49 protein-coding genes, 7 tRNA genes, 3 rRNA genes and 1 pseudogene (1 of these 60 cut by a window edge) are annotated in these 57,671 nt (G+C 40.2%); 52 read left to right on the forward strand and 8 right to left on the reverse strand.

Going from position 1 to position 57,671, the window contains the following annotated elements; all coding sequences use genetic code 11:
* The first annotated feature begins 8 nt into the window (after positions 1-8).
* The 11 genes from tsaE (at position 9) to A6J31_RS11055 (ending at position 10,187) form a co-directional block, all read left to right on the forward strand.
* Positions 9-452: a tRNA (adenosine(37)-N6)-threonylcarbamoyltransferase complex ATPase subunit type 1 TsaE gene (tsaE, locus tag A6J31_RS11005; protein WP_002889989.1), complete on the forward strand. Its 444-nt coding sequence runs from the start codon at positions 9-11 to the stop codon at positions 450-452.
* The gene (locus A6J31_RS11010; protein WP_021143570.1) at positions 445-966 is read left to right on the forward strand and encodes a GNAT family N-acetyltransferase; all 522 of its coding nucleotides are present in this window, start codon (positions 445-447) and stop codon (positions 964-966) included. The genes tsaE and A6J31_RS11010 overlap by 8 nt, the downstream gene beginning before the upstream one ends.
* 8 nt (positions 967-974) lie before the next feature.
* On the forward strand, positions 975-2,228 hold the full coding sequence (gene brpA / locus A6J31_RS11015; RefSeq protein ID WP_014633909.1) for a biofilm formation/cell division transcriptional regulator BrpA: 1,254 nt from the start codon (positions 975-977) through the stop codon (positions 2,226-2,228).
* A 152-nt stretch (positions 2,229-2,380) separates the two neighbouring features.
* Positions 2,381-2,854 (forward strand): ribosome maturation factor RimP, encoded by a 474-nt coding sequence (rimP, locus tag A6J31_RS11020; RefSeq protein WP_002883745.1) that lies wholly within the window; start codon positions 2,381-2,383, stop codon positions 2,852-2,854.
* 65 nt (positions 2,855-2,919) lie between these two features.
* Positions 2,920-4,119: a transcription termination factor NusA gene (gene nusA / locus A6J31_RS11025; RefSeq protein WP_002883755.1), complete on the forward strand. Its 1,200-nt coding sequence runs from the start codon at positions 2,920-2,922 to the stop codon at positions 4,117-4,119.
* A gap of 20 nt (positions 4,120-4,139) precedes the next feature.
* Positions 4,140-4,436 carry an RNase P modulator RnpM gene (gene rnpM / locus A6J31_RS11030; RefSeq protein ID WP_002883779.1) on the forward strand — a complete coding sequence of 99 codons (297 nt, stop codon included), beginning with the start codon at positions 4,140-4,142 and terminating at the stop codon, positions 4,434-4,436.
* On the forward strand, positions 4,429-4,731 hold the full coding sequence (locus A6J31_RS11035; RefSeq protein ID WP_002883776.1) for a YlxQ-related RNA-binding protein: 303 nt from the start codon (positions 4,429-4,431) through the stop codon (positions 4,729-4,731). The genes rnpM and A6J31_RS11035 overlap by 8 nt, the downstream gene beginning before the upstream one ends.
* 18 nt (positions 4,732-4,749) lie before the next feature.
* Positions 4,750-7,584: a translation initiation factor IF-2 gene (gene infB / locus A6J31_RS11040; RefSeq protein WP_080611191.1), complete on the forward strand. Its 2,835-nt coding sequence runs from the start codon at positions 4,750-4,752 to the stop codon at positions 7,582-7,584.
* Positions 7,585-7,679: 95 nt separating this feature from the next.
* Positions 7,680-8,033 carry a 30S ribosome-binding factor RbfA gene (gene rbfA, locus A6J31_RS11045; protein ID WP_002883798.1) on the forward strand — a complete coding sequence of 118 codons (354 nt, stop codon included), beginning with the start codon at positions 7,680-7,682 and terminating at the stop codon, positions 8,031-8,033.
* Positions 8,034-8,097: 64 nt separating this feature from the next.
* Positions 8,098-8,661, forward strand: a complete 564-nt coding sequence (locus tag A6J31_RS11050; protein WP_048674278.1) for a TIGR00730 family Rossman fold protein — start codon at positions 8,098-8,100, stop codon at positions 8,659-8,661.
* A 293-nt stretch (positions 8,662-8,954) separates the two neighbouring features.
* The gene (locus tag A6J31_RS11055) at positions 8,955-10,187 is read left to right on the forward strand and encodes a lipid II:glycine glycyltransferase FemX (protein ID WP_014633914.1); all 1,233 of its coding nucleotides are present in this window, start codon (positions 8,955-8,957) and stop codon (positions 10,185-10,187) included.
* Positions 10,188-10,249: 62 nt separating this feature from the next.
* Here the strand turns inward: A6J31_RS11055 and A6J31_RS11060 are convergent, their stop codons facing one another.
* Positions 10,250-11,695 (reverse strand): UDP-N-acetylmuramoyl-L-alanyl-D-glutamate--L-lysine ligase, encoded by a 1,446-nt coding sequence (locus tag A6J31_RS11060; protein WP_021143575.1) that lies wholly within the window; start codon positions 11,693-11,695, stop codon positions 10,250-10,252.
* Positions 11,696-11,789: 94 nt separating this feature from the next.
* Here A6J31_RS11060 and A6J31_RS11065 point away from each other — a divergent pair, with 94 nt between their 5' ends.
* From A6J31_RS11065 to A6J31_RS11080, 4 genes are all read left to right on the forward strand, one after another.
* Positions 11,790-13,421, forward strand: a complete 1,632-nt coding sequence (locus A6J31_RS11065) for a polysaccharide biosynthesis protein (protein WP_014633916.1) — start codon at positions 11,790-11,792, stop codon at positions 13,419-13,421.
* A 116-nt stretch (positions 13,422-13,537) separates the two neighbouring features.
* Positions 13,538-16,318, forward strand: coding sequence for a cation-translocating P-type ATPase (locus tag A6J31_RS11070; protein ID WP_080611192.1), 2,781 nt, complete (start codon positions 13,538-13,540; stop codon positions 16,316-16,318).
* Positions 16,319-16,611: 293 nt separating this feature from the next.
* Entirely contained in the window at positions 16,612-17,706 is a 1,095-nt protein-coding gene (locus A6J31_RS11075) for a cystathionine gamma-synthase (RefSeq protein ID WP_037599041.1), read from the forward strand.
* 10 nt (positions 17,707-17,716) lie between these two features.
* Positions 17,717-18,880 carry a MalY/PatB family protein gene (locus A6J31_RS11080; RefSeq protein ID WP_021151464.1) on the forward strand — a complete coding sequence of 388 codons (1,164 nt, stop codon included), beginning with the start codon at positions 17,717-17,719 and terminating at the stop codon, positions 18,878-18,880.
* A 35-nt stretch (positions 18,881-18,915) separates the two neighbouring features.
* On the opposite strand, the gene A6J31_RS11085 is transcribed toward A6J31_RS11080, so the two are convergent.
* Entirely contained in the window at positions 18,916-20,460 is a 1,545-nt protein-coding gene (locus A6J31_RS11085) for a glycoside hydrolase family 32 protein (protein ID WP_263970028.1), read from the reverse strand.
* Between the two features lie 337 nt (positions 20,461-20,797).
* Here A6J31_RS11085 and A6J31_RS11090 point away from each other — a divergent pair, with 337 nt between their 5' ends.
* A complete protein-coding gene (locus A6J31_RS11090; RefSeq protein WP_073949262.1) occupies positions 20,798-23,713 on the forward strand; it encodes a glycoside hydrolase family 68 protein in 2,916 nt (971 codons plus the stop codon).
* Between the two features lie 41 nt (positions 23,714-23,754).
* On the opposite strand, the pseudogene A6J31_RS11095 reads toward A6J31_RS11090, so the two are convergent.
* Positions 23,755-25,004: pseudogene (locus tag A6J31_RS11095) on the reverse strand (ISL3 family transposase).
* 217 nt (positions 25,005-25,221) lie between these two features.
* Between A6J31_RS11095 and upp the strand changes: the two are divergent.
* From upp to A6J31_RS11145, 10 genes are all read left to right on the forward strand, one after another.
* Entirely contained in the window at positions 25,222-25,851 is a 630-nt protein-coding gene (gene upp / locus A6J31_RS11100) for a uracil phosphoribosyltransferase (protein WP_002883819.1), read from the forward strand.
* A gap of 174 nt (positions 25,852-26,025) precedes the next feature.
* Positions 26,026-26,616, forward strand: a complete 591-nt coding sequence (locus A6J31_RS11105; RefSeq protein WP_080611198.1) for an ATP-dependent Clp protease proteolytic subunit — start codon at positions 26,026-26,028, stop codon at positions 26,614-26,616.
* Between the two features lie 85 nt (positions 26,617-26,701).
* The gene (locus A6J31_RS11110) at positions 26,702-27,151 is read left to right on the forward strand and encodes a YlbF family regulator (protein ID WP_080611199.1); all 450 of its coding nucleotides are present in this window, start codon (positions 26,702-26,704) and stop codon (positions 27,149-27,151) included.
* Complete coding sequence (locus A6J31_RS11115) at positions 27,144-27,425, forward strand: DUF2129 domain-containing protein (RefSeq protein WP_014633923.1); 282 nt, start codon at positions 27,144-27,146, stop codon at positions 27,423-27,425. The genes A6J31_RS11110 and A6J31_RS11115 overlap by 8 nt, the downstream gene beginning before the upstream one ends.
* 154 nt (positions 27,426-27,579) lie before the next feature.
* A complete protein-coding gene (locus A6J31_RS11120) occupies positions 27,580-28,755 on the forward strand; it encodes an ABC transporter substrate-binding protein (RefSeq protein WP_073949256.1) in 1,176 nt (391 codons plus the stop codon).
* A gap of 43 nt (positions 28,756-28,798) precedes the next feature.
* Positions 28,799-29,683, forward strand: coding sequence for a branched-chain amino acid ABC transporter permease (locus A6J31_RS11125; RefSeq protein WP_002890014.1), 885 nt, complete (start codon positions 28,799-28,801; stop codon positions 29,681-29,683).
* 3 nt (positions 29,684-29,686) lie between these two features.
* Entirely contained in the window at positions 29,687-30,637 is a 951-nt protein-coding gene (locus A6J31_RS11130; RefSeq protein ID WP_080611201.1) for a branched-chain amino acid ABC transporter permease, read from the forward strand.
* Between the two features lie 2 nt (positions 30,638-30,639).
* Entirely contained in the window at positions 30,640-31,404 is a 765-nt protein-coding gene (locus A6J31_RS11135) for an ABC transporter ATP-binding protein (RefSeq protein WP_002883723.1), read from the forward strand.
* On the forward strand, positions 31,404-32,114 hold the full coding sequence (locus A6J31_RS11140) for an ABC transporter ATP-binding protein (RefSeq protein ID WP_080611202.1): 711 nt from the start codon (positions 31,404-31,406) through the stop codon (positions 32,112-32,114). The genes A6J31_RS11135 and A6J31_RS11140 overlap by 1 nt, the downstream gene beginning before the upstream one ends.
* Positions 32,115-32,248: 134 nt before the next feature.
* A complete protein-coding gene (locus A6J31_RS11145; RefSeq protein ID WP_038675333.1) occupies positions 32,249-32,908 on the forward strand; it encodes a CBS and ACT domain-containing protein in 660 nt (219 codons plus the stop codon).
* Positions 32,909-33,092: 184 nt separating this feature from the next.
* Here A6J31_RS11145 and cysK read toward each other — a convergent pair whose 3' ends face one another.
* Together cysK and A6J31_RS11155 are read right to left on the reverse strand one after the other, a co-directional pair.
* Complete coding sequence (gene cysK / locus A6J31_RS11150) at positions 33,093-34,019, reverse strand: cysteine synthase A (protein WP_002883742.1); 927 nt, start codon at positions 34,017-34,019, stop codon at positions 33,093-33,095.
* Positions 34,020-34,120: 101 nt separating this feature from the next.
* Positions 34,121-34,747 carry a YigZ family protein gene (locus tag A6J31_RS11155; protein ID WP_080611204.1) on the reverse strand — a complete coding sequence of 209 codons (627 nt, stop codon included), beginning with the start codon at positions 34,745-34,747 and terminating at the stop codon, positions 34,121-34,123.
* Between the two features lie 54 nt (positions 34,748-34,801).
* Here A6J31_RS11155 and A6J31_RS11160 point away from each other — a divergent pair, with 54 nt between their 5' ends.
* The 15 genes from A6J31_RS11160 (at position 34,802) to A6J31_RS11230 (ending at position 44,960) form a co-directional block, all read left to right on the forward strand.
* Positions 34,802-36,121 carry a DEAD/DEAH box helicase gene (locus tag A6J31_RS11160; protein WP_080611205.1) on the forward strand — a complete coding sequence of 440 codons (1,320 nt, stop codon included), beginning with the start codon at positions 34,802-34,804 and terminating at the stop codon, positions 36,119-36,121.
* Positions 36,102-36,764, forward strand: a complete 663-nt coding sequence (locus A6J31_RS11165; RefSeq protein WP_080611207.1) for a ComF family protein — start codon at positions 36,102-36,104, stop codon at positions 36,762-36,764. Before A6J31_RS11160 ends, A6J31_RS11165 begins: the two co-directional genes overlap by 20 nt.
* 78 nt (positions 36,765-36,842) lie before the next feature.
* Positions 36,843-37,391, forward strand: coding sequence for a ribosome hibernation-promoting factor, HPF/YfiA family (hpf, locus tag A6J31_RS11170; protein ID WP_080611208.1), 549 nt, complete (start codon positions 36,843-36,845; stop codon positions 37,389-37,391).
* A 419-nt stretch (positions 37,392-37,810) separates the two neighbouring features.
* Positions 37,811-39,358 (forward strand): 16S ribosomal RNA (locus tag A6J31_RS11175).
* Between the two features lie 54 nt (positions 39,359-39,412).
* Positions 39,413-39,485, forward strand: a tRNA-Ala gene (locus A6J31_RS11180).
* 146 nt (positions 39,486-39,631) lie between these two features.
* Positions 39,632-42,531: ribosomal RNA gene (locus tag A6J31_RS11185) — 23S ribosomal RNA — on the forward strand.
* A gap of 83 nt (positions 42,532-42,614) precedes the next feature.
* A 5S ribosomal RNA gene (rrf, locus tag A6J31_RS11190) occupies positions 42,615-42,730 on the forward strand.
* Together the 16S, 23S and 5S rRNA genes with 7 tRNA genes alongside form the textbook arrangement of a ribosomal RNA operon.
* A 5-nt stretch (positions 42,731-42,735) precedes the next feature.
* Positions 42,736-42,808: transfer RNA gene (locus A6J31_RS11195), tRNA-Val, on the forward strand.
* Between the two features lie 2 nt (positions 42,809-42,810).
* Positions 42,811-42,883: transfer RNA gene (locus tag A6J31_RS11200), tRNA-Asp, on the forward strand.
* An 18-nt stretch (positions 42,884-42,901) separates the two neighbouring features.
* Positions 42,902-42,974 (forward strand) — tRNA-Lys (locus tag A6J31_RS11205).
* 5 nt (positions 42,975-42,979) lie between these two features.
* Positions 42,980-43,061 (forward strand) — tRNA-Leu (locus tag A6J31_RS11210).
* 12 nt (positions 43,062-43,073) lie between these two features.
* Positions 43,074-43,146 (forward strand) — tRNA-Thr (locus A6J31_RS11215).
* Positions 43,147-43,153: 7 nt separating this feature from the next.
* Positions 43,154-43,225: transfer RNA gene (locus tag A6J31_RS11220), tRNA-Glu, on the forward strand.
* Between the two features lie 88 nt (positions 43,226-43,313).
* Positions 43,314-44,246 (forward strand): manganese-dependent inorganic pyrophosphatase, encoded by a 933-nt coding sequence (locus tag A6J31_RS11225; protein ID WP_080611210.1) that lies wholly within the window; start codon positions 43,314-43,316, stop codon positions 44,244-44,246.
* Between the two features lie 54 nt (positions 44,247-44,300).
* Positions 44,301-44,960, forward strand: a complete 660-nt coding sequence (locus tag A6J31_RS11230; protein WP_080611211.1) for a DUF1803 domain-containing protein — start codon at positions 44,301-44,303, stop codon at positions 44,958-44,960.
* A 29-nt stretch (positions 44,961-44,989) separates the two neighbouring features.
* Here A6J31_RS11230 and A6J31_RS11235 read toward each other — a convergent pair whose 3' ends face one another.
* On the reverse strand, positions 44,990-45,523 hold the full coding sequence (locus A6J31_RS11235) for a DUF402 domain-containing protein (RefSeq protein WP_002886644.1): 534 nt from the start codon (positions 45,521-45,523) through the stop codon (positions 44,990-44,992).
* Positions 45,524-45,594: 71 nt separating this feature from the next.
* Positions 45,595-46,371: a recombination regulator RecX gene (gene recX / locus A6J31_RS11240; protein ID WP_021144654.1), complete on the reverse strand. Its 777-nt coding sequence runs from the start codon at positions 46,369-46,371 to the stop codon at positions 45,595-45,597.
* A gap of 34 nt (positions 46,372-46,405) precedes the next feature.
* Between recX and rlmD the strand changes: the two genes are divergently transcribed.
* The gene (rlmD, locus tag A6J31_RS11245) at positions 46,406-47,761 is read left to right on the forward strand and encodes a 23S rRNA (uracil(1939)-C(5))-methyltransferase RlmD (protein WP_080611213.1); all 1,356 of its coding nucleotides are present in this window, start codon (positions 46,406-46,408) and stop codon (positions 47,759-47,761) included.
* A gap of 109 nt (positions 47,762-47,870) precedes the next feature.
* Entirely contained in the window at positions 47,871-48,863 is a 993-nt protein-coding gene (asnA, locus tag A6J31_RS11250; protein WP_004181885.1) for an aspartate--ammonia ligase, read from the forward strand.
* A gap of 151 nt (positions 48,864-49,014) precedes the next feature.
* Here asnA and A6J31_RS11255 read toward each other — a convergent pair whose 3' ends face one another.
* A complete protein-coding gene (locus tag A6J31_RS11255; protein ID WP_080611214.1) occupies positions 49,015-50,373 on the reverse strand; it encodes an aspartate kinase in 1,359 nt (452 codons plus the stop codon).
* A 129-nt stretch (positions 50,374-50,502) separates the two neighbouring features.
* On the opposite strand from A6J31_RS11255, the gene A6J31_RS11260 reads away from it, so the two are divergent.
* The 9 genes from A6J31_RS11260 to fabF all read left to right on the forward strand — a co-directional run.
* The gene (locus A6J31_RS11260) at positions 50,503-51,141 is read left to right on the forward strand and encodes an HAD family hydrolase (RefSeq protein ID WP_080611216.1); all 639 of its coding nucleotides are present in this window, start codon (positions 50,503-50,505) and stop codon (positions 51,139-51,141) included.
* Between the two features lie 211 nt (positions 51,142-51,352).
* The gene (locus A6J31_RS11265) at positions 51,353-52,144 is read left to right on the forward strand and encodes an enoyl-CoA hydratase (RefSeq protein WP_013990100.1); all 792 of its coding nucleotides are present in this window, start codon (positions 51,353-51,355) and stop codon (positions 52,142-52,144) included.
* 104 nt (positions 52,145-52,248) lie between these two features.
* Positions 52,249-52,683: a MarR family winged helix-turn-helix transcriptional regulator gene (locus A6J31_RS11270; RefSeq protein ID WP_002885562.1), complete on the forward strand. Its 435-nt coding sequence runs from the start codon at positions 52,249-52,251 to the stop codon at positions 52,681-52,683.
* Positions 52,683-53,645 carry a beta-ketoacyl-ACP synthase III gene (locus A6J31_RS11275; RefSeq protein WP_037612035.1) on the forward strand — a complete coding sequence of 321 codons (963 nt, stop codon included), beginning with the start codon at positions 52,683-52,685 and terminating at the stop codon, positions 53,643-53,645. Before A6J31_RS11270 ends, A6J31_RS11275 begins: the two co-directional genes overlap by 1 nt.
* 63 nt (positions 53,646-53,708) lie before the next feature.
* Positions 53,709-53,933 (forward strand): acyl carrier protein, encoded by a 225-nt coding sequence (locus A6J31_RS11280; RefSeq protein ID WP_002885495.1) that lies wholly within the window; start codon positions 53,709-53,711, stop codon positions 53,931-53,933.
* 105 nt (positions 53,934-54,038) lie between these two features.
* The gene (fabK, locus tag A6J31_RS11285) at positions 54,039-55,004 is read left to right on the forward strand and encodes an enoyl-[acyl-carrier-protein] reductase FabK (protein WP_002890043.1); all 966 of its coding nucleotides are present in this window, start codon (positions 54,039-54,041) and stop codon (positions 55,002-55,004) included.
* A 22-nt stretch (positions 55,005-55,026) separates the two neighbouring features.
* Entirely contained in the window at positions 55,027-55,947 is a 921-nt protein-coding gene (gene fabD / locus A6J31_RS11290; protein ID WP_002886655.1) for an ACP S-malonyltransferase, read from the forward strand.
* A 12-nt stretch (positions 55,948-55,959) separates the two neighbouring features.
* The gene (gene fabG / locus A6J31_RS11295; RefSeq protein ID WP_002886656.1) at positions 55,960-56,694 is read left to right on the forward strand and encodes a 3-oxoacyl-[acyl-carrier-protein] reductase; all 735 of its coding nucleotides are present in this window, start codon (positions 55,960-55,962) and stop codon (positions 56,692-56,694) included.
* Positions 56,695-56,756: 62 nt separating this feature from the next.
* A protein-coding gene (gene fabF / locus A6J31_RS11300) for a beta-ketoacyl-ACP synthase II (RefSeq protein ID WP_073949891.1) crosses the window boundary here: on the forward strand, positions 56,757-57,671 show its 5' portion. 318 nt of this gene lie beyond the right edge of the window; the window shows 915 of its 1,233 coding nt (coding positions 1-915); the start codon lies at positions 56,757-56,759; its stop codon lies beyond the right edge, outside the window.

The raw sequence follows: 57,671 nt of genomic DNA on the forward strand, positions 1-57,671 counted from the left end.
ATGAAAACATGATTTACAGTCAAAATGAAGAAGAATTGATTAGTATCGGCCAAAAGCTAGGTCGACTGCTCGATTCTGGAGATATAATTGTTCTCTCAGGGGATCTGGGAGCTGGCAAAACGACCTTGACTAAGGGAATTGCCAAAGGTTTGGATATTTCACAGATGATAAAGAGTCCAACGTATACTATTGTAAGGGAGTATGAGGGGCGACTGCCACTCTATCATTTAGATGTCTACCGCATTGGTGATGATCCAGATTCTATTGATTTAGATGATTTTCTGTATGGTGAAGGTGTGACAATCATCGAGTGGGGTGAGCTCCTAGATGAGAGTCTGTTAGGGGATTATCTCCTAATTTCGATATCTCATCATGGAGATGGACGTCAGTTGCTTTTTGAATCTTTCGGTCCTAGAAGTAAGGAGATTCAGGAGGAAATGATAAATGGCTGAGCAAGAATTAGTCATTGAGGAAGCTCAAAGAGAGGATGCTGCCTCTCTAGCTCGTTTACTAGAGACTGTAGCCTTGGAATCGGATTTTCTAGCACAAGATGATAGAAGTTCTATACTGAGTGCTGAACAGTTAGCCACTTATATTGAAAGTCATCAGCATAGGCTTAATGAGATTTGTTTGGTGGCGAAATTGGGTCATGAGGTCATTGGTGTTTGTAATGTTACCTCTGATCAAGATACTAAGACCAGTCATATTGGCGACGTATTTATTGCGGTTTCTAAACCCTACTGGGGGAATGGTGTTGGCCAGTTTCTTATGGAAACAATGATTGACTGGGCAGATCATACACCAACTATCCGCCGCTTAGAGTTGACGGTTCAAGCACGTAATAAACGGGCGGTTCATCTCTATCAAAAATTCGGATTTGACATTGAAGGCACTAAGAAACGTGGTGCAAGAACTAAAAATGGAGAATTTCTAGATGTTTACCTTATGGCTAAACTCATAGATTAGGAAAAAACATGAAACTTGGACGAAAAATTTTATTGATGTTGTTGGCGATTTTTGCAACGACAGTAGTAGCTGCTGGTATTTACCTAACGACAACTTATAATTACGCCACAGGCGAATTGTCAAAAACGTTTAGGGCTTCTAAAGCAACTTCAGGGAATAGTAAGGCTATTCAACAGACTAAGCCTATAACTATTCTCTTGATGGGGGTAGATACAGGATCCAAAGAACGTAAGGAAACCTGGGAAGGAAACTCTGATACCATGATTTTGGTAACAGTGAACCCTAAGACTAAGAAAACAACCATGACCAGTTTGGAACGTGACCTTTTGACAGATATTGAGGGGTCGGGTGAAGCAAAACTAAATTCAGCATATGCTGAGGGTGGTGCTGACTTGGCTATTTCAACCATTCAAAAGGTTTTAGATATTGATATTGACTATTATGCACTGATTAATATGCAGGGTATGATTGATTTGGTAGATGCTGTTGGTGGTATTGAGGTAACGAATCATTTTGATTTTCCAATTTCGATTGCAGAAAATGAACCTGAATTTCAGGCAAAAGTTGAGCCCGGAACTCATAAAATCAATGGTGAGCAAGCTTTAGTCTATTCACGTATGCGTTACGATGACCCTGATGGTGACTATGGTCGTCAAAAACGTCAACGTGAGGTTATTCAAAAGGTTGTAGCTAAGCTATTGAAGATGGACTCTATTGGTTCTTACAAGAAAATTTTGTCGGCTGTAAGTTCAAATGTTCAAACCAGTATCGATCTTGGTGATACCAATACTTTGCGTAGCTTGATGGGTTATAGTGATGCCCTTAAAAATATTAAGTCCTACCAATTGGCTGGTTCGGATGCCATGATCAATGGTGGAAGTTATCAAGTAGCTTCAACTGAGGATATTCTTAAAGTACAAAACCGTATTAAGAAGGAAGTCGGTAAGAAGAAAGTTTCTGAATCTAATCTTAAGACTAGTTTGGTTCTCTATGGTTCTGGTAGCTCTAACTATGGCTCAGATGATTTCGTTAATTCTAAAGGAAGTGCGGCTTCGAGTGAAGCTTCTTCAAATTATGAGGCTGGGACATCTGAGGCAGCTGGTGGTGGATCGGTAAGTACCTACAATGGAGGTACTACCTATAGCAATAACTATAGTGAAAACACAGGTAATTATGTTCAGGAACAAGGTACGACAACCCCTACATACAATAATAATGGATCGGGTGTAACTACTTATAGCACTGTTCCAGCGACGCAATAAATAAGGTTGGGTGATTCCCAACCTTTTTGTTATGAAATGATAGCAATATGGTTATTCCTTGCAATGGCTTTTGAGCTATGCTATAATATAGGAAAATAACGAAAGAGAGGCGGAGTAGAAACTTCGTCTCTTGTGTGTGTAAGGAGGTCATAATGTCGCAAAAAATTATTGATCTCGTGACGGCAGTCGTAGCTCCAGCTATTCCTGAGCCATACGAACTGGTCGATATCGAGTACGAAAAGCTTGGCGGTGACTATGTCTTGTCAGTTTTGATTGATAAGCCAGGAGGTATTACTGTAGAAGATACTGCAGACTTGACTGAAATTATCAGTCCCCTCTTGGATACTATTCAGCCTGATCCTTTCCCGGATCAATACATGCTGGAAGTTTCTAGTCCAGGGTTAGAGCGTCCCTTAAAAACCAAAGAAGCTTTGACAAATGCTGTTGGTCAGTATATCAATGTTAGTCTTTACAAGGCTATTGATAAGATCAAGATTTTCCAAGGTGACTTGGTGGCCTTTGATGGGGAAACCCTAACAATTGATTACCTTGATAAGACTCGCCATAAAACTGTTGAGATTCCCTATCAAACAGTTGCTAAAGCTCGTTTGGCAGTCAAACTCTAAAACTATTAGTGTAAATAAAGAAAGGATGCCAGTTTTGGCCTTTAGAGGTTAAAACAACAAAGAATATGAGCAAAGAAATGCTAGAAGCCTTCCGTGTCTTGGAAGAAGAAAAACACATTAACAAGGAAGACATCATTGATGCCGTGGTTGAATCGCTTAAGTCAGCCTACAAGCGTCGTTATGGTCAGTCAGAATCAGCTGTAGTTGAATTCAATGAAAAAACAGGTGATTTTCAAGTTTATACCGTTCGTGAAGTTGTAGACGAAGTCTTTGATAGTCGTTTGGAAATTAGCTTGAAAGATGCCCTTGCTATCAGCTCTGCTTACGAGCTTGGTGACAAGATTCGTTTTGAAGAGTCAGTCGATGAATTTGGCCGTGTTGCAGCGCAATCTGCCAAACAAACCATTATGGAAAAGATGCGCAAGCAGATGCGTGAAATCACTTATAATGATTATAAGCAACATGAAGGTGAAATCATGCAAGGAACAGTTGAACGCTTTGACCAACGTTTCATTTATGTCAATCTTGGAACGCTCGAAGCTCAATTGTCACGCCAAGACCAAATTCCTGGCGAAAGCTTTAAGTCACACGACGTCATCGATGTTTATGTTTATAAAGTTGAAAACAACCCTAAGGGTGTTAACGTCTTTGTAAGCCGTAGCCATCCAGAATTCATCAAACGTATCATGGAACAAGAAATTCCTGAAGTATTTGATGGAACTGTAGAAATCATGAGCGTGTCTCGTGAAGCTGGTGATCGTACCAAAGTTGCTGTTCGCAGTCATAACCCTAACGTTGATGCTATTGGTACTATCGTTGGTCGTGGTGGAAGCAACATCAAGAAAGTTGTCAGCCGTTTCCACCCAACACGTTTGGATGCTAAGACAGGAATTGAAGTTCCTGTTGAGGAAAATATTGATGTTATTCAATGGGTTGAAGATCCAGCTGAATTTATCTACAATGCTATTGCACCGGCTGAAGTGGACTATGTTCTCTTTGACGAAGATGATAGCAAACGTGCGACAGTAGTTGTACCAGATAACAAATTATCTCTTGCAATTGGTCGTCGTGGACAAAACGTTCGTTTGGCAGCTCATTTGACTGGTTACCGTATTGACATCAAGTCAGCTTCTGAATATGAAGCACTCGAAGCTGAAAAAGCTGAGGCTGCTACTGAGGAAGTTGTTGACGAGATTGTTGCAGAAGATGCTACACCTGTTGAAGTCACAACAGAAGAAGTAATTGAAACAACAGAAGCAGAATAAGAAGAACATAGAGGTGTTTGATGGCTAAAACACGAAAAATACCTTTACGCAAATCAGTTGTCTCAGGAGAAATCATTGATAAACGTGATTTGCTCCGCATTGTAAAAACTAAAGATGGTGAGATTTTCATTGATCCAACAGGAAAGAAAAATGGCCGAGGTGCTTACATTAAACTAGATAATGAAGAAGCTCTCCAAGCTAAAAAGAAACGTGCTTTTAACCATAGTTTCTCAATGGATGTTCCTGAAAGTTTTTATGATGAACTCATTGCTTATGTGGATCACAAGGTCAAAAGAAGAGAGTTAGGTCTTGAATAACACAGAAAAATTGTCAAATATGTTGGGACTGGCACAAAGAGCTGGAAAGCTTATTTCTGGCGAAGAACTTGTCATCAAGGCAGTTCAATCAGGACAGGCGAGACTAGTTTTTCTTGCCAATGATGCTGGTAGTAACGTGACTAAAAAGACGACTGATAAATGTAACTACTATAATATAGAAGTCTCCACAGTGTTTAACGCACTGGAATTAAGCATGGCTATTGGTAAACCAAGAAAAACGGTTGCTGTAGTTGATGCTGGATTTTCAAAGAAAATGAGGACTCTTATGGACTAAAGAATAGGAGGACATCACGTGTCAAAGAAACGATTATATGAAATCGCAAAAGAGGTTGGTGTAGAAAGTAAGGTTGTTGTTGCGAAAGCTCAAGAACTTGGTCTTTCTGTGAAGAGCCATTCCTCATCAGTTGAAGAAGCTGATGCTAATCGTATCACTTCAAGTTTAAAAGGGGGAACAGCTAAGGCTGAAAGCAAGCCAGCTCCTAAAGCGACACCAACTCCTAAAGAGGAAAAGGTAGCGCCTAAGGTTGATAAGGTACCTGTTGCCAAATCAGCTCCAGCTAAAGAAACATCAAAGGCTGAAGTCAAAGAAGCCCCTGCGACTCCGAAAAAACCACAAAGCCGTAATTTTAAGGCAGAACGTGAAGCACGTGCCAAGGCAGAGGCAGAGCGTCGTCAAAATGGCGGAGGCCGTGACAACCGTAATCGTAACCGAAATCAACAAGGGAACGATCAAGGTAAACGTCAGAATAATGATCGTCGCAACCAAAATGGAAATGGTCAAGGCAACCGTAACAATGGAAACCGCGATAACAATAGTAATCGTGACCGTAATTTCCAAGGTAAACAGCGCAATGATCAAGGTCGAAATAAACGTAACGATGCTGTCCGCAACAATCAGGCAGGTCCACGTATTGACTTTAAAGCGCGTGCAGCAGCCTTGAAAGCAGAGCAAAATGCAGAATATTCACGTCAAAGTGAAACACGCTTCCGTGAAGAAAAAGCTGCAGAGCAACGCCGTGCGAAAGAGCAAGAAAAGGCAAGAAAAGAAAAACAACAGGCTGAAGTCGCTGCTCAAAAAGCAGTTGCTGAAGCTAAGCCAGCTCCCAAGCCAGCACCGGCTGCTCAACCAGCTCCAGCTGCACAAGCACAAGATACACGTCGTAAAAAGGCACGTCCAGATAAATCACGTGATAATCGTCGCGAGAATGAAGATGGACCTAAGCAAACAAGAAATAATAAGTGGAATAATCAAAACCAAGTGAGAAATCAACGAAATAGTAACTGGAATAAAAACAAAAATAAAAAAGGTAAAAATAACCGTGGTAATTCAGCTCCAAAACCAGTAACAGAGCGTAAATTCCATGAATTACCAAAAGAATTTGAATACACTGAAGGCATGACGGTTGCAGAAATCGCAAAACGTATTAAACGTGAGCCAGCTGAAATCGTTAAGAAACTCTTCATGATGGGTGTTATGGCAACTCAAAACCAATCTCTTGATGGGGATACTATTGAGTTGTTGATGGTTGACTACGGTATTGAAGCAACCAAGAAAGAAGAAGTCGATAATGCTGATATCGAACGTTTCTTTGTTGACGAAGACTACCTCAATAAAGATGCTATGGTAGAACGTGCGCCAGTTGTTACTATCATGGGACACGTTGACCATGGTAAAACAACCCTTCTTGATACCCTTCGTAACTCACGTGTTGCGACTGGAGAAGCTGGTGGTATCACACAGCATATTGGTGCCTACCAAATTGAAGAGGGTGGTAAGAAAATCACCTTCCTTGATACTCCAGGACACGCGGCCTTTACATCTATGCGTGCCCGTGGTGCTTCTGTTACAGATATTACTATCTTGATTGTCGCTGCGGATGACGGTGTTATGCCACAAACTATTGAAGCCATCAACCACTCTAAGGCTGCTGGTGTTCCAATCATTGTTGCGATTAACAAGATTGATAAACCAGGTGCTAACCCAGAGCGTGTAATCGGTGAATTGGCAGAGCATGGCGTTATCTCAACTGCATGGGGTGGGGATAGCGAATTCGTTGAAATTTCAGCGAAGTTTGGTCAAAATATTGAAGAATTGCTTGAAACAGTTCTTCTTGTGGCTGAAGTGGAAGAACTTAAAGCTGACCCAACAGTTCGTGCCATCGGAACCGTTATTGAAGCGCGTTTGGATAAAGGTAAAGGTGCGGTTGCAACCCTCCTTGTTCAACAAGGTACCTTGCATGTTCAAGACCCAATCGTTGTTGGTAATACCTTCGGACGTGTCCGTGCTATGACCAATGACCTTGGTCGTCGTATTAAGACTGCAGCACCATCAACACCAGTTTCAATTACTGGTTTGAACGAAGCGCCTATGGCAGGTGACCATTTTGCCGTTTATGAAGACGAAAAAGCAGCTCGTGCAGCCGGTGAAGAACGTGCCAAACGTGCCCTTATGAAACAACGTCAACAAACACATCGTGTTAGTCTTGATAACCTCTTTGATACCCTTAAAGCTGGTGAATTGAAGACTGTTAATGTTATCATCAAGGCCGACGTGCAAGGTTCTGTTGAAGCCTTGGCAGCATCACTTCTTAAGATTGATGTTGAGGGTGTTCGTGTTAATGTTGTTCACTCAGCAGTAGGTGCTATCAACGAATCTGATATTACTCTTGCGGAAGCTTCGGATGCTGTCGTTATCGGATTTAACGTTCGTCCTACACCACAAGCACGTCAACAAGCGGAAACTGATGAAGTTGAAATTCGTCTTCACAGCATCATCTACAAGGTTATCGAAGAAATCGAAGATGCCATGAAAGGGATGCTTGATCCTGAATTTGAAGAAAAAGTCATTGGTGAAGCTATTATCCGTGAAACCTTCAAAGTTTCTAAAGTCGGAACAATCGGTGGATTCATGGTTACTAGTGGTAAAATCACTCGTGATTCAAGTGCCCGTGTGATTCGTGATGGTGTCGTTATTTTTGATGGTAAATTGGCAAGCTTGAAACACTTTAAAGATGACGTTAAAGAAGTCGGAAACGCTCAAGAGGGTGGTTTGATGATTGAAAACTATAACGATATTAAAGTTGATGACGTTATCGAAGCTTACATTATGGAAGAAATTAAACGTTAATTTTGTTAGCTTTTAAGAAAGCTTACTTAGGAGACAAAGCTAGGTCATCTGGCCTGGCTTTTGTTCCATCATAATAAGAGAGAAAGGATAAGACTATGGGAAATTCATTTCGTGTAGACCGTGTTGGTATGGAAATCAAACGTGAGGTCAATGAAATTCTTCAAAAGAAAGTTCGTGACCCACGTGTGCAAGATGTCACTATCACAGATGTACAGATGCTTGGTGATTTGTCAGCTGCTAAGATTTTTTACACTATTCATTCAACCTTGGCCTCAGATAACCAAAAAGCACAAACTGGTCTTGAAAAGGCTACTGGGACAATCAAGCGTGAACTTGGTAAAAAATTGACCATGTATAAGATTCCGGATTTGACCTTCATTAAGGATGAGTCTATCGAATACGGTAATAAAATTGATGAAATGCTTCGTAATTTAGAGCGTAAAGACTAAGAAAAAATTCCTGTCAGTTATGGCAGGAATTTTGCGTTATAATAGAATAAAAAGGAGGACTTCAATGAAAGTAACGGTCTATTTGGGTGCTAATATGGGTGATAATCCTAGCTTTAAGAAAGCAACGATTGCCTTGGGTCAGTGGATTGCTAAAAATGGGCATACCCTAGTCTATGGTGGCAGTAAGATGGGACTTATGGGAGTTCTTGGTGATACGGTTTTGGAAAATGGTGGACAGGCTCATGGCATTATGCCACAATTCCTCAAAGATAGGGAGATAGCTTATGAGGGGTTAACCTCAATGACCATAGTAGAAACTATGGCAGAACGAAAGACTGCCATGCTAGAGCAAGGAGATCTCTTTATCGCCCTTCCAGGAGGTTTAGGGACACTGGAAGAAATCTCTGAAGCTATTGCAGCTGCTCGAGTCGGTAAGTTGGACAAACCCTGTGTTTTCTTCAATCTCAATGGCTATTATGATGCTATGAAAACGATGTTAGATACCATGGTTGCTCATGATTTTTTGGAGGCTGAAACAGCAGCAAAATTCCTCTTTACAGATGATTTTTCAGAAATTGCAGCTTTTGTCCAGTCTTATGAACCACCTCAATTGAGACGTTATCGGTAACTTTATATGATAGGTTAGCTCTCTAAGTTTAAAAGGAGAGCTTTTTTGATGGAGAGACGTTAGTAATTATTTTTTTCTTTTAAATTTCAGAAAATTAACTAAAAAAACCTTAACAAAAATGGTGGATTTGTATATAATAGTGTTTGTAAATTTAATCATTTAACAAATTTTCCTCATCATCTGTGAGTAATATCCATGAATACTTAGTACCCCACTTGGTTAGGAAAACTTTGCCAATCATTTATTTTTATGGGGAATGTGGGATATAGGATGAAATGGAAGGAATGATAAGTATGTCTATTATGGTTAAACATGTGAGTTTTGATGACTATCAAAAAACACAGACAAACTATAAAGATGCCAACTTTTTACAGTCAGCTGAGATGGCTAAGCTTCAGCTAAGCCGTAATCATATCGGAGAAGTAGAGGCTCTGGTTTTTGAAAGGGATGGCCTGCGGATAGGTCAAGCCATCGTTGTCTATAGAAGAAGCTTTCGTATCTTTAGAAAAGCTCTCTTGTTTCATGGACCCTTGCTAGATTACAATTCTATAGCTGATTTGACAGACCTTCTAGAGGCCTTGATACTCTACTTAAAAAAGAAAAATATTGCATCACTTTCTATCCATCCCTATCTTACCGATCTTATTAGGAATGAAGAACTTGAAATCATTGAAGAAGAAAAGGCTGATGAGGTCTCCAAGGTATTTGAAAAATTAGGTTTTGAGCAGTATTTAGATCCAGAACAGGCTCTAGTTGTTAATCAGATGTTTGTAAAACCAATTGATACCTTTACGACTTCTGATGAGATGCTCGCAGCTTTTTCACCATCTTTGAAGCGAGATTTAAAAAAATTCACTGCTTTGCATGTCAAAGTTGAAGAACTACGTGAGGACAATCTCAATCAGTTTTATGACATCCTAGTTCGGACAGCAGAGAGAAAAGGATTTTCAGTTCATCCATTGACCTATTTCCAAGATTTGAAGAGGAACTTTGGAGAATCTGCAAAGTTTATGTTGGCTTATTTGGATTGTCCAGCTTATTTGGCTTATCTTGATGAGAATATTAAATCTTTTGAAGCTAAGATTCAGGCTTTAAAAGATGGCCCACAGAAAAAACGAACCAAGGGTCAGATTGCGGATGCCGAAGATCAGCTTAGAAGTTACTATAAACGTTTAGAGCAATTTAAGACCTACCAAGTCACTGGTGACAAATTACCTCTTTCGGCCTATCTTTTTATGGATTATGGTTCAGAAATTGTCAGCTTTTACGGTGGGAATGATGAAGCCTACCTTAATTTTGGTGGAGCAGTCCTTCTTCATTGGGAAATGCTACAATATGCTAAGTGTGAGGGAAAAGAGCGGTTTAATTTTTATGGGACAATCGAAACTGAAGCGGCAAGTGCTGGAAAAGGGAATTTTAACTTCAAGCGTCAGTTTGGTGGGCAATTAGAGACTCTTGTTGGCTCTTTTGATAAAACCCTAAATCCTTTCTATGATATTTTTAAGAAAACACTAGGTAAAGACTAGTTCCTTGTATAGAAAAAAGTCAATTGAGGTTAAATTCATTACCTCAATTGACTTTTTTTAGTTTACAAATATTTTTTAGCGACTTCAATATCGCCAGCATAGTTATCGCGTTTACCATTTACGATCTGGAAGGCATCGGCACCTTTACCGGCAATAACCACAGCGTCTTTAGAGTCTGTAGTCTCAGACATTGCTGTTTTGATTGCTTCCTCTCGATCGACAATGATACGAACCTCGCGACTGATGTGACTAGCAATTTCCTGACAGATAGCAAGAGGATCCTCCTTGTTAGGATCATCGGCTGTTAGGATGACATCAACATCAGGGTAGGTATTGAGGACATGTCCAAAGTCTTTACGACGGCTTTCACCCTTATTTCCTGGAGCCCCTAGAATTAGACTAATACGACCATCTTGATGGCTGGTTACGACTTGTAAGAGCTTATCTAGGCTATCTCCATTGTGAGCATAGTCAACAAATGTCTTAGCCCCATTAGTTTGGGTTAGAACCTCCATACGCCCTGGAACAGAGGTTTGAGCGATTCCTTCCTTGATGTCTTGAAGGCTAGCTCCGAGACGTAGGCAGGCCAGACCAGCAGCCATAGCATTGTCCTGGTTAAAGTCACCGATAAGTTGGATATCATAGTCACCGGCTAATTTCCCACTTGCCTTAAAGCTAAAACCAGAGCCATGTTTAACAGCGTTGTCGGAGTTTTTACCATAGAAGTCATGCTCTTTATCCACAACTTCCTCAGCGATAAAATCAAAGTGATCCATACCGCTATTAACAATAACAACTCGACTGTTTTCCAAGAGAAGACGCTTATGGTAGAAGTAGTCTTCAAAGGTTGGGTGTTCAATAGGCCCAATATGGTCTGGGCTGATGTTAAGAAAGACACCTACATCAAAAGTCAGTCCATAGACACGCTTAGTCAGATAGGCTTGACTTGAGACTTCCATAATCAGATGGGTCATGCCATTAGCAACAGCTTCAGCCATCATACGGAAAAGGTCCAAACTCTCAGGTGTTGTTAAGGTAGACTTGAAGAAGTTTTTTCCGTCTAGTGTCGTGTTCATGGTTGAAAGCATAGCAGGTTTATGACTTTGCTTGAGAATATTGAAGGCAAAGTAGGCTGCTGTTGTTTTCCCTTTTGTCCCAGTGAAAGCCAGCAATTTAAGCTTGTCTTGAGGGTATTGGTAGAAGGCCTGAGCAACGAGGCTCATAGCCTGCTTAATATCTGATACGATAATGGCAGGTATTCCCACTTGATAATCTTTCTCAGCCACGTAGAAACTCAAGCCAGCTTTGACAGCATTCTCTAAAAATTCAGGCTTGAAAGCAGCTCCTTTGGCAAAGAAGAGGGACGATGGTGTAACATCACGACTATCATAAGAAAGATGATCAAAAGTCACCCCAGTCCATGAATAGTAGTAGTTGTCTTGGTCGATAATATCTCTAAAATTATGGTCCTTTTTAAGAACCTCTAGAACTTGTTCAATAGTAATCATAGTTCCTATTTTAGCCTTAATGTTCTTGTTTTACAAGTCACAGCCAAAAGTTTATAATAAACTAGATTATATTTTATTCTCTAGAAAGAAAGTTATGACTGAAACTAAAACTGATACACAGCAGCAGCAGATGCTAAGAGGGACGGCATGGATGACAGCATCCAATATTATCAGTCGTCTATTGGGGGCACTCTACATTATTCCTTGGTATGCTTGGATGGGTAAACAAGGTGACCAAGCCAATGCCCTTTTTGGTCAAGGGTATAATATTTATGCTCTTTTCCTCTTGATTTCAACAGCAGGTATTCCAGTCGCAATTGCCAAACAGGTGTCTAAATACAACACACTTGGAAAGATGGAGACGAGTTTCTTCTTACTCAAGCGTATCTTGTATTACATGATTGGTCTCGGACTTATCTTTGGCGTTTTCATGTACTTTGCTTCGCCGTGGATGTCTTACCTTTCTGGGGGAGACGAGGATCTGGTTCGCGTCATGCGTAGTCTTTCTTGGGCAGTTGTTATTTTCCCATCGATGTCTGTTTTACGAGGCTTTTTCCAAGGCTTTAACAACATGAAACCTTATGCCTTGAGTCAGATTGCGGAACAGATTATCCGTGTTATTTGGATGCTGTTGGCGACCTTCTTCATCATGAAAATTGGGACAGGCGATTATGTGACAGCAGTTGTCCAATCGACTTTTGCCGCTTTTATCGGTATGTTGGCTAGTTATGGGGTGCTTTTCTTCTACCTTTGGAAGGAGGGTAAACTCAAGAGTCTTTTTGGCAAGCAGGCTGTTCATCCGGATATCAATCCAACTGCAATTGTTATTGAAACCTTTAAGGAAGCCATTCCTTTCATTATTACTGGGTCAGCAGTTCAACTTTTCCAGTTGATTGACCAATGGACCTTTATCCGTACTATGGAGAAGTTTACAAGCTATAGCAACAGTCAGCTTCAGGTTCTCTATGCTTACTTGTCTTCAAACCCAAGTAAGATTACTATGATTTTGATTGCTGTAGCTATCTCCATTGCTGGGGTTGGGATTCCACTCTTGACTGAAAATATGGTTAAGAAGGATCTTAGGGGAGCAGCTAAACTGATTATTAATAACTTACAGTTGCTTTTGCTCTTTATTGTTCCTGCCATTGTAGGATCAGTGATTTTAGCTAAACCACTTTATACAGTCTTTTATGGTGCGCCAGATAGTCAGGCCCACTTGCTCTTTGTAGCCAGTCTGATTCAAGTTATTTTCTTGGCCTTGTATAGCGTTTTAGCACCAATGCTTCAGGCAATCTTTGAAACCCGCAAAGCTATCAACTATTTTGCGATTGGGGTTTTAGTTAAGGCTATTCTACAGCTGCCATTGATTATTTTCTTAGGAGCCCTTGGCCCGGTTATTTCAACAGCCATCGGTTTAGGTGTTCCAATTGCTCTCATGTATAATCACCTCCACACTGTTACGCACTTTAGTCGTAAGACAGTGTTTAGAAAAGCCTTGCTCATCTGTATCCTTACGGTACTCATGGCTATTCCAGTTGCGATCTTCTATTGGTTGTTCCAGTTTGTATTGTCACCAACAAGCCGTATGGGTAGTGTGATTTACTTGGTCATTGGAGGAGGCCTTGGAATCGGTGTCTACGGCGTTCTTGCTCTTGTAACTCGTATGGCTGACCAACTACTTGGTGCCCGAGCTGCTAGTCTGCGTGCTAAATTACATATTAAATAAAATCTAAACCAAGTCATGTGGCTTGGTTTTTTTCTTTTCAACCTTTTCTGAAAAAGGAGTATAATAGGGGTGAAAAAATGAAATCGTTTTAATGATTTAGAATCGAGGAAAGGATTATGGTTGATTCTAGACAAGAACATATAAAATTAGGGACCTATCCTCCCGAACAAGTTTACCAAGTCTTGCAGACAAGCCCTCAGGGTTTGAGCTCACAAGAGGTTAAGGAGAGGCAGGCGACGTATGGCCCTAACCAATTGAAGGAAAGTAAGAAGGAGCCTATTTGGCTGACCTTTTTCAGACATTTTACTAGTCTTATGGCACTCTTATTGTGGGGTGGTGGCTTTATCGCCATGCTTTCTCATAGTTTAGAGTTGGGGATTGCAATTTGGTTGGTCAACATTATTAATGGTCTCTTTAGCTTTATTCAAGAATATAGGGCGAGTCAGGCTACGGCAGCTCTTAATAAGCTTCTTCCATCCTATGCGCGAGTTCTTCGTGATGGTAAGGAGGATAAGATTCTAGCTCAGGACTTGGTGCCAGGTGACTTGGTTTTCATTGAAGAAGGAGACCGTATTTCTGCAGATGGACGCTTGGTCGCTGTGACAGATTTGCAGGTTAACCAGTCTGCCCTCACTGGTGAGTCTAATCCTATTTATAAGTCAGATCAAGCAGATTTGACTCCCGACAAGACTGAGTTAGAGTATGACAATATGGTATTTGCAGGGACTACTGTCTCTTCTGGTTCTGGACATTTTATAGTATCTGCTATCGGGATGAAAACTGAGTTTGGACAGATTGCGGATTTGACACAGAATCTTGCTCAGGAAAAGAGTCCCCTTCAGAAAGAATTAGACCATTTGACTAAACAGATTTCAGTTATTGCGGTGTCTGTAGGTCTCTTCTTTATGGTGGCAGCGACTCTATTTGTCCATCAGCCTTTGTCTCAAGCCTTTATTTTTGCATTGGGGATGATTGTGGCCTTTATTCCTGAAGGACTTCTTCCCACAGTTACTCTATCTTTAGCCATGGCCGTTCAGCGCATGGCTAAGGACCATGCTTTGGTTAAGAAACTGTCTTCGGTTGAGACGTTGGGAGCAACTTCTGTTATTTGTTCGGATAAAACAGGGACTTTGACGCAAAATGCCATGACGGTTAACCATCTGTGGACTTTGTCAGACAGTTATGAGGTAACTGGGCTAGGTTATGCATCAGAAGGACAGATTGAGCAGGAAGGACGACCTATTTCTCTTGAAGACAATGAGCTTCTTAATCGTTTGGTACGATTCTCTCATTTGGCTAGTAATGCTCAAGTTGTGGCCCCTAGTGCTGATAATCCCAATTTTACAATTTTAGGTGATCCAACTGAGGCTTGTCTTAATGTTCTCGCCGAAAAAGCAGGAATTAATTTAAATGACAATCATACTTGGGCCCCTCGCCTCAAGGAAATCCCCTTTGATTCTGATCGTAAACGGATGACAACAGTGCATAAGCTTGAGTTAGGATTAGATGGCAGTCAGCATATTTCTATCACCAAAGGTGCTCCGAAAGAAGTGATGGAGCTTTGCTCAGACTATTATGATAATCAAGGAATGATTAAATCATTGACAGCTACTGAGCGTCAGGCTATCCTTGCGGCCAACGACCAGTTTGCCCGAGACGGTTTACGTGTTTTAGCTGTGGCCTATAGACCTTTAGACAGTGAGCATATTGGAGAAGACAAATGGGACATGCAGACCTTGGAGGACAATATGGTCTTTCTAGGCTTGGTTGCCATGAGTGATCCGCCACGTCAGGGTGTGCGTGAAGCCATTGAAAAATGCCATAGAGCTAGTATTCGTATTATCATGGTGACAGGTGATTATGGTTTGACAGCTCTTAGCATTGCTAAGAAAATCGGAATTGTACAAGGAGACGATGCGCGTGTTGTTTCAGGCCTTGAACTAGCTGGTATGGATGACAATCAGCTTAAAGAAGCTCTTAAAGGCGAAATCGTTTTTGCTCGTGTGGCTCCTGAACAAAAATACCGTGTGGTCAATGCCCTTCAAGAGCTTGGTGAAGTTGTCGCTGTTACTGGTGATGGTGTTAATGACGCCCCTGCCCTTAAAAAAGCTGATATCGGTGTAGCTATGGGGGTATCAGGAACTGATGTTGCCAAGGAATCTGCAGATATGATCTTAACAGATGATCATTTTGCTTCTATTGTTCATGCTGTCGAAGAAGGTCGTGCAGTTTATAGAAATATTCAAAAATTCCTGACTTATATTTTTAATTCCAACACGCCAGAAGCCGTACCCTCTGCTTTCTTCTTGTTCTCTTTGGGACGCATACCTCTTCCCTTAACGGTTATGCAAATCCTAGCTATTGACTTGGGGACAGATATGGTACCTGCTTTGGGATTGGGGGTTGAACCACCTGAAGAGGGCGTTATGGATAGACCGCCAAGACGTCTTTCAGATCGCTTGCTCAATCGACAATTATTGATTAAAGCTTTTGTCTGGTATGGACTGATTGAAGCAGCCTTAGCTATTGGGGCTTTCTTCCTTAATTATTGGGTTAATCAAGGTAATTTAAACCATTTGGCCAGCTCAGGTCCTCTTTATCGAGAGGCAACCACTATGACCTTAGGTGCTATTATCTTTACCCAAATTGGTATGGCTATGAATAGTCGTAAAGGTAGAGGGTCTATATTCCAAGTTAATCCATTTGCTAATCGTATTATTAGCTTAGGGATTGTTTTAGAAATTGTCCTCTTTATCCTCCTGTCTTACGTGCCTTTCTTCCACACGTTATTTAACACTGCACCTATTGGACTTGATGATTGGCTCTATTTACTTGCTTGTCCGTTTGTTATTATGGCTTTGGAAGAAATCAGATATCGCTTATTTGATAAAAAGTAAGTCAGTGGCATACCTTAGATTGAAGCAAGACTTTTAAATCATTTCTTAGCGCCTGAAACGATAATGTTTCAGGCACTTTTTGATGCTTGAAAACCTACTTTCGAAAATCTCAAAAATTGGGCTTATTTTAAATTAGAGTCAGTATCTATCTGTCTTTTTAGGTTATAGAAATAAACTATAACTAACTATCAAGAATCCGTATGATGAACTTACCATTATTTTCAGAAAATAGTGATAAAATAGAGGTCATAGATATGGAGCATATCCACTTTACCATGTAGAAAGGGCACATTATGACACAAGAATATCAATTAGAAACCGTTTTGGCACACGCAGGAATCAATTCGGATGAAGCAACAGGAGCCTTGGCTTCACCAATTCATTTTTCAACAACTTACCAACATCCAGAATTTGGCCATTCTACTGGTTTTGACTATACACGAACTAAAAATCCAACACGCGCAACAGTGGAAAAAACACTTGCAGCTATTGAAAAAGCAGATTATGCTATTGCGACAAGTTCAGGGATGAGCGCCATTGTTTTGGCCTTTGAAATTTTCCCAGTAGGCAGTAAGGTTGTAGCTGCACGTGACCTTTACGGAGGTTCTTTCCGTTGGTTTAATGACAAGGAAAAAGAAGGGCGTTTCTTTTTTGAATACACTAATACAGAAGACGAGATGATTGCGGCTATTACAGAAGATACCGATATTGTCTACATCGAAACACCGACAAACCCACTTATGATTGAGTTTGATATTGAAAAAGTGGCCAAAATTGCTCATGACAAGGGTGCGGTGGTGATTGTTGATAATACTTTCTATAGCCCAATCTATCAAACCCCGATTACTCAAGGTGCTGACATCGTTGTACATTCAGCTACTAAATATCTATCAGGGCATAATGATGTTTTGGCTGGTGTTGTTGTGACCAGCAACCAAGAATTCTACGATAAACTTTATTATAACCTCAATACTACTGGTCCTACCTTGTCACCATTTGATAGCTATATGCTCATGCGTGGTCTTAAAACCTTAAAACTTCGAATGGAGGCATCGACAGCCAATGCTCAAGAAGTTGTAGCTTTCTTAGAAAAGTCACCAGCTGTTAAGGAAGTCCTCTATCCAGGCAAGGGTGGTATGATTTCCTTCAAAGTGGCTAATCAAGACAAGATTCCTACCATTATCAATTCTCTAAAGGTCTTTACCTTTGCGGAGAGTCTAGGTGGTGTCGAAAGCTTGATTACCTACCCAACGACACAAACCCACGCAGATATTCCAGGTGATGTGCGTGCTTCCTATGGTTTGACAGACGACTTGCTTCGTCTTTCAATTGGTATTGAAGCAGCACAAGATTTGATTGCTGACTTGGAAAATGCCCTTAGTCTTTAAGGAGTTATCTATGACACGTTATGATTTTACAACACAACCAAATCGCTTGGATCAAAATACCATGAAATGGCACGAAGCCGAAAGTAATCCAGAACTACTTGAGCTTTGGGTTGCTGATATGGACTTCCTACCTGTTCCTGAGATTAGGGATGCAGTTATCAACTATGCTGAGACACATATTTTTGGTTATCCTTATCCAAGTGAAGAGCTTTATCAGTCCATCATTAATTGGGAAAAAAATCAACACGGTTACGTCGTTGATAAAGAGAGTATTGTTCTCATTGAAGGTGTTGTTCCAGCTATTTCAACGGCTATTCAAGCCTTTACCAAAGAAGGTGATGCTGTTCTCATCAACACACCAGTTTATCCACCTTTTGCTCGTTCTGTCCGCTTGAATAATCGTCGGTTGATTGAAAATAGTCTTGTTAAGGTTAATGGCCATTTCGAAATTGATTTTGAACAATTGGAACGTGATATCGTCGAGAATGATGTTAAACTTTATGTTTTCTGTAGCCCACATAACCCGGGTGGGCGTGTCTGGACTAAAGAAGAATTGACTAAGGTGGCAGATTTGTGCCAGAAACATGGTGTCCTCTTGGTATCTGATGAAATCCACCAAGACTTAGCTCTATATGGAAATAAGCACATCTCTATGAATACCATTTCAGATGCTTACAAGGACTTTACCTTGGTGCTTAGTTCGGCTACTAAAACCTTTAATATTGCTGGTACCAAAAACAGTTTTACTATCATTGAAAATGAAGACTTACGTAAAGCCTTTAAACAAAAGCAATTGGCAAATAATCAACATGAAATTCCAACCATTGGTTTGATTACAACCCAAGCAGCTCTGACCTATGGGCAACCTTGGTTAGAGGAATTGAAAACTGTCTTTGAAACTAATATTGACCTTTTAACCAAGGAACTTAGTGAAAAGACTAATATCAAGGTCATGAAACCTGAGGGAACTTACTTGGTATGGCTTGATTTTTCAGCCTATGATCAAGACCATAATGAGCTTGGACGTTTGCTTAAAGAAGAAGCCAAGGTAGTGCTAAATGACGGTATTACTTTTGGTTCTGAAGGAGAAAAACATTTCCGCTTTAACGTAGCTACGCCAACTACAGTTGTTGCAGAAGGAGTTAAACGTCTCGTTTCTGTCTTTGGAAAATAATAAAAGTGATGCGAACAGCATCACTTTTATTATTGTTATGAGTGTACATCGTAGATTTTCAAGTTTAATAGAAGATCTTTCTGAGTGGAGAAGACCTTGACATCCTGCCTGCCAGAGGTATTAAATCTGGCTAGAGTGTAGGTTTGACCATTGGGGAAGAAAATTTCCAAGCTACGATTATCTGTAATAAGCGTTATAGTGATATTATCAGTTTCCTTATAGTGACTGTCAGCTTTATAACCTTGACCGTTACCCAAGAGACCATCGTAATAGTAAGAAGAGGCAGTTTGACTACCATCCATGCTGTTATTCAGTTCAGCAGCATAGGCAGAGACCTGATAGGTACCACTTGTTATTTGGTAGGCGATTTTAACGTAATCAGAGCCTTGCCAGATATCAATGTAGATATAGCCTCCTTCTTTCTTAATATTTGAAAAATGCAGTTGGTAATACCCCGCACTATTTTTTTCAGCAAGGTCAAGAAGGCCATTAGCATTCTGATTGTGACTTTTATCAATCCAAGGTTTTCTATTGTCACTGGTGAGTGGCCTTTGACTCGAAATGTTGCCGTTTTGATTTTTGAGGGTTAATTGTTCATTTTTATAGAGGGGAGCGGACTGAATAATACCGTCCTTATCCAGTTGTAGCTGTCTGGGTGTAGCGTAAAAACCGATAGTTTTTAGAAAATCACTCTTGGCCTCTTGGTCACTGTGAATGCCTGACGTGAAGTAGTTCCAATTACCAACCCAGCCAAGACTGATAAGGTTATGATTGCTTTCTTCGATTCGATTGCTTCCAGTGAAGTTAGCGCCATAATAGTCTGAGCCTTGATCTAAGCGTTTTGTTCCTGTATCTGCAATAAATAAGCCGTTACCATCTAAATGCCCTACAGTATAGTAGGTTCCAGTTGTTTCGCCTGAAGCTGTATCCTTAGCTCCAAAAAAGAGAACTTGCTTGTCCTGACCGTCAGTTGTTGTCATTGTTTTGAGAACGGGACACTCGATAGGAGCATTGTTCTGCCAGTTACGCCCCTTAAAAAATGTTTCAGGTAGGATTTTGGAGTCTCCCTTGCTATCTGCTTTGGTCCAGTTGATACCATCTTGAGATTGATAAACACCTAAGGCGTTACCTTCAGCGACATACATGAGTAATTTGTCTTTGAAGTGGAAGACATAAGGATCGCGGAAATCTTTACCGTTATAGGATTGTTCCTTTGTCAATAAAGGTTTACCATCTTTTAGGGAATTAGTAAAGCTAGCTCCCTTGTCATTTGATGCACTAGCATAGATTGCCTGGCTTCCATCATCCATGAGTCCAGTAAAATAGGCGACAGGTTCTTCGTTTTGGATACCAGAAATCCCCTGACTATCTGTGACTACACTACCTGTCCAAGCAGAATGCCACCCCTCTTTAGGGTCACCACCCTTTGCTGGTATAGCAGTCTCTTGTTTACTATAGGTGATAAAATCTTTAGTCGTTGTATGTGTCCAATCTTGACCGTTGGGTCCAAAAGGGTCAGTAGCCCCATCCACAGAGTGTAGAAAATAGATATCATAGTAATTTTTTTCTTGATTCCACACGATAGTCTGTAGGTCGTTAGACCATCCTTTATGAGATGCTAGATGAAAGGTTTGACTCACAGAAACCTTATTTGTTTTTTGGGAAGGATTGTTAGCGTTCTCATTTTTTATTATAAAAACAAAAAATAAAATTAAAAAAACGAGAGCTAAAATTAGAGGTGAATATTTTGATTCCATATAGTGATATTTCCTGATAAAATTACTTATTTTGTAGTTATTATTTTAACAAAAAAATAGTTTTTTACAAAAAATATCAATTTGTCATTAAAAAAAGATTGGAATTTAGATTAAAAAATGATAGAATAAAACATGTAAAAACCTAAAAGGAGAGTTTTATATGGATAGTACAGTTAATTCACAGTCAAATACAGTAGCACCAAAGCAAGCAGAGTGCAAAAAGATGCGTTATAGCATCCGTAAGGTTGCCGCAGTAGGGGCAACATCAGCACTTGTTGGTACCTTGGCATTTTTAGGTGCCACTCAGGTAAAAGCTGATCAAGTTACAGAAACAGCACCAGCTGTAGCTACTGCGACAGCAACACCAGAAACAAGCACAGCATCTCTAACGGTAGCCAGTGAAACAGCAACAAGTGTGGCAACTTCAGAAGCAGTTGAATCTTCAGTTGCACATTCAGAGGTTACAACTACACCAGTTACAGAGACACAACCAAGCAACACAACTCCATCAGTAGTCGAAGAAAAGGCGTCTAGCACAGTAGTGACATCTTCATCAGATGCAACAACACCTTCATCAACAGTTGCTGCGGTTTCTGCTCCAGCTCATACATCAGAGGCTGCAGTAGAAGCACCAACTTCAACAGCAAGCTCAGAAACAGCTGATACACATACTGAAGTAGCCCTTAAACCTACTGAAAACAGCGCTGCTAATGCAAACCTTAGCAAACTTAACGGTCGTATCAAGTCTATTGTTGAAGATAATATGACCTCAGATCAAATCGTTGCCTTGACTGAGGAAGAAATTAAAGCACTTAATAAAGTTGACTTTAGCGATGATGCTATCAAGGGTACAGGTACTAGCTTGACTTACCGTAACTTGAAAGATATCGTTGCTAGCTTCTTGAAGCAAGACAGCAAATTGGCAGTTCCTTACTTTAAAGCAGATACAATCATCAATATGCCTGCTTTCAACACTGTTGATGCCCAAACGATGAAAAAAGAAGAAATCGACGTTTGGGATTCTTGGCCAGTCCAAGATGCTGAGTCAGGTGTAGTAAGCAACTGGAACGGTTATCAGTTGGTTATCTCAATGGCCGGTGCACCAAATAAAAACTCAAACCACATTTACTTGCTCTATAGTAAATACGGAGATAATGACTTTACGCATTGGAAAAATGCGGGTCCAATCTTTGGTTATAATGCCCTTGAAGATGACCAACAATGGTCAGGTTCAGCGACTGTTAACTCTGATGGTAGTATCCAACTTTATTACACTAAGAATGATACTAGTGGTGGTAAATTAAACTGGCAACAATTGGCTAGTGCTACACTTAACTTGGCTGTTGAAAACGACGAAGTTGTTATCAAGTCAGTTGAAAATGACCACATTCTCTTTGGTGGAGATAATTATCACTATCAAAGCTATCCTAAATTTATGAGTACTTTTGATGATGACCATAACCATGATGGTAATCCAGACCGTACGGATAACTACTGTCTTCGTGACCCACACATCATTGAAGATAACGGTAGCCGTTACCTTATTTTTGAATCAAATACAGGTGACGAAAACTACCAAGGCGAAAAACAAATTTACAAATGGTCAAACTATGGAGGAGATGACGCCTTTAACCTTAAGTCATTCCTCAATATTGTTAATAATAAACACCTTTACAACCTTGCATCATGGGCAAATGGTTCTATCGGTATCTTGAAACTTGATGATAATGAGAAAAATCCATCTGTAGCTGAACTTTACACACCGCTTGTCACTAGCCACATGGTTACTGATGAAGTAGAACGTCCAAGTGTTGTTAAGATGGGTGGCAAGTATTACCTCTTCACTGCTTCACGTATCAACAAATCTACGGATGCTGAAGGTACTGTAGCAGCGCGTGAAGCTGTCGGTGATGACGTTGTCATGCTTGGATTCGTATCAGACAGCCTCCGTGGGAAATACCGTCCACTTAACGGCTCAGGTGTGGTCTTGACAGCCTCTGTTCCAGCTGACTGGCGTACATCTACCTATTCTTACTATGCGGTTCCTGTTGAAGGATCATCAGATACTCTTTTGGTAACTTCTTACATGACTAACCGTGGTGGTATTGCTGGTGCTGAGAATAAATCGACATGGGCTCCAAGCTTCCTCATTAAGATGAATGAAGATGATACTACAGAAGTTCTTCCTAAGATGACCAACCAAGGGGACTGGATTTGGGATAAATCTAGTGAAAGCTTGGTACACGTGGCCGATCAAAACAGTGCTAAATTGCCAAATGAGGACTATAACGTAGATTATTATGCAGTGTCAGATTATGGTCTTAAACCACATACTTATCCTACAGTTGATGGTTCACCGGGCGTTTCTGAAGCTCGCGGTGTCTTAACTGTAACTGTTAAAGATGGTGAAGACAAGAAATCAGATAAATCAGAAACACCAGTAAATCCAACAGAAGGTAATCATTCTGTTGATGATAAGTCTAACAAACCAGATACACCTTCTAAACCAGCAGACAATAATCAACCATCAACTAATAAAGAAGATAAACCAGCAACGCCGACGAATCCAGATTCTCCAGTTCGTAATCCGTTCCCTTATTTCACAGACCGCCCATCTAATGATAATAATTCATCAGATGATCATCATGTAGAGGTTCCTGCGAAACCTTCAACAGAGAGTTCTGTGGGTGACCGTCGTCCAGTAGCTCAAGCTACAGAGATTGCGTCACCAGTACCAGAGGCTATTGTAGCAACTGGACCAACTGTTTCAACGACTCCTGTTAAAGAAGAGTCTGTCACTGAAACAGAAGCTCCAAAACCAGCTAAGTCTGAAGAGGAAGTTCAGTCTCACGGAGTCGCTAAAGCTGATGAAGTAACTAAGTCTGATGAGTCAAGTAAAGACAACAATACTAAAGTTGCTGCCAAACTTGCTACGACTCCTAAGACACCAAGTGATTCAGAAGGTTCAAAGAGCAACATTCTTTCAATCTTGGCGACTATCTTTGCAGCCATTGCAAGTCTAGCTCTTCTTGGCTATGGTTTGGTCACAGGAAAGATTCATTTGCCTAAAAAATAATGGCTCTTTGTCAACTGTAGTGGGTGACGAAAAGCTAACATCTAGAGAGGACCAGATAGGTTTTCTCTTTTTGTATGTTCAGAGTGATGAAAACACGCTTCCTAAAGTTAATAAAGTTTCTAAAACCGAAGCCCAGACGTTTGATGTCTTTGATAAGCTTATTGGTCCCCTTCAATTTTGCATTTGAGTAATGTGTTTCTAGTGCGTTTTTGATGTATGGTTTGTGTCTAAGGAAGGTCCTAAAGATAGTTTTGAAGTAATGATTGACCTTGCTTATATTCTCCTCTATGAGCTCAAAAAACTCATCTACTCTCTTCTCCTGAAAGTGAAAAAGTAAGAGCTGATAAAGTGTATAGTAGTCGGTAAGCTCTTCTGAAAAATCTAGTGTTTTCCCAACAACTTCATGTGGACTTAAGGTTTGACGGAAAGTCTTTGAATAGAAAGAATTGAGAGATAACTTACGGCTGTCCTTTTGAAAGAGTTGCCAGTGATTTTTCAAGGCTCGATAGGGTAGAAGCTTCTTATCGAACTGGTTCATAATCGCAATTCTTGTCTTTAAAAAGGCACGCCCAAGGTGCTGAATAATGTGAAATCGATCAAGAATGATTTTGGCGTTTTGAAAGAGTTTGCGAGCCAGTGGAATATAAGCTCCAGACATATCCATCGTGATAAACTGTACCTGTTGTCGGACTTTCAATGGATACTTCAAAAAGTAGTTTCGTATAGTAGTTTGGCAGCGATTATCAAGGATGGTTATGAGTTTGTTTGTCTCATAGTTTTGAGCAACAAAAGCCAATTCCCCTTTCTTGAACCCAAACTCATCCCAGGACATAACCCTTGGGAGTTTGTCAAAATGTTCCTTGAAAGTAAACTGGTCAAGTTTACGATAGACAGTGGACGTCGATACACGAAGTCTTCTGGCAATATCCGTTAGTGATACCTTCTCAGTTAGGAGTTGTGTAACCTTTTGTCGGACTAGATTGGAGATTTGGCAGTTTTTCTCAACGATAGATGTCTCAGCTACCGTGACTCTCCTACAATTTTTACACTGGAAACGACGTTTTTTCAGACGTAGTAGAGTTGGAGTTCCAGCTTGCTCGAGAAGAGGGATTTTAGAGGTTTTTTGAAAGTCATATTTGATCATCTTTCCTTGGCAGTGAGGACATGATGGTGCAGGATAATCAAGTTTTGCTTGAATCTCGATATGAGTGTCAGATTCAAAAACAAGTGAAATCTTGATATTTTGGTCTTTAATTCCGATTAATTCTGTGGTATTCTTAATAAGTCTCATAAGTTCTTCCTAATGATGGTTTGGTCACTTTTCATTATAGTTCTTATGGGACTTTTTGTGTACACTCAAAAAGCTCTATAATCTCTACAGTGGTTTTACCCACTACAGAAATTATAGAGCCAAAATAATCCTTTTCAAAAACGTTTGCAGTAAAGCAAGCGTTTTTTTTGCCTTTTTGATATAATGGAGTGAATATAAAGCAAAGGAAGAAACTATTATGGGTAAATTTCAAGTTATTTCACATCCACTGATTCAACATAAACTTTCAATCCTCCGTCGTGAGGATACTTCTACTAAGGACTTCCGTGAGCTAGTTAATGAAATTGCTATGCTCATGGGTTACGAAGTGTCTCGTGACCTTCCTCTCGAAGAGGTTGAAATTCAAACACCAATTACTAAAACTGTACAAAAACAACTTTCTGGTAAGAAATTGGCGATTGTTCCAATTCTTCGTGCGGGTATTGGTATGGTCGATGGTTTCCTTAGCCTTGTACCAGCAGCTAAAGTTGGTCATATTGGTATGTATCGTGACGAGGAAACTCTTGAGCCAGTTGAGTACTTAGTAAAATTACCAGAAGACATTGATCAACGTCAGATCTTTGTAGTAGATCCAATGCTTGCGACTGGTGGTTCAGCAATCTTGGCAGTAGACTCACTTAAAAAACGTGGTGCAGCTAATATCAAGTTTGTTTGCTTGGTTGCAGCACCAGAAGGTGTCAAAAAATTGCAAGATGCTCACCCAGATATCGATATTTACACAGCATCTTTGGATGAGAAACTTAATGAAAACGGTTATATTGTTCCAGGTCTTGGAGATGCAGGTGACCGTCTATTTGGTACAAAATAGGTTGAAAAAGGGAAAATTTCCCTTTTTTTACTAGATTAATAAGTTTCAAGTGAAATTGTTTTAGAGTGATTTAGCACTCTTTTGAAAAGAGTGCTAAGAATAATGTTTTTTATTTGACCTAATTTGACTAAAATCATATAATAGCATCAAGACAATATTAAAAGGAGGATTCATATGATTCCTGTAGTAATTGAACAAACATCGCGCGGTGAGCGTTCTTATGATATTTACTCACGTTTGCTCAAGGATCGTATCATCATGTTAACAGGTCCTGTTGAAGATAATATGGCAAACTCAATTATCGCCCAACTCTTGTTCTTGGATGCTCAAGACAACACAAAAGATATCTATCTTTATGTTAATACACCAGGTGGATCAGTTTCGGCAGGTCTTGCCATTGTTGATACAATGAACTTCATCAAGTCTGATGTTCAGACTATCGTTATGGGGATGGCAGCATCTATGGGAACAATTATCGCTTCAAGCGGTACCAAAGGTAAACGTTTCATGTTGCCAAATGCTGAGTACATGATTCACCAACCAATGGGTGGTACTGGTGGTGGTACGCAACAAACAGACATGGCTATCGCAGCTGAACATTTGCTCAAAACGCGTAATAACTTGGAGCAAATCTTGGCGGATAATTCTGGACATCCAATTGAAAAAGTTCATGTAGACGCTGAACGTGACAATTGGATGAGTGCCCAAGAAACGCTTGAATATGGCTTTATCGATGAAATCATGGCTAATAACCAATTAAAATAGACTGAGCTTGTCTTAAATAAAAGTCAGATGCAAATCGGTTGTATAAGGACCGTTTCATCTGGCTTTTTGTGTTATAATAGAAAACATGTTAATAATCAATGAGGAGTTGCTTGCTATTGATCAAGCTATAGATTGTCTTGTTTCGTATTTTCTAAAGCTACCTGAGGTAGAAAATTACCGTTTGAAACGCCAGAAATTCGAAAATGACAGAGAACTTCAAGAGCAACTCTTTGCATTTCAGGAATTAAAGGATAGCTATGATACTGCTAAGGAGTACGAGGCTTTTAGACCAGATGTGAGAGAGTTGAAACGTCAGGTTTTGCGAATGAAGCGCCAAATTGATTTGAACGAGGTGGTTATTGGCTATCGTCAGGCAGAGTTCGATTTGCAGACTATTTTAGCCAATCTTGGTGAGGAGATTGCCCAAGCTGTTTCAGACCAGATTTTTATCGATTCTGGGCTACCTCTTGCCCCTCACAAACCGCATCATAAAAAGGGAGACACTAACATAAAGGAGAAAATGAGTCATGATTAAGCGTCAAGGCATTATTGTTTATTTATACTACAATAGAGACTTACGTAAAATTACCAAGTTTGGGGATGTTGTCTACCATTCTTATAAGATGCGTTACGTGCACCTTTATGTAGATGAGGACAAGGTTGAGGATATTTTGAAAGAGCTCGATGGAATGAAAGCAGTGAAAAAAGTTCTGCCTTCCTACTATTCTGATATTGATATGGACTTTGTAGGTAGTCTGGAACGCTACGACACCTCAGTTCCTGAACCGTTTAAGAACTTTTCTCTTTAATAGGAGAAAAGTTTTTTTATTTTCAAAGAGTTATTCTTAAAGTAATGGAAACGATTACTGTGGCTAAAGTTTAGTTATGTGTAGTTGACAATTGTCTGATAATTCTGTAAGCTATAAGGTGGACTTTTTTAAGAAAATATTAAGGAGAAATCTTATGTCTAAAAAGATCACACTTATTGTGTTAGCCTTTTTTGCTTCCATTTTCTTGGTTGCCTGTGGCAAGTCACCAGATGTGACTGCTAATGCCAATGGTACTAAGATTGGCGATACCATCAAAATTGGTGTTAATATGGAGTTGACAGGTGCCGTTGCAGCCTATGGTAAGGCAGAGCAAAATGGTATTAAGTTGGCCGTTGATGAAATTAACAAAGCTGGTGGCGTCGATGGCAAAAAACTTGAGCTTGTCACAAAAGATAATAAATCTGAAAACGCTGAAGCTTCAACCTCTTCAACGAACTTGGCTATTCAGAGTAATGTAAATGCTATCGTTGGTCCAGCGACATCAGGTGCTGTCGCTGCGGCTAGCCTCGTATCACAAAAAACAGGGGTTCCTTTGTTGACACCTTCTGGTACTCAGGATGACCTTACGGTAGATGCTAACGGAGCTAAGAAATTTGTTTTCCGTACAACCTTTAAAGATAGCTACCAAGGTAAAGTTTTGGCAGCTTATTCTTACAATAATTTGAATGCTAAGAAAGTAGTTCTCTACTATGATAATGCTTCGGATTATGCAAAGGGGATTGCGGATGAATTCAAGCGTGAATATAAAGGTAAAATCGTTACTGAAGCTACCTTTGCTTCAGGTGACAAGGACTATCAGTCAGCTTTGACTAAATTTAAAGACCTTGATTATGATGCGATTGTAATGCCTGGTTACTATACTGAGACTGGTATTATCACTAAACAAGCACGTGACCTTGGAATTGATAAACCAATTCTAGGACCTGACGGATTCAGTGATGCGAAATTTACTGAGCTTGCAGGTAAAAAAAATGCGTCAAACGTCTACTATGTATCAGGGTATTCAACAAATGTTTCTCTTTCTGACAAAGCATCAGGATTCATCGAAGCATATAAAAAAGCTTACAAAACTGAACCAAATATGTTTGCTGCTCTAGCGTACGATTCAGTTTATATGATTGCAGAAGCATCTAAAGATGCGAAAACATCAGTTGATATTGCTGATAACTTAGCACATTTGAAAAACTTTGTCGGGGTTACTGGTAAAATGACGATTGATAAGGATCATAACCCTATTAAAGCAGCTCTTATGGTTAAAAGAGATAATGGTGAAGAAGTTTCAGCGGAAGCCGTTGAAATTGAAAAATAATCTGTTATCTATACTGAAAATGAACTAGAAAGTTTGGTTATATATGTTTTTTGAACAACTTCCCCAACAACTAGTCAATGGTATTATCTTGGGTAGTATCTATGCCCTACTTGCCCTTGGATATACCATGGTTTATGGGATTATCAAATTGATTAACTTTGCCCATGGAGACATCTATATGATGGGTGCCTTCGTTGGTTACTATGCGATTAATAGCCTTGGAATGAATTTCTGGGTTGCCCTTGTCTTTGCTATGCTTGTCTGTGCGATTTTAGGGGTTGTTATTGAGTTCTTGGCTTATCGCCCGCTCCGTAATTCGACACGTATTTCTGCCTTGATTACAGCTATCGGTGTCTCATTCTTCCTTGAGTACATCATGGTTCTATTTGTAGGGGCAGATACACGTTCATTCCCTCAAAAGATTGCAATTGAGACTTATCATCTTGGATCAATCTCTGTAACAAATGTGCAATTGCTTATCTTGGTAGTTGCGCTTGTGCTTATGGTTGCTCTTCAATTGATTGTTAAAAAGACTAAGATGGGTAAAGCTATGCGTGCCGTATCTGTAGACAGTGATGCCGCTGAATTGATGGGTATTAATGTTAATAACACTATTAGCTTCACTTTTGCTCTTGGATCATCACTAGCAGGGGCAGCGGGTGTCCTTATTGGTCTTTACTATAACTCTATCGAACCTCTTATGGGTATGACGCCAGGTATTAAAGCCTTTGTTGCCGCTGTTCTTGGTGGTATCGGTATTATCCCTGGTGCAGCACTTGGTGGATTTGTTATCGGTATTTTGGAGACATTATCAACTGCAATTGGTTTGTCAAGTTACCGTGATGCCATCGTTTATGGTGTCTTGATTGTTATCCTTTTGGTTCGCCCAGCGGGTATCCTCGGTAAAAATGTGAAAGAGAAGGTGTAAGACATGAAGAAAAATCTAAAAGTAAACCTTATTTGGTTTGGTCTTATCATTGGGCTCTTCCTTATCTTGAAAGCTCTTGAACTTTCAGGTATCATGAACCTTTACTACATCCAAATCTTAATGGGGATTGGAATCTCAATCCTTATGGGACTTGGTACTAACTTGGTTCTTGGTTTCTCAGGGCAATTTACACTTGGGCAAGCTGGTTTCATGGCAATTGGTGCCTATTCATCAGCTATCATCACTGGTATGATGCCAACATATGACGGTTTCTACCTCTCAATGGTTGTCGGTGTCATCATCGCAGCTATTGTTGCCCTTATCTTTGGTCTACCTACCCTTCGTTTGAAAGGTGACTACCTTGCCATTGCAACTCTTGGTATGGCTGAAATCATCCGTATCATTATCGTTAATGGTGGTGAATTGACCAATGGTGCCGCTGGTTTGACAGGTATCCTTCCTTATACTAGTTGGCCTGTGATTTATTTCTTTGTGGTAATCATTACAATTTTGGTGCTTAATTTCTTACGTTCAGCAACTGGACGTCAAGCAATCACTCTTCGTGAAGATGAAATTGCTGCTGAGTCAATGGGTGTTAATGTCACAAAAATGAAGGTTCTTATCTTTGTTATCGGTGCCATGATTTCAGCGATTGCTGGCTCACTTTATGTCAGCTACATTGGTACAGTCGTGCCAAAAGACTTCACTATCATGAAATCAATTGATTACCTTATCATTGCCGTTCTTGGTGGTCTTGGATCTATCACAGGTACTATCATTGCCGCTGTTGTTCTTGGTATTATCAACATGTTCCTCCAAAATGTTTCAAACCTTCGTATGATTATTTACGCCTTGGCTTTGATTCTTGTAATGCTCTTCCGTCCAGGTGGACTTCTTGGAACAAAAGAACTCTATCTCTCAAAATTCTTCAATAAATCTAAGGAGGGCAAATAAAAATGGCACTTCTTGAAGTTAAAAATCTAACTAAAAACTTCGGTGGTTTGACTGCCGTTGGTGATGTTTCAATGGAACTCAATGAAGGTGAGTTGGTTGGGCTTATCGGACCAAACGGAGCTGGTAAAACAACCTTGTTCAACCTTTTGACAGGCGTCTATGAGCCAAGTGAAGGAACGGTTACACTTGATGGTACAGTCCTAAATGGTAAAGCACCTTATAAAATCGCTTCACTCGGTTTGTCACGTACTTTCCAAAATATCCGTCTTTTCAAAGACATGACTGTGCTTGAAAATGTTCTTGTTGGTTTGTCAAATAAGCAACCTTCAAATTTCTTTGCATCTCTTTTGCGTTTGCCTAAGTACTATTCAAGTGAGGAAGAGTTAAAAGCAAAAGCTATGAAACTCTTGGCTATCTTCAACTTGGATGGAGAGGCAGATACACTTGCGAAAAACTTGGCTTACGGACAACAACGTCATTTGGAAATTGTTCGTGCGCTTGCAACAGAACCAAAAATCCTTTTCCTTGATGAACCAGCTGCGGGTATGAACCCACAAGAAACAGCTGAATTGACTGCTCATATTCGTCAAATTCAAAAAGACTTCGGTATTACAATCATCTTGATTGAACATGATATGAGTTTGGTCATGGATGTTACTGAGCGTATCTATGTTTTGGAATACGGACGCTTGATTGCAGAAGGAACACCTGATGAAATTAAGAATAACAAACGCGTTATTGAAGCTTACTTGGGAGGTGAAGCATAATGGCTATGTTGAAAGTTGAAAATCTCTCAATTAAATATGGATCTATTGAAGCTGTTAAAAACGTCAGCTTTGAAGTTAATGAAGGTGAAGTTGTAACTCTAATCGGTGCTAACGGTGCAGGTAAGACATCAATTCTTCGTACAATCTCAGGTCTTGTTCGTCCAACTGAGGGAACCATTTCTTATCTCGAAAATGATATCCATAAAACACCTGCACGTAAGATTGTTGCTGAAGGTTTAGCTCAAGTACCTGAGGGACGTCATGTATTTGCAGGATTAACCGTAATGGAAAATCTTGAAATGGGAGCTTTCCTTCATACAAATAAAGAAGAGAACGCAGCTCTCTTGAAAAAAGTCTTCCAACGTTTCCCGCGCCTAGAAGAACGTAAGAATCAAGATGCAGCGACACTTTCTGGTGGTGAACAACAAATGCTTGCAATGGGCCGTGCCCTTATGAGTCGTCCAAAACTTTTGCTTTTGGATGAGCCTTCAATGGGACTTGCTCCAATCTTTATTCAGGAAATTTTTGATATTATCGAAGATATTAAGGCACAAGGGACTACCGTTCTTTTGATCGAGCAAAATGCCAATAAGGCTTTGTCAATTGCAGACCGTGGTTACGTTCTTGAAACTGGTAAAGTGGTTCTTTCAGGTACTGGTGAAGAACTTCTTGCATCAGATGAAGTTCGTAAAGCCTATCTTGGAGGATAAGAAAAAGCGCCCAAGGGCGTTTTTCTATCGTCTCATACTGATTGTAAAATACTAATTTTTCAGTAAAATATTGCAATCGGTTACAATTTGTGTGGTATAATACAAGTAAGAAATCATTCGGAGGAAAATGAAATATGGCAGTAAAAGATTTTATGACGAAACGTGTGGTTTATATCTCACCAGAAACAACAGTTGCAGCAGCTGCAGATATTATGCGTGATAAAGGGTTGCGTCGTTTGCCGGTAATTGAACACGATAAACTTGTTGGGCTTATTACAGAAGGTACAATGGCGGAGGCTTCACCATCAAAAGCAACAAGCTTGTCAATTTATGAAATGAACTATCTCCTTAATAAGACAAAGGTAGGAGATATCATGATTAAGAATGTCCTCACTGTTTCCAAGTATGCTAGCCTTGAGGATGCAATCTATATCATGCTTCAAAATAAGGTTGGAGTTCTTCCAGTTGTGGACAATGACCAAATTTCAGGAATTATCACAGATAAAGATGTCTTTCGTGCTTTCTTAGAAATTTCTGGTTATGGTCAAGCGGGAATTCGTATTGGGTTGGAAGTTCCAGATACTCCACGTGTTTTGGAAAAAATTGCGAACCTTATCGCTAGTGAGAATCTCAACATCGAACGTACAATTGTTGCACCTAAAAATGAAACTGTACTTCGTGTCGAACTCCAAGTTGAAGGAGAGATTGGAATTGATCAACTCAAGAAGGTTTTTGTAGAAGCAGGATTTACAGTTACTGAAATTGCAGAAACAGAAGCAAAAGAGTTAGACTAATAAAAAGGATGAAACAAACTAAATTCTTAAGACTTTAGTTATCTTAAAAAATAGAAAGTTTGTAGGAACAGTTCAGTGGAAATGAGATTATAACCCTTGCTATTTCTAGTAATTAATGAACTACAGGCTTGAACTTTATACAATAAAAAAGAGGCTAGAACATTATGTTCCAGCTTCTTTTTTATTAGTCTTGAAAATCGTAAAGTGTTGTAGAGAGGTAACGCTCACCATTGTCAGGCAAGAGTGTCAAGACTTTTTTGCCTTCGCCAAGCTCAGCGGCAACCTTAAGGGCGGCAGCAATAGCAGCACCTGATGAGATACCAGCTAGGAAACCTTCTTGGCTACCCAATGTACGTGATGTTGCGATAGCTTCATCAGAAGGAATACGCACAACACTGTCATATGATTTTGTATCCAATGTGTCAGGAATGAAACCAGTTGAGATACCTTGAATTTTGTGTGGTCCTGGTTTATCACCATTCAAGACGGCAGATTCGTCAGCTTCAATACCATAAACCTTGATATTTGGATTAGCAGCCTTAAGGGTTTTTGAAACACCTGAAATAGTACCACCAGTACCGATACCAGCAACAAAGGCATCCAAACCTTCTGCACCAAAATCTTCAAGAATTTCTTGACCAGTTGTAGCCGCGTGGACAGCTGGGTTTGATGGGTTGGCGAATTGAAGTGGTACCCAACCGTTGCGTTCAGCAGCAACTTCTTTAGCCTTAGCAATCGCACCCTTCATTCCTTCGCTACCAGGAGTCAATACAAGTTCAGCTCCATAAGCTTGGATGATTTTACGACGTTCAACACTCATTGTGTCAGGCATTACGATAACAACTTTATAGCCCTTAGCAGCCCCAACCCAAGCGAGACCGATACCAGTGTTACCTGAAGTTGGTTCAACAATGGTATCACCAGGTTTAATCGTACCAGCTTTTTCAGCATCTTCAATCATACGAAGAGCAATACGGTCTTTTACTGAAGAACCAGGGTTAAAGGCTTCAAGTTTAACGTAAACATCTGCTGATCCTTCTGGAACAATAGAGTTAAGTTTAATAACAGGTGTTTTTCCAACAAGTTCAGTGATTGAGTTGTAAATTGTCATATTTAAAATCCTCTTAATCTTTGATTGATGGTTTTAAGTATACGACGGTGGGCTCAACTTGTAAAATACATCTTCTTTATCACTGTGATAACGTTTGACTATCAGATAGGAATTTCAACGATTTTCTTTCCAGATTTTTCATAATTAACTTTCCCCTGGTAGAACTCAGTTAGTTCCTGACCGAGTCTTTCAATCTCAGATTCTTCGACAAATAAAGTAGTAGAAACATCTGATAAGAAAGTTGTATCAAATTCTAGGAGTTCTTCTTTTTCAAGGAAGTTGGAGAAGACTTGGTATTGAGAGTAGGTTAACTCTACGGTTAGTCCTGTTAATTCCTTGACTTCTACCCGACCAATTTCTTCAATAGCATGGGCAACGCTACCAGAGTAAGCGCGGATAAGACCACCTGCCCCAAGTTTGATTCCTCCAAAATAACGAGTCACAACAGCTACGACATTTGTAAGTCCTTGTTTTTCTAGAACAGTAAGCATAGGCACACCAGCTGTTCCAGAAGGTTCGCCATCATCACTCGAACGCTTAATTTGACCATCATCTCCAACAATCATTGCAGAGCAAGAATGATTAGCCTTGTGATGCTCTTTCTTAATCTGAGCGATAAACTCTCGCCCTTCTTCCTCACTGCTAATACGTTTCAAGTGACAAATAAAACGAGATTTTTTTATTTCTTCTTCAACGATTCCATCGTTGGCAATAGTTTTGTAATCCATAAAAAAATTTTATCATAAAAAGATGAAATCAAACATATTTTCGAATAGAAAGATATGGTACCTAAAGAATATTATGGACGACTATTTACGAAAGAACAATTGCCAGTGGACTATCACTCAGAGGCATCAACATTAGAAAGTATGATAAAGGTCGATAAACAAATTAGATGTAAAAGATGTTACAGTCAGATAGAGGAAGATTGGCAATTACCGGAAGGTCAGTATTATTGCAGAGCGTGTATTGTCTTTGGCAGAAATCAAGAAGGAAAAGAACTTTATTATTTTCCTTCGAAAACATCTGAAATTGAATTTCCTGTTTTGAAGTGGTTGGGAGAACTGACTCCCTATCAAGCTGAGGTCTCAGAGAATCTTTTAGTAACATATCAAAAACAGAAAGACAGTCTCGTACATGCTGTGACCGGTGCTGGTAAGACCGAGATGATTTATAAAATCGTTGCCTATGTTCTTGAAAATAAAGGTCGTGTAGCTATTGCAAGTCCTCGGGTTGATGTTTGTCGAGAGTTATTTCTTCGTATGCAGGGGGATTTTACTTGTAGTATTTCTTTGCTTCATGCTGAGAGTGAACCATATGATGGAAGTCCGCTTGTAATAGCTACCACCCATCAACTACTAAAGTTTTACCAGAACTTTGACCTAGTTATCGTTGATGAGGTTGATGCATTCCCTTTTGTAGGAAATGTCATGTTAAATCATGCTGTGGAGCAGGCAAAGAAGGAAACTGGTCGATATATTTATTTAACAGCGACTTCTACATTATCTTTAGAGGAGCAAGTTCGACTTGGAGCTTTAGAAAAGCATCACCTTGCTAGACGTTTCCATGGAAATCCTTTAGTACTTCCCAAATTCTTTTGGCAGGGAAGACTACAAAAATCTCTAATGAGAGGCAAGCTTCCAAGACCTCTTGTTTATCAGATTAAAAAGCAACGTAAATCCAAATTCCCTCTATTAATCTTTTTTCCAAATATAGCGATAGGTGAAAAGTTCACTAGCATTCTACAAAACTATCTTCCAGATGAAAAAATGGGCTTTGTTTCCTCAAAAAGTGAGGAGCGTTCAGCTACCGTAGAGCAGTTCCGGGAAAAAGAGTTATCCATCTTAGTGACAACAACTATCCTTGAACGTGGTGTAACCTTTCCACAAGTAGATGTTTTTGTTTGTATGGCAAATCATCACTTATACACTAGTTCGAGTCTTATTCAGATAGGAGGTCGAGTTGGAAGATCTCCAGATAGACCGACAGGGAAGCTTTATTTCTTTCATGAAGGACTATCCAAATCAATGCTTCGTTGCCGAGAAGAAATAAAAGTTATGAATAAAAAAGGAGGATTTAACAATGAAGTGTCTACTATGTAATGACTGGATTGAATCAGTGCCAAAATTAAGAGACCTGATTACGTTTAACCAAAGAGAAGAGTACTCCTGCGTATCTTGTAAAAATCAGTTTAAAAAACTTTCAAAAGAAAGATGTCAAAATTGTAATAAGGAGTTACATAGAGATACCTGTATTGATTGTAAACTTTGGATGAAAAAAGGCTATATTCCTAAGCACCTTGCCATTTATCGTTATGAAGAAAACATGAAAGATTATTTTAGCCGCTATAAATTTATGGGAGACTATTGTCTTAGAAAAATATTTCAAAAAGATATAAGAAATAACTTAAAACCATTTTTTAAAAAAGGTTACGCCATAGTGCCAGTCCCATTATCAGAAGAACGCCTGGTAGAAAGAGGATTCAACCAAGTTGAGGGATTAATAGAGGGAATTCCCTATCAGGATATCTTTGAGAAAAGAGATATTGAGAAGCAATCATCGAAAACACGTGAGGAGCGTTTAAGTCAAGATAATGCCTTCTGTCTCAAGAAAGGTATAGATGTACCAGATAAGATTATTATAGTGGATGATATCTATACAACAGGATCTACTTTATATCAGATGGTTCAACTATTAGAAGCTATTGGTATTAAAGAAGTTTTGACCTTTTCACTAGCTAGATAATAAAAATCCTTGCAAATTTTCATGAAAAGGATATAATATAGATAAAGAAAACGCTAACAAGCGAGAAAGAGGTCTTTTATGATTAAATATAGTATCCGTGGCGAAAACATCGAAGTAACTGAAGCACTTCGTGACTATGTTGAAAGTAAACTTAGCAAAGTTGAAAAATACTTCAACGAAGACCAAGAATTGAATGCACGTGTAAATCTTAAGGTTTATCGCGAAAAGACAGCTAAAGTAGAGGTTACTATTCCAACAGGTTCTGTAACACTAAGAGCAGAAGATGTTTCGCAAGATATGTATGGTTCTATTGACCTAGTGGTTGATAAGATTGAAAGACAAATCCGTAAAAACAAAACAAAAATTGCACGTAAGCATCGTGAAAAAGTTCCAACAAGAGAAGTATTCTCAGCTGATTTTAATAACGAACAAGTTGAAGAAGCACCAGCTGTTGAAGTTGTAAGAACTAAAAACATTGAGTTGAAACCAATGGATGTTGAAGAAGCTATCCTTCAAATGGAATTGTTGGGTCATGACTTCTTTATCTATACTGATAGCGAGGATCATACAACTAATGTTCTTTACAAACGAGAAGACGGTAACTACGGTTTGATTGAAGCTAAATAATTAAAAAAGAAGGGAAGTAGGTTGAGAGACATGCTTCCTTTATTTTTTGAAAAAACCTATTGACAAGCATTTATTTGGGTGTTAAGATATAAAAGTTGTCTTAACTGACTTGCCACAAACTTGAAAAGGTTCCAAAACTTTAAAAAAGTTATTGACAAGACAGGCCAGAGATGATATTATAAATAAGCTGTTTCGCGAGAGATAGCAGACACGAGAAGTAAAAAAACTTCAAAAAAGTGTTGACAAGGTATTCTAGATTTGCTAGAATATAGAAGTTGTCTTAAGAGAGACAAAGACCTTTGAGAACTGAATAAGAAACCAAGTGCAGGGTTATGATAGAAGAATTATAACCTGTCAATTTACAAGAATAAATCGTCAGACGACGGTAATGAGTTAACGCTCGAACAATTATTAAATTTTTTAATGAGAGTTTGATCCTGGCTCAGGACGAACGCTGGCGGCGTGCCTAATACATGCAAGTAGAACGCTGAAGAGAGGAGCTTGCTCTTCTTGGATGAGTTGCGAACGGGTGAGTAACGCGTAGGTAACCTGCCTTGTAGCGGGGGATAACTATTGGAAACGATAGCTAATACCGCATAACAATGGATGACACATGTCATTTATTTGAAAGGGGCAATTGCTCCACTACAAGATGGACCTGCGTTGTATTAGCTAGTAGGTGAGGTAACGGCTCACCTAGGCGACGATACATAGCCGACCTGAGAGGGTGATCGGCCACACTGGGACTGAGACACGGCCCAGACTCCTACGGGAGGCAGCAGTAGGGAATCTTCGGCAATGGGGGCAACCCTGACCGAGCAACGCCGCGTGAGTGAAGAAGGTTTTCGGATCGTAAAGCTCTGTTGTAAGTCAAGAACGAGTGTGAGAGTGGAAAGTTCACACTGTGACGGTAGCTTACCAGAAAGGGACGGCTAACTACGTGCCAGCAGCCGCGGTAATACGTAGGTCCCGAGCGTTGTCCGGATTTATTGGGCGTAAAGCGAGCGCAGGCGGTTTGATAAGTCTGAAGTTAAAGGCTGTGGCTCAACCATAGTTCGCTTTGGAAACTGTCAAACTTGAGTGCAGAAGGGGAGAGTGGAATTCCATGTGTAGCGGTGAAATGCGTAGATATATGGAGGAACACCGGTGGCGAAAGCGGCTCTCTGGTCTGTAACTGACGCTGAGGCTCGAAAGCGTGGGGAGCGAACAGGATTAGATACCCTGGTAGTCCACGCCGTAAACGATGAGTGCTAGGTGTTGGATCCTTTCCGGGATTCAGTGCCGCAGCTAACGCATTAAGCACTCCGCCTGGGGAGTACGACCGCAAGGTTGAAACTCAAAGGAATTGACGGGGGCCCGCACAAGCGGTGGAGCATGTGGTTTAATTCGAAGCAACGCGAAGAACCTTACCAGGTCTTGACATCCCGATGCTATTTCTAGAGATAGAAAGTTACTTCGGTACATCGGTGACAGGTGGTGCATGGTTGTCGTCAGCTCGTGTCGTGAGATGTTGGGTTAAGTCCCGCAACGAGCGCAACCCCTATTGTTAGTTGCCATCATTCAGTTGGGCACTCTAGCGAGACTGCCGGTAATAAACCGGAGGAAGGTGGGGATGACGTCAAATCATCATGCCCCTTATGACCTGGGCTACACACGTGCTACAATGGTTGGTACAACGAGTTGCGAGTCGGTGACGGCAAGCTAATCTCTTAAAGCCAATCTCAGTTCGGATTGTAGGCTGCAACTCGCCTACATGAAGTCGGAATCGCTAGTAATCGCGGATCAGCACGCCGCGGTGAATACGTTCCCGGGCCTTGTACACACCGCCCGTCACACCACGAGAGTTTGTAACACCCGAAGTCGGTGAGGTAACCTTTTGGAACCAGCCGCCTAAGGTGGGATAGATGATTGGGGTGAAGTCGTAACAAGGTAGCCGTATCGGAAGGTGCGGCTGGATCACCTCCTTTCTAAGGAAAAACGGAATGTACTTGAGTTTCTTATTTAGTTTTGAGAGGTCTTGTGGGGCCTTAGCTCAGCTGGGAGAGCGCCTGCTTTGCACGCAGGAGGTCAGCGGTTCGATCCCGCTAGGCTCCATTGAATCGAAAGATTCAAGTATTGTCCATTGAAAATTGAATATCTATATCAAATTCCATATGTAATTAAATACATATAGATAGTAACAAGAAAATAAACCGAAACGCTGTGAATATTTAATGAGTTAGGTCGAAAGACCAAAATAAGGTTAAGTTAATAAGGGCGCACGGTGGATGCCTTGGCACTAGAAGCCGATGAAGGACGTGACTAACGACGAAATGCTTTGGGGAGCTGTAAGTGAGCAATGATCCAGAGATGTCCGAATGGGGGAACCCGGCAGGTAATGCCTGTCACTCATTACTGTTAAGGTAATGTAGAGGAAGACGCAGTGAACTGAAACATCTAAGTAGCTGCAGGAAGAGAAAGCAAAAGCGATTGCCTTAGTAGCGGCGAGCGAAACGGCAAGAGGGCAAACCGAAGAGTTTACTCTTCGGGGTTGTAGGACTGCAACGTGGACTTAAAGATTATAGAAGAACTACCTGGGAAGGTAGGCCAAAGAGAGTAATAGCCTCGTATTCGAAATAGTCTTTATACCTAGCAGTATCCTGAGTACGGCGAGACACGAGAAATCTCGTCGGAATCTGGGAGGACCATCTCCCAACCCTAAATACTCTCTAGTGACCGATAGTGAACCAGTACCGTGAGGGAAAGGTGAAAAGCACCCCGGGAGGGGAGTGAAATAGAACCTGAAACCGTGTGCCTACAACAAGTTCGAGCCCGTTAATGGGTGAGAGCGTGCCTTTTGTAGAATGAACCGGCGAGTTACGATATGATGCGAGGTTAAGTTGAAGAGACGGAGCCGTAGGGAAACCGAGTCTTAATAGGGCGCATTAGTATCATGTCGTAGACCCGAAACCATGTGACCTACCCATGAGCAGGTTGAAGGTGAGGTAAAACTCACTGGAGGACCGAACCAGGGCACGTTGAAAAGTGCTTGGATGACTTGTGGGTAGCGGAGAAATTCCAAACGAACTTGGAGATAGCTGGTTCTCTCCGAAATAGCTTTAGGGCTAGCGTCGATGTTAAGTCTCTTGGAGGTAGAGCACTGTTTGGGTGAGGGGTCCATCCCGGATTACCAATCTCAGATAAACTCCGAATGCCAACGAGATATAATCGGCAGTCAGACTGCGAGTGCTAAGATCCGTAGTCGAAAGGGAAACAGCCCAGACCACCAGCTAAGGTCCCAAAATATATGTTAAGTGGAAAAGGATGTGGGGTTGCACAGACAACTAGGATGTTAGCTTAGAAGCAGCTATTCATTCAAAGAGTGCGTAATAGCTCACTAGTCGAGTGACCCTGCGCCGAAAATGTACCGGGGCTAAAACATATTACCGAAGCTGTGGATACCTTTATAGGTATGGTAGGAGAGCGTTCTATGTGCGAAGAAGGTGTACCGTGAGGAGTGCTGGAGCGCATAGAAGTGAGAATGCCGGTATGAGTAGCGAAAGACAGGTGAGAATCCTGTCCACCGTAAGACTAAGGTTTCCAGGGGAAGGCTCGTCCGCCCTGGGTTAGTCGGGACCTAAGGAGAGACCGAAAGGTGTATCCGATGGACAACAGGTTGATATTCCTGTACTAGAGTATATAGTGATGGAGGGACGCAGTAGGCTAACTAAACCAGACGATTGGAAGTGTCTGGCCAAGCAGTGAGGTGTGATATGAGTCAAATGCTTATATCTATAACATTGAGCTGTGATGGGGAGCGAAGTTTAGTAGCGAAGTTAGTGATGTCACACTGCCGAGAAAAGCTTCTAGCGTTAATTATACTCTACCCGTACCGCAAACCGACACAGGTAGTCGAGGCGAGTAGCCTCAGGTGAGCGAGAGAACTCTCGTTAAGGAACTCGGCAAAATGGCCCCGTAACTTCGGGAGAAGGGGCGCTGACTTATGGTCAGCCGCAGTGAATAGGCCCAAGCAACTGTTTATCAAAAACACAGCTCTCTGCTAAATCGTAAGATGATGTATAGGGGGTGACGCCTGCCCGGTGCTGGAAGGTTAAGAGGAGTGCTTAGCAATAGCGAAGGTATGAATTGAAGCCCCAGTAAACGGCGGCCGTAACTATAACGGTCCTAAGGTAGCGAAATTCCTTGTCGGGTAAGTTCCGACCCGCACGAAAGGCGTAATGATTTGGGCACTGTCTCAACGAGAGACTCGGTGAAATTTTAGTACCTGTGAAGATGCAGGTTACCCGCGACAGGACGGAAAGACCCCATGGAGCTTTACTGCAGTTTGATATTGAGTATCTGTACCACATGTACAGGATAGGTAGGAGCCTATGACCTCGGGACGCCAGTTTCGAGTGAGGCGTTGTTGGGATACTACCCTTGTGTTATGGCTACTCTAACCCAGATAGGTTATCCCTATCGGAGACAGTGTCTGACGGGCAGTTTGACTGGGGCGGTCGCCTCCTAAAAGGTAACGGAGGCGCCCAAAGGTTCCCTCAGAATGGTTGGAAATCATTCGCAGAGTGTAAAGGTATAAGGGAGCTTGACTGCGAGAGCTACAACTCGAGCAGGGACGAAAGTCGGGCTTAGTGATCCGGTGGTTCCGCATGGAAGGGCCATCGCTCAACGGATAAAAGCTACCCTGGGGATAACAGGCTTATCTCCCCCAAGAGTTCACATCGACGGGGAGGTTTGGCACCTCGATGTCGGCTCGTCGCATCCTGGGGCTGTAGTCGGTCCCAAGGGTTGGGCTGTTCGCCCATTAAAGCGGCACGCGAGCTGGGTTCAGAACGTCGTGAGACAGTTCGGTCCCTATCCGTCGCGGGCGTAGGAAATTTGAGAGGATCTGCTCCTAGTACGAGAGGACCAGAGTGGACTTACCGCTGGTGTACCAGTTGTTCTGCCAAGAGCATCGCTGGGTAGCTATGTAGGGAAGGGATAAACGCTGAAAGCATCTAAGTGTGAAGCCCACCTCAAGATGAGATTTCCCATGATTTTATATCAGTAAGAGCCCTGAGAGATGATCAGGTTGATAGGTTAGAAGTGGAAGTGTGGTGACACATGTAGCGGACTAATACTAATAGCTCGAGGACTTATCCAAAGAAAGTAACTGAGACATATTGACAACGATTTGGTTTCTTGATATAGTATAGATATTCAATTTTGAGTTGAGAATACTCAGAGTTAAGTGACGATAGCCTAGGAGATACACCTGTTCCCATGCCGAACACAGAAGTTAAGCCCTAGTACGCCTGATGTAGTTGGGGGTTGCCCCCTGTTAGATATGGTAGTCGCTTAGCGCATAGGGAGTTTAGCTCAGCTGGGAGAGCATCTGCCTTACAAGCAGAGGGTCAGCGGTTCGATCCCGTTAACTCCCATAGGTCCCGTGGTGTAGCGGTTATCACGTCGCCCTGTCACGGCGAAGATCGCGGGTTCGATTCCCGTCGGGACCGTCAAGTAGAAATATTTGAGACTCGTTAGCTCAGTTGGTAGAGCAATTGACTTTTAATCAATGGGTCACTGGTTCGAGCCCAGTACGGGTCATATATGCGGGTGTGGCGGAATTGGCAGACGCACCAGATTTAGGATCTGGCGCTTAACGGCGTGGGGGTTCAAGTCCCTTCACCCGCATTAGAAAAGTTAGCCGGCTTAGCTCAGTTGGTAGAGCATCTGATTTGTAATCAGAGGGTCGCGTGTTCAAGTCATGTAGCCGGCATAAAGATGGTCCGTTGGTCAAGGGGTTAAGACACCGCCTTTTCACGGCGGTAACACGGGTTCGAATCCCGTACGGACTATATTTCGAGTAACTTAGGTTACTCTTTTTATTTTGTTTCTTTTTTTTATATGTTATAATAGCTTATAATACTATTTTGAGGTGAATTTATGTCTAAAGTTTTTGTTTTTGGTCATCAAAACCCTGATTCTGATGCAATCGGGTCTTCTTATGGATATGCTTATTTGAAACGTCAACTTGGTGTTGATGCTGAAGCTGTTGCTTTGGGTACTCCTAACGAGGAAACTGCTTTTGTTCTTGATTATTTTGGTGTTGAAGCACCACGAGTGGTTGAGTCTGCTCAATCAGAGGGAGTTAATCAAGTTATTCTTACAGACCATAATGAGTTTCAACAATCTATTTCAGATATTAAGGACGTTGAAGTTATTGAGGTAGTCGACCATCACCGTGTGGCTAATTTTGAAACTGCTAATCCATTAATGATGAGATTGGAACCTGTTGGATCTGCATCTTCAATTGTTTATCGTATGTTTAAAGAAAACAATATTGAAGTTCCTAAGGAAGTTGCTGGTTTGCTTTTGTCAGGTTTGATTTCTGATACTCTTCTTCTTAAATCTCCAACTACACATGCTTCAGATCCTGCAGTTGCAGCTGAACTTGCAGAAATTGCTGGTGTTAATCTAGAAGAATATGGTCTTGCAATGCTTAAAGCTGGTACTAATCTTTCTTCAAAATCTGCTGAAGAACTTATTGATATTGATGCCAAAACTTTTGAATTGAATGGTAATCAAGTTCGTGTTGCTCAAGTTAATACAGTTGATATTTCTGATGTTCTTTCTCGTCAAGAGGAAATCGAAGAAGCTATTAATAACTCAATTAAAAATAATGGATACTCTGACTTTGTCTTAATGATTACTGATATCCTTAATTCAAATTCAGAAATTCTTGCACTTGGTTCAAATACTGATAATGTTGAAAATGCCTTTGATTTTGTTTTAGAAAATAATCATGCTTTCCTTGAAGGTGCTGTTTCTCGTAAGAAACAAGTAGTACCACAGTTGACTGAAAGCTTTAATGCATAAAATTAGGCCGTCAGGCCTTTTTTTGGTGGTCTGATTAATGGTATAATACTTCTTATGATAATACAATTTAACCCAAACAAACTATGTAAGCAAGCTTTTTTTATGGAAATAGTGAATTATCTATATCTTAATCAGCCTGTGACCCTGAGAGCAATAAAAAGGCAGTTCCCTTTTCAAAAGAATATAGATAAATTAATTGAGGAGTTTGTAAAAGTAGGCTATATTGAACGATTTGAGAAACGTTACCGTTTATTAATTAGTCTTGTGTCGGATTCTTCTAAAATTGACTTAGACCAGCATTTTTTTATTAATGATGATTCTTCTTGTTATTTAGAACTATTAAATCGTAGTTTTGTTACTGAGATATCTAATTCTACTAATGATGTTGTCATTATCGAACAAACGGGTATCACGAGAGACGAACTTACGATTTCAAACTATTTCTATAAATTAAGAGAAAATCTACCATTATCTGAAGAGCAGAATAGATTATATGACATATTAGGGGATGTTAATCCTGAATACTTTTTGAAACATGTTACGACTTTTCTTTTAAAGTACGTAAGGAAGCAATATGTACTTCAAAAGAGGAGGAATATTTTTGTCGATGCTTTAGTATTATTAGGGTATCTTGTTCAAGTAGAAGAAGGGCGTTATCTTTTGAATATGGACTTAGATTCCGAAGCATTAGTTTTTAGTGCAAAAAAAGACTAGTATTATTACTAGTCTTTTTTATGACAACTTTAACGATTCCTTAGTTCAAGATAACGTTTGTACCAGATGTTAACATAAGATTGTGAAAATGGCCCCTTACCATTGTTAATCCAATCTACTAAGATTTTAACATGTTCCTTTAAGATATAGTCAATATCAGGAGAGTAATGCATTTCTTTTTTATGTGTTTCATACTCATCTACATCTAGCAATTTTTTTTCACCATCAGCGAAGACTTTGACATCTAGGTCGTAGTCAATATATTTTAGTGCTTCTTGGTCCAAAATATATGGACTAGCTAAATTGCAGTAGTAGGAAATGCCGTTATCCCTAATCATGGCTATAATATTAAACCAGTATTTTTTGTGGAAATAAACAATAGCAGGTTCACGTGTTACCCATCGTCTTCCGTCTGCTTCAGTCACGAGGGTGTGGTCGTTAACGCCAATAACAGCATTCTCAGTTGTCTTTAGTACCATAGTATCGCGCCAAGTACGGTGCAAACTACCATCATGCTTATAACTTTGAATTGTGATAAAGTCGCCTTCTTTTGGTAATTTCATGGCGTCCTCTTTCTACAATAAGGGTTATCTCCACTATTGTATCATAATTTTGTGAAAAGAGGGGGGAATTCCTATAAATATTCTCTTAGAGCGGATGCTATCGCATCAAAGTCATAACCTTTTCGGGCTAAAGCTTGTGTCAAGCGTTGCTTAAGCTCATAACCGTCGTATTTTTTACTAAATTTTTGATATTGCTTATCAATTTCTTTATAAAGGAGAGCTTGCTCATTTTCTTCATCTGCTTCAAGTTCTAGATGATCGATTGCTAGTTTACTTTCTTGGAATGAAAAACCTTTATTGATAAGGCTTTGAGTTAATTTATCTTTTAGGGCTTTTGATGGTAGTTTTCCCTGATATTTTCGTAACAGTTTTGAAGCTACTTTAATGGCTATTTCTGAGAAATCAAATTGGCTTAAAACATCGTCAATGATTTGTTTGTTACAACCTTTTTGAAGCCATTTTTGCTTCAGCACATAGGCCCCTTTATCACCTGAATTCAGATTTTGTTGAGCTAGACTTTCTAGGAGTTTGTAATCATCAATCCAATGATCTTTTTTTAGATTATCAATAATTTTTGGAATTATATGAGGGTTTATTTCATGTTTAAAAAGGTAATCTTTTACCTCTTTCTCAGTACGTTGTTTAAATGAAATAAAATAGAGAGCTAGGTTTTTACCATGTGAGAACTGAGCAAAGGATTTAATATCCTCTAGTTGATCTTTGTCCAGTATCATTTCTTTAGTCAACATGTATTTAACGATGGTATCTTCTGTAACGTAGAGACTCTCTTTTTTGTCTATCTCAAGGAGATAAAGTCTCTTTTTCTTCTCGATTTTTGTGATTTTCATAGTTATTATTATATCAAAATGTTAGAATGGTAGTATGAATTTACAAGTGAAACAGCGTATCCCGCTTAAGATAAAACGCATGGGAATCAATGGCGAAGGCATTGGTTTTTATAAGAAAACTCTAGTTTTTGTACCAGGGGCTTTGAAGGGTGAAGAGGTGTTCTGTCAGATTGTTTCTGTTAAGAGAAACTTTGTTCAGGCGAAATTATTAAAGATTAATAAACCTTCTAAGTTTCGTGTCGAACCTGCATGTAATATTTATGAAGACTGTGGTGGTTGCCAGTTAATGCATCTTCGTTATGATAAGCAATTAGAGTTTAAAACTGACTTGTTAGGACAAGCATTGAAGAAGTTTAAACCGGCTAATTTTGAGTCATATGACATTCGTCCAACAATAGGTATGGAGCAACCACAACATTACCGAGCTAAACTACAATTTCAAACCCGTTCTTATGGTGGCTCAGTTAAATCTGGCTTATTTGCAGAAGGGAGTCATCGCCTCATTAATATTGATGATTGCCTAGTTCAGGATGAGCTAACTCAAGCTATAATGAATAAGGTGACAAAATTGTTAGATAAATACAAGTTACCAATTTATAATGAGCGCAAAATTGCTGGAATTCGTACTGTTATGATACGACGTGCTTTGGGTTCAAATCAGGTCCAGTTAATTTTTGTAACCTCTAAATCAGTTTCTTTCACAAAATTAGTTAAGGAATTGACGGAAAGTTTTCCAGAAATCGTAACAATTGCTGTCAATTATAATTATTCGAAATCCAGTGAGATTTATGGTCAAGAGACGGAAATTCTTTGGGGACAAGACACTATTCAAGAAGAGGTACTGGACTATAACTTCGCTCTCTCTCCTCGTGCATTTTACCAGTTGAATCCTCAACAAACAGAGGTACTCTATGGTCAGGCTGTTGAAGCTTTGGATGTGGATAAGGCTGAACATCTTATTGATGCTTATTGTGGGGTTGGTACTATTGGACTTGCTTTTGCAAATAAGGTAAAGAGTATTCGAGGTATGGATATTATTCCTGAGGCTATTGAGGATGCTAGGAAGAATGCCAAATCACTTGGACTGGAAAATGCTCACTATGAGGTGGGTAAAGCAGAAGATATCATTCCACGTTGGTACAAGGAAGGTTATCGAGCAGATGCTCTTATTGTGGATCCACCTAGAACTGGTTTAGATGATAAGCTACTTAAAACGATACTGGACTACACTCCTGAAAAAATGGTATATGTTTCATGTAATGTATCTACTTTGGCTAGAGACCTAGTTTCTTTGGCTAAAGTTTATGATGTTAATTATATCCAGTCAGTAGATATGTTTCCTCATACGGCTCGAACAGAAGCAGTTGTGAAGCTAACTAAAAAAATGTGATAAAACCTAACATAAAAAACAAGAAATTTTCAAAATTGTTGGAAAATTTCTTTATTTTTCTGAAAAATAGGAGTATAATAGGCTTATCGATTTTTTAAAGGAGGAGCGTATGAAAAAGAGCTTCATTCATCAACAAGAGGAAATTTCTTTTGTGAAGAATACTTTTACACAGTATTTGATTGATAAACTTGACGTCGTTGAAGTGCAAGGGCCTATTTTGAGTAAGGTCGGGGATGGTATGCAGGATAATTTGAGCGGTATTGAGAATCCTGTAACTGTTAATGTGCTTCAGATTCCAGACGCGACATACGAAGTTGTTCACTCATTAGCAAAATGGAAACGTCATACTTTGGCTCGTTTTGGTTTCAATGAAGGTGAAGGGCTCGTGGTTAATATGAAGGCTCTTCGTCCAGATGAAGATTCATTGGATGCAACGCACTCTGTTTACGTTGACCAATGGGACTGGGAAAAAGTTATTCCTGACGGACATCGTAATATCGCTTATTTGAAAGAAACTGTTGAAACCATTTATAAGGTCATTCGTTTGACTGAGCTAGCAGTTGAAGCACGTTACGATATTGAAGCAATTTTACCTAAGAAAATTACCTTCATCCATTCAGAAGAGCTTGTTGAGAAGTACCCTGATTTGACACCAAAAGAGCGTGAAGATGCTATTACCAAGGAATATGGTGCTGTATTCTTGATTGGTATCGGTGGTGTTCTTCCTGATGGAAAACCACATGATGGTCGTGCACCTGACTATGATGACTGGACAACTGAGTCTGAGAATGGTTACCGTGGTTTGAATGGAGATATCTTGGTTTGGAATGAACAATTAGGACATGCTTTTGAATTGTCATCAATGGGTATTCGTGTTGATGAAGATGCCCTTAAACGTCAGGTTGAAATTACTGGCGACCAAGATCGTTTGAAATTGGATTGGCACCAAGCCTTGTTACATGGCCTTTTCCCACTAACAATTGGTGGAGGTATTGGTCAATCACGTATGGCTATGTTCTTGCTTCGTAAGAAACATATTGGTGAGGTTCAAACTTCAGTTTGGCCAGATGCTGTTCGTGAAACTTACGAAAACATCTTGTAAAAAAAGCACTAACGAAAGTTAGTGTTTTTTGGTTTGCAATAGCTATGCATAATTGATCAATGAATTGGCTATTGGAGTAGATGTCATGAGAGCTGGCTTAGTTTTTCTCATAAAGAAAAAACCTATCTCCTTCAGGGGATAGGTTTTTAGATTAGTCGTCACTACGGAAAAAAGCATCGTAAAGAGCTCTGACGGCTGCTTTTTCTTGCTCAGTTTCAATTACAAACATAACAGAAACCTCACTAGAACCTTGAGAAATCATTTCTAGGTTAATATGTTTTTCAGAGAGCGCTTTAGCTGCTGTCGCTGTAACACCGATGTGGTCTTTCATATTTTCACCAACAATCATGAGGATTGAAAGGCCGTGTTCAATTTCAACTTCATCAACACCGAGTTCACGAGTTAAGTATGAAAGGATTTCTTGTTCTTTGATTGGGGTAAGTTCACGTTCTCGAATAATGATTGAAAGATCATCGATTCCAGAAGGCATGTGTTCCCAACGGATATTTAAATCTTCCAAGATTTGGAGAACCTTACGTCCGAAACCAACTTCACGGTTCATAAGGTATTTGGTCATATTGATGCTGACGAATTTATCATCACTCGCGATACCAACGACAGGAACAGTTGCACCCTTATGTTCAAGAATAATACGTGTGCCTGGATGGTCTGGATTATTAGTATTTTTAATAACTAATGGAATTTTACCACGATAGGCAGGCAGTAGAGCCTCATCATGAAGAACCGAGAATCCAGCATAAGCCAACTCACGCATTTCTTTATAAGTTAACTCAGGAATAGAATGTGGTTCATGAACGACACCAGGATGGGCTGCGAAAATACCATCTACATCTGTGAAGTTTTCATATAAGTCTGCCTTAACTCCAGCTGCAACGATAGAACCTGTGATATCAGAGCCTCCACGTGAGAAAGTACAAATTTGATTATCAGGGGTAACACCAAAGAAACCAGGGATTACAAGAACCTCATCTGATTCACGAAGCTCCTCCAACTTGTCATAGGCTCCTGGAAGGATACGAGCATTCCCAGGTTCGCTTGAGACAAAAATACCAGCTTGGCGAGGGTGAACGTAACGTGCTTCAATACCGTTATTACGGAAATATTCAGCAATTAATTTTGCGTTATTATCTTCCCCTGCAGCTAGGAAAGTATCATAAAGGAAATCATTATCTTCAATCGGAAGAGTGGCAAGATCGTTGATAGATTTAGCAATCTTCGCCATTTCTGTTGATTTGAAGCCTAGCTCATCAACCATAGCTTGGTAGCGGTTAATAATCCATTCTTGGTCAGTTTTGACATCAACACCCTTTGTGTAGTGTTTATAGTATTTAATCAAGGCGTCTGTGACTTTGGTATCTTCATCGTTACGTTTACCTGGGGCAGAGACAACGACAAAGCGACGTTCAGGATCAGATTTTACAATGTTTAAGACTTTTTCTAATTGTGTGGCTGAAGCAAGTGAGCTTCCACCGAATTTGATGACTTTCATAGTTACTCCAAAAATTTTAAATTACCCTACAATTATAGCAAAATTCTGACAATTTGTCACATTGTTTTTAAAAGCGAGTAAGATTTAGTCTGAATATGGTACAATAAGGGAAGAAAAGGAGGATATCCCGTGGTAGAGGCAATTATTTTTGATATGGATGGTGTCCTTTTTGACACTGAAAAATATTATTATGATCGACGTGCAAGTTTCTTAGCTCAAAAGGGAATTTCAATCGACCATTTACCCCCGTCTTTCTTTATAGGTGGAAATACTAAGCAAGTTTGGGAAAATATTCTCAGAGATGACTATGATAACTGGGATGTGCCAACTTTACAAGAAGAGTATAATGCCTATAAACAAGACAACCCCTTACCCTACAAAGAATTAATCTTTCCTGATGTTTTGAAAGTCTTGAATGAAGTGAAATCTCGAGGGCTGAAAATAGGTTTGGCTTCTAGCTCAGTGAAGGCAGATATCCTTAGAGCTTTGGAGGAAAATCATTTGGATGGTTTCTTTGATGTGGTTCTTTCAGGAGAAGAATTTAAAGAGAGTAAACCCAATCCAGAGATTTATCTGACAGCATTGAAGCATTTGAACGTGGAAGCAAATCAGGCTTTGATTATCGAAGATAGCGAAAAGGGGATTGCTGCTGGAGTCGCTGCAGGTGTTGAGGTTTGGGCCATTAAAGATAATCGTTTTGGCATGGATCAAGGTGCAGCCAAAGGCTTGTTGGATAACCTTGTAGATGTTTTAGATTTATTAAAATAGAAGTGACACCGAGTTGTAGAACTCGGTGTTTTGATGTATCAAATTAAAAAACTCTAAGTTTCTGTTGACCTTTAGATGGACTATGGTATACTAGAAAATAACGATGAATGATTTGATAATCAAATTATCTATTCATCAAATAAAATTGTGATAAAAATATAAAGAACATACGGTTTTCAAATAGGAACTAGTTATCGGAGGAATGCAAAAAATGGCTTACGAAACAATTCTTTATAGTGTTGAAGATGGAGTAGCAACTTTAACACTTAATCGTCCAGAAGTGCAAAATGGGTTTAATATTCCAGTTTGTGATGAGATTATGGCTGCAATTGAGGAAGCTAAACAAGATGCGTCAGTAAAATTCTTGGTAATCAATGCTAATGGGAAAGTCTTTTCTGTTGGTGGTGACCTTGATCAAATGCAAAAAGCGGTTGCTGTAGATGATGTACAGTCTTTGGTTCGTATTGCTGAGCAGGTAAATGAAATTTCTTTTGCTCTTAAAAAATTGCCTAAGCCAGTCATCATGGTAGTTGATGGCCCATGTGCAGGTGCTGCGGCTAACTTAGCTGTTGCTGCTGATTTTACGATTGCATCAGATAAAGCTAAATTCATCCAAGCTTTTGTAGGTGTTGGTTTGGCACCTGACGCTGGAGGTCTCTACCTTTTGACACGTTCAATCGGTATTAACCGTGCGACTCAAATTACCATGACAGGAGAGCCAGTATCAGCTGAAAAAGCCTTGGACTGGGGAATTGCCTACAAAGTTGTTGAGTCAGAAAAACTTGAAAAAACTGTGAGTCAATTGATTAAAAAATTGAACCGCTCTTCAGTGAATTCCTTTAAAGCCATTAAAGAGATGGTTTGGGAATCTGAATTTGCAGGATGGGAAAATTACGCTAAATTGGAACTTGACTTGCAAAAATCTCTTGCCTTCACTGAGGACTTCAAAGAAGGGGTACGTGCTTATAGTGAGCGTCGTCGACCTAAATTCCAAGGGAAATAACCACATTTTCTAAAAGAAAAACTAAAGTTTTTTAATCGGGCTTGCGAATTTAGTTTGAGTCTGATATAATTTGAAAATCAAAGTTTTATTGAAAGGAGTCTGGTGTGAATTACGACAAAATTGATGGCTATCTTGTTGATATTTTTAATAACGTAGTTATTATCGAAGAAGCGAGTTTGAAGAATTCAAAGTTTAACGATGTTTCCCTCAAGGAAATGCATACCATTGATGTGATCGGTACACATCCAGATACGACACCAAGTGCAGTAGCTAAAGAACTTATGCTAACTCTTGGTACTGTAACAACTTCTCTCAATAAACTTGAAAAGAAAGGTTATATTGTCCGTACGCGTTCATCAGTTGACCGTCGTGTGGTCCATCTATCGCTTTCTAAAAAGGGTCGTTTGGTATATCGTCTTCACCGTCGTTTTCATAAATCAATGGTGATGAGGATTACGGAAGGTTTTAACGACGAGGAATTGAAGGTTATGAGTAAGGGATTGGAAAATCTCCACGCCTTTCTTGAGGAGTTGAAATAATGGCATTTGCAAAAATTAGTCAGGTTGCCCATTATGCACCTGCTCAGGTCGTGACTAATGATGACCTATCAAAAATCATGGATACTAGCGACGAGTGGATTCGCTCACGCACTGGTATTCAGGAACGTCGCATCTCATTGAATGAGAACACGAGTGATTTAGCTACCAATGTTGCTCATCAGCTATTAGAAAAATCAGGATTATCGCCTGAGGAGCTAGACTTTGTTTTAGTTGCAACGATTTCTCCGGATAGCTCTATGCCGTCAGTAGCGGCTCGAGTTCAAGGAGCAATCGGTGCAGTCAATGCTTTTGCTTTTGATATTACTGCAGCATGTAGTGGTTTCGTCTTTGCCTTGGCAACAGCAGAAAAATTGATTAAGTCAGGTGTCTACAAAAAAGGTCTAGTTATTGGTGCGGAAGTCCTTTCTAAAACTTTAGACTGGTCTGACCGTACAACAGCTGTACTCTTTGGAGATGGTGCTGGCGGAGTTCTCTTGGAAGAAACTGAAGAAGAACATTTCTTCGGAGAATCTTTGAATACCGATGGTAGCAAGGGTGGTCTTGAGTCAGGAGCCTCTGCAGTTATCTCGCCTTATTCAGATGAGTCTGATCAGCCTAATCCCTATATGCAAATGGATGGGAAAGCGATCTTTGATTTTGCCGTTAAGACAGTTTCAAAGAGCATTAAGGCCTTGGTTGAAGAAAAAGGTGAACCTGATTACTTCCTTCTTCACCAAGCTAATATTCGTATTTTGGATATTATGGCTAAGAAAATCGATGTCAGTCGTGATAAATTCTTGGCAAACATGATGTCTTATGGTAATACCAGTGCGGCAAGTATCCCAATTTTGCTTTCTGAAAACGTAGCAAATGGGACCTTAAAATTAGACAGCGGTCAAACAATTCTTTTATCAGGTTTTGGTGGGGGTTTGACATGGGGCAGTCTTATTGTTAAAATCTAGTTATATAAATTATGCACCAGCATAGATTATAAGAAATATATTTATCTTAAAGGAGAAATTAAAATGGCAGTATTTGAAAAAGTACAAGAAATCATCGTTGAAGAACTTGGGAAAGATGCAGAAGAAGTAAAAGTAGAAACTACTTTTGACGAACTTGACGCTGACTCACTTGACGTGTTCCAAGTTATCTCAGAAATCGAAGATGAGTTCGATATCCAAATCGAAACTGAAGAAGGTCTTAACACTGTTGGTGACCTTGTTGCTTACGTAGAAGAAAAAACTAAATAAGCAGGGCATAGAGAATATTCTTATTTGGGATATTCTCCTTTGTTTATACAATTACTTTGATTATTAAACTATTTATTTGATTAGAAAATCGAAAAAAGGTGCAAAATGAAATCTCGTATTACAGAACTGTTAGGAATTAAATATCCAATCTTCCAAGGTGGTATGGCCTGGGTTGCTGATGGCGACTTGGCAGGAGCCGTTTCAAATGCTGGTGGACTCGGAATTATTGGTGGTGGTAATGCCCCTAAAGAAGTGGTAAAAGCTAATATTGATAGAGTAAAACAAATCACTGATAAACCTTTCGGTGTTAATATCATGCTTTTGTCACCATTTGCAGATGACATCGTCGACCTCGTTATCGAAGAGGGCGTTAAGGTTGTTACAACAGGAGCCGGAAATCCAGGTAAATATATGGAGCGTTTCCACGAAGCTGGAATTACAGTAATCCCAGTTATTCCATCGGTAGCACTTGCTAAACGTATGGAAAAACTTGGAGCAGATGCTGTTGTCGCAGAAGGTATGGAAGCTGGTGGTCACATCGGTAAATTGACAACTATGGCACTTGTTCGCCAAGTTGCTGATGCGGTATCTATCCCAGTTATTGGAGCTGGTGGTGTTGCTGATGGACGTGGTATGGCTGCTGTTCTTATGCTTGGAGCAGATGCTGTTCAGGTTGGTACGCGTTTCGCTGTTGCTAAAGAATCTAATGCACACCAAAACTTCAAAGATAAGATTTTGAAGGCTAAAGATATTGATACTGTTATTTCAGCCTCAGTTGTTGGACACCCAGTTCGTGCGATCAAGAATAAATTGGCTACTGAATATAACCAAGCTGAAAAAGATTTCTTGGCTGGTAAGAAGACTCAAGAGGAAATTGAAGAGCTTGGTGCAGGTGCCCTTCGTAACGCGGTTGTTGATGGAGATGTGGAATATGGTTCAGTTATGGCTGGACAAATTGCAGGTCTTGTTCGTAAAGAAGAAACATGTGCAGAAATCTTGGAAGACCTATACACAGGTGCTGCCAAGGTGATTAAAGAAGAAGCTGCTCGTTGGGCAGATGTAAACGTCTAAAAACGTCGAAAGGATTAGGATAGTGACAAAACGTGCGTTCTTATTTGCTGGTCAAGGGGCTCAGAAATTGGGCATGGCGAGCGATTTGTATGCGACTTATCCCGTTGTCAAAGAGACATTTGATACGGCTAGTCGTATTCTAGGTTATGATTTGCGTGAATTGATTGATTCTAACGAAGAAAAACTTAATCAGACACGCTATACTCAACCAGCTATTTTGACAACGTCAGTAGCCATTTATCGCCTTTTGGCAGAAAATGGTATCACTCCTGATATTGTTGCCGGTCTCTCTTTGGGTGAATATTCTGCCCTAGTTGCGGCCGGAGCACTCTCATTTGAGGATGCGGTAGCCTTGGTTGCTAAACGTGGAGAATTCATGGAAACAGCTGCTCCTGCTGGAAGTGGGAAAATGGTTGCTGTCATGAATACAGATCCAAGTTTGATTGAAGAAATCTGTCAGAAAGCATCTGAAAAGGGTGTAGTAACGCCTGCTAACTATAATACTCCAGCACAAATTGTTATTGGTGGTGAAGTTGAGGCTGTTGATTATGCTGTGGAATTGCTTAAAGAAGCTGGTGCTAAACGTCTGATTCCTCTTAATGTTTCAGGGCCGTTCCATACAGCTTTACTTGAATCAGCTAGTCAAAAATTGGCAGCAGAACTTGAGAAAGTGTCATTCAAGGACTTTACGCTTCCTTTAGTAGGTAATACTGAGGCTCAAATCATGAAGTCAGAAGACGTCAAAGCACTTTTGGCTCGTCAGGTGATGGAACCTGTACGTTTTTATGATTCGATTGCCACTATCCAAGAATTTGGTGTAGATGAAGTAATTGAGATTGGTCCAGGAAAAGTCTTGTCAGGCTTCTTGAAGAAAATTGATAAAACCTTACCAACTCATAATGTTGAAGATCAAGCTAGTCTTGATGCCCTTCTTAATGCTTAAAACGAGGTAAACATGGAACTTAAGAATAAAAATGTTTTTGTAACAGGTTCAACACGTGGAATTGGATTAGCTGTGGCACACAAATTTGCTAGTCTTGGTGCCAATGTTGTTCTAAATGGACGTTCTGAAATATCTGAGGACTTGCTTGCACAGTTTGCAGATTATGGTGTAACTGTTGTAGGTATCTCAGGTGATATTTCTAACGGTGAAGATGCTAAACGTATGGTAGCTGAAGCTATTGAAAAGCTTGGTAGTGTTGATGTTCTAGTTAATAATGCTGGAATCACTAACGATAAGTTGATGTTGAAGATGAGTGAAGAAGATTTTGAACGTGTCTTGAAAATCAACTTGACTGGTGCTTTCAATATGACACAGGCTGTCTTAAAACCAATGTCTAAGGCTCGTCAAGGTGCCATCATCAATATGTCATCTGTTGTAGGTCTCATGGGGAATATTGGTCAAGCTAACTATGCGGCTTCAAAAGCTGGTCTGATTGGTTTTACAAAATCAGTGGCGCGTGAAGTTGCGGCTCGTGGTGTCCGTGTCAATGCTATTGCTCCTGGTTTCATTGAATCAGATATGACTGACGCTATTCCAGAGAAAATGAAAGATGCTATGATTGCTCAAGTGCCAATGAAACGTATTGGTCAAGCAGAAGAAGTGGCTGAAGTTGCAGCATTCTTGGCTAGTCAAGAATATCTCACAGGTCAAACCATCGCTATTGATGGTGGTATGACCATGCAATAATTGAATATCAATATCAAAAAAATCATTTATTAGAATATCCATCCGACAAAAGGAGAATATATATGTCTACAAATCGTGTTGTTGTTACAGGTTACGGCGTAACCTCACCAATCGGTAATACACCAGAAGAATTTTGGAACAGTCTTCATGACGGTAAAATTGGTATCAAACCAATTACGAAGTTCGATGCTTCTGAAATTCCAGTCTTTAACGCTGGTGAAATCCAAGATTTCCCGTTCGATAAGTACTTTGTGAAAAAAGATACTAACCGTATGGACACTTACTCACTTTATGCGATTTATGCTGCTATGGAAGCTCTTGAAAATTCAGGACTTAACATGGAAGAAGAAGATCGTGATCGTGTTGGTGTCATCGTGTCATCTGGTATTGGTGGTCTTCAAGAACTTGAAGATCAAATCATTCGTATGCACGAACGTGGGATGAAACGTATCAAACCAATGTTTATCCCTAAAGCACTTTCAAACATGGGTGCTGGTAACATTGCTCTTAAAATTGGTGCTCAAGGGGTATGTAAATCAGTGACGACTGCTTGTGCCTCTGCCAATGATGCAATCGGTGAAGCCTTCCGTGAAATTAAATTCGGTTTGCATGATGTTGTCTTGGCTGGTGGTGCTGAAGCTTCAATCACTAAGATTGGTATTGGTGGTTTCAATGCTCTTACAGCACTTTCAACAACAGAGGATCCAGAACGTTCATCAATTCCATTTGATAAAGACCGTAATGGTTTTGTTATGGGTGAAGGTGCAGGGGTTCTCGTTATCGAAAGCTTGGAACATGCCCAAAAACGTGGTGCTAACATCTTGGCTGAGATTGTTGGGTACGGATCAAACTGTGATGCCTACCACATGACAACACCAACTCCAGACGGTTCAGGTGCTGCTAAGGCAATTAAATTGGCTATCAATGAAGCTGGTATCAAACCTGAAGATGTTGATTATGTCAATGCTCACGGGACA

Origin of the sequence: Streptococcus sp. FDAARGOS_192 (assembly GCF_002073815.2) — a bacterium.
Classification (GTDB): Bacteria; Bacillota; Bacilli; order Lactobacillales; family Streptococcaceae; genus Streptococcus; species Streptococcus salivarius_H.

Bases quoted from the DNA above. Each gene is read 5' to 3' on its own strand.
- tsaE (WP_002889989.1), top strand. From the start codon at position 9: ATGATTTACAGTCAAAATGAAGAAGAATTGATTAGTATCGGCCAAAAG.
- A6J31_RS11010 (WP_021143570.1), top strand. From the start codon at position 445: ATGGCTGAGCAAGAATTAGTCATTGAGGAAGCTCAAAGAGAGGATGCT.
- brpA (WP_014633909.1), top strand. From the start codon at position 975: ATGAAACTTGGACGAAAAATTTTATTGATGTTGTTGGCGATTTTTGCA.
- rimP (WP_002883745.1), top strand. From the start codon at position 2,381: ATGTCGCAAAAAATTATTGATCTCGTGACGGCAGTCGTAGCTCCAGCT.
- nusA (WP_002883755.1), top strand. From the start codon at position 2,920: ATGAGCAAAGAAATGCTAGAAGCCTTCCGTGTCTTGGAAGAAGAAAAA.
- rnpM (WP_002883779.1), top strand. From the start codon at position 4,140: ATGGCTAAAACACGAAAAATACCTTTACGCAAATCAGTTGTCTCAGGA.
- rbfA (WP_002883798.1), top strand. From the start codon at position 7,680: ATGGGAAATTCATTTCGTGTAGACCGTGTTGGTATGGAAATCAAACGT.
- A6J31_RS11050 (WP_048674278.1), top strand. From the start codon at position 8,098: ATGAAAGTAACGGTCTATTTGGGTGCTAATATGGGTGATAATCCTAGC.
- A6J31_RS11055 (WP_014633914.1), top strand. From the start codon at position 8,955: ATGTCTATTATGGTTAAACATGTGAGTTTTGATGACTATCAAAAAACA.
- A6J31_RS11060 (WP_021143575.1), bottom strand. From the start codon at position 11,695: ATGATTACTATTGAACAAGTTCTAGAGGTTCTTAAAAAGGACCATAAT.
- A6J31_RS11065 (WP_014633916.1), top strand. From the start codon at position 11,790: ATGACTGAAACTAAAACTGATACACAGCAGCAGCAGATGCTAAGAGGG.
- A6J31_RS11070 (WP_080611192.1), top strand. From the start codon at position 13,538: ATGGTTGATTCTAGACAAGAACATATAAAATTAGGGACCTATCCTCCC.
- A6J31_RS11075 (WP_037599041.1), top strand. From the start codon at position 16,612: ATGACACAAGAATATCAATTAGAAACCGTTTTGGCACACGCAGGAATC.
- A6J31_RS11080 (WP_021151464.1), top strand. From the start codon at position 17,717: ATGACACGTTATGATTTTACAACACAACCAAATCGCTTGGATCAAAAT.
- A6J31_RS11090 (WP_073949262.1), top strand. From the start codon at position 20,798: ATGGATAGTACAGTTAATTCACAGTCAAATACAGTAGCACCAAAGCAA.
- upp (WP_002883819.1), top strand. From the start codon at position 25,222: ATGGGTAAATTTCAAGTTATTTCACATCCACTGATTCAACATAAACTT.
- A6J31_RS11105 (WP_080611198.1), top strand. From the start codon at position 26,026: ATGATTCCTGTAGTAATTGAACAAACATCGCGCGGTGAGCGTTCTTAT.
- A6J31_RS11110 (WP_080611199.1), top strand. From the start codon at position 26,702: ATGTTAATAATCAATGAGGAGTTGCTTGCTATTGATCAAGCTATAGAT.
- A6J31_RS11115 (WP_014633923.1), top strand. From the start codon at position 27,144: ATGATTAAGCGTCAAGGCATTATTGTTTATTTATACTACAATAGAGAC.
- A6J31_RS11120 (WP_073949256.1), top strand. From the start codon at position 27,580: ATGTCTAAAAAGATCACACTTATTGTGTTAGCCTTTTTTGCTTCCATT.
- A6J31_RS11125 (WP_002890014.1), top strand. From the start codon at position 28,799: ATGTTTTTTGAACAACTTCCCCAACAACTAGTCAATGGTATTATCTTG.
- A6J31_RS11130 (WP_080611201.1), top strand. From the start codon at position 29,687: ATGAAGAAAAATCTAAAAGTAAACCTTATTTGGTTTGGTCTTATCATT.
- A6J31_RS11135 (WP_002883723.1), top strand. From the start codon at position 30,640: ATGGCACTTCTTGAAGTTAAAAATCTAACTAAAAACTTCGGTGGTTTG.
- A6J31_RS11140 (WP_080611202.1), top strand. From the start codon at position 31,404: ATGGCTATGTTGAAAGTTGAAAATCTCTCAATTAAATATGGATCTATT.
- A6J31_RS11145 (WP_038675333.1), top strand. From the start codon at position 32,249: ATGGCAGTAAAAGATTTTATGACGAAACGTGTGGTTTATATCTCACCA.
- cysK (WP_002883742.1), bottom strand. From the start codon at position 34,019: ATGACAATTTACAACTCAATCACTGAACTTGTTGGAAAAACACCTGTT.
- A6J31_RS11155 (WP_080611204.1), bottom strand. From the start codon at position 34,747: ATGGATTACAAAACTATTGCCAACGATGGAATCGTTGAAGAAGAAATA.
- A6J31_RS11160 (WP_080611205.1), top strand. From the start codon at position 34,802: ATGGTACCTAAAGAATATTATGGACGACTATTTACGAAAGAACAATTG.
- A6J31_RS11165 (WP_080611207.1), top strand. From the start codon at position 36,102: ATGAAGTGTCTACTATGTAATGACTGGATTGAATCAGTGCCAAAATTA.
- hpf (WP_080611208.1), top strand. From the start codon at position 36,843: ATGATTAAATATAGTATCCGTGGCGAAAACATCGAAGTAACTGAAGCA.
- A6J31_RS11225 (WP_080611210.1), top strand. From the start codon at position 43,314: ATGTCTAAAGTTTTTGTTTTTGGTCATCAAAACCCTGATTCTGATGCA.
- A6J31_RS11230 (WP_080611211.1), top strand. From the start codon at position 44,301: ATGATAATACAATTTAACCCAAACAAACTATGTAAGCAAGCTTTTTTT.
- A6J31_RS11235 (WP_002886644.1), bottom strand. From the start codon at position 45,523: ATGAAATTACCAAAAGAAGGCGACTTTATCACAATTCAAAGTTATAAG.
- recX (WP_021144654.1), bottom strand. From the start codon at position 46,371: ATGAAAATCACAAAAATCGAGAAGAAAAAGAGACTTTATCTCCTTGAG.
- rlmD (WP_080611213.1), top strand. From the start codon at position 46,406: ATGAATTTACAAGTGAAACAGCGTATCCCGCTTAAGATAAAACGCATG.
- asnA (WP_004181885.1), top strand. From the start codon at position 47,871: ATGAAAAAGAGCTTCATTCATCAACAAGAGGAAATTTCTTTTGTGAAG.
- A6J31_RS11255 (WP_080611214.1), bottom strand. From the start codon at position 50,373: ATGAAAGTCATCAAATTCGGTGGAAGCTCACTTGCTTCAGCCACACAA.
- A6J31_RS11265 (WP_013990100.1), top strand. From the start codon at position 51,353: ATGGCTTACGAAACAATTCTTTATAGTGTTGAAGATGGAGTAGCAACT.
- A6J31_RS11275 (WP_037612035.1), top strand. From the start codon at position 52,683: ATGGCATTTGCAAAAATTAGTCAGGTTGCCCATTATGCACCTGCTCAG.
- A6J31_RS11280 (WP_002885495.1), top strand. From the start codon at position 53,709: ATGGCAGTATTTGAAAAAGTACAAGAAATCATCGTTGAAGAACTTGGG.
- fabK (WP_002890043.1), top strand. From the start codon at position 54,039: ATGAAATCTCGTATTACAGAACTGTTAGGAATTAAATATCCAATCTTC.
- fabG (WP_002886656.1), top strand. From the start codon at position 55,960: ATGGAACTTAAGAATAAAAATGTTTTTGTAACAGGTTCAACACGTGGA.